Annotated in this window: 35 protein-coding genes; 18 read left to right on the forward strand and 17 right to left on the reverse strand. The window is 56.8% G+C overall.

Translation table 11 applies throughout. From position 1 onward, the window contains the following. Positions 1 to 254 precede the first annotated feature (254 nt). The 4 genes from NB063_RS22660 to NB063_RS22675 all read left to right on the forward strand — a co-directional run bounded on the left by NB063_RS22660 (position 255) and on the right by NB063_RS22675 (position 3,073). Entirely contained in the window at positions 255 to 866 is a 612-nt protein-coding gene (locus tag NB063_RS22660; protein ID WP_250931183.1) for a hypothetical protein, read from the forward strand. A gap of 224 nt (positions 867 to 1,090) precedes the next feature. Then, on the forward strand, positions 1,091 to 1,657 hold the full coding sequence (locus tag NB063_RS22665; RefSeq protein WP_250931184.1) for a hypothetical protein: 567 nt from the start codon (positions 1,091 to 1,093) through the stop codon (positions 1,655 to 1,657). A gap of 4 nt (positions 1,658 to 1,661) precedes the next feature. Beyond that, positions 1,662 to 2,261: a hypothetical protein gene (locus NB063_RS22670; protein ID WP_250931185.1), complete on the forward strand. Its 600-nt coding sequence runs from the start codon at positions 1,662 to 1,664 to the stop codon at positions 2,259 to 2,261. A 59-nt stretch (positions 2,262 to 2,320) separates the two neighbouring features. Then, positions 2,321 to 3,073, forward strand: coding sequence for a hypothetical protein (locus tag NB063_RS22675; RefSeq protein ID WP_250931186.1), 753 nt, complete (start codon positions 2,321 to 2,323; stop codon positions 3,071 to 3,073). 292 nt (positions 3,074 to 3,365) lie between these two features. Here NB063_RS22675 and NB063_RS22680 read toward each other — a convergent pair whose 3' ends face one another. The 3 genes from NB063_RS22680 to NB063_RS22690 form a co-directional block, all read right to left on the reverse strand. Further along, positions 3,366 to 4,763 (reverse strand): phytoene desaturase family protein, encoded by a 1,398-nt coding sequence (locus NB063_RS22680; protein ID WP_250931187.1) that lies wholly within the window; start codon positions 4,761 to 4,763, stop codon positions 3,366 to 3,368. Positions 4,764 to 4,932: 169 nt separating this feature from the next. Beyond that, positions 4,933 to 5,184 carry an acyl carrier protein gene (locus NB063_RS22685; protein WP_008677096.1) on the reverse strand — a complete coding sequence of 84 codons (252 nt, stop codon included), beginning with the start codon at positions 5,182 to 5,184 and terminating at the stop codon, positions 4,933 to 4,935. Positions 5,185 to 5,350: 166 nt separating this feature from the next. Continuing rightward, the gene (locus NB063_RS22690) at positions 5,351 to 6,610 is read right to left on the reverse strand and encodes a beta-ketoacyl-[acyl-carrier-protein] synthase family protein (RefSeq protein WP_250931188.1); all 1,260 of its coding nucleotides are present in this window, start codon (positions 6,608 to 6,610) and stop codon (positions 5,351 to 5,353) included. A gap of 369 nt (positions 6,611 to 6,979) precedes the next feature. Here NB063_RS22690 and NB063_RS22695 point away from each other — a divergent pair, with 369 nt between their 5' ends. Beyond that, positions 6,980 to 8,425: a phytoene desaturase family protein gene (locus NB063_RS22695; RefSeq protein WP_250931189.1), complete on the forward strand. Its 1,446-nt coding sequence runs from the start codon at positions 6,980 to 6,982 to the stop codon at positions 8,423 to 8,425. 382 nt (positions 8,426 to 8,807) lie between these two features. Here NB063_RS22695 and NB063_RS22700 read toward each other — a convergent pair whose 3' ends face one another. The 6 genes from NB063_RS22700 to NB063_RS22725 form a co-directional block, all read right to left on the reverse strand. After that, entirely contained in the window at positions 8,808 to 9,938 is a 1,131-nt protein-coding gene (locus NB063_RS22700; protein WP_250931190.1) for a Gfo/Idh/MocA family protein, read from the reverse strand. A gap of 189 nt (positions 9,939 to 10,127) precedes the next feature. Continuing rightward, positions 10,128 to 11,192, reverse strand: coding sequence for a sugar phosphate isomerase/epimerase family protein (locus tag NB063_RS22705; protein WP_250931191.1), 1,065 nt, complete (start codon positions 11,190 to 11,192; stop codon positions 10,128 to 10,130). 204 nt (positions 11,193 to 11,396) lie between these two features. Beyond that, a complete protein-coding gene (locus NB063_RS22710) occupies positions 11,397 to 11,666 on the reverse strand; it encodes a WXG100 family type VII secretion target (RefSeq protein WP_250931192.1) in 270 nt (89 codons plus the stop codon). Positions 11,667 to 11,690: 24 nt separating this feature from the next. Then, positions 11,691 to 12,479: a tetratricopeptide repeat protein gene (locus NB063_RS22715; protein ID WP_250931193.1), complete on the reverse strand. Its 789-nt coding sequence runs from the start codon at positions 12,477 to 12,479 to the stop codon at positions 11,691 to 11,693. A 219-nt stretch (positions 12,480 to 12,698) separates the two neighbouring features. Further along, the gene (locus NB063_RS22720; RefSeq protein WP_250931194.1) at positions 12,699 to 14,084 is read right to left on the reverse strand and encodes a Gfo/Idh/MocA family protein; all 1,386 of its coding nucleotides are present in this window, start codon (positions 14,082 to 14,084) and stop codon (positions 12,699 to 12,701) included. 154 nt (positions 14,085 to 14,238) lie between these two features. Beyond that, positions 14,239 to 15,171 (reverse strand): NAD-dependent epimerase/dehydratase family protein, encoded by a 933-nt coding sequence (locus NB063_RS22725; RefSeq protein WP_250931195.1) that lies wholly within the window; start codon positions 15,169 to 15,171, stop codon positions 14,239 to 14,241. Positions 15,172 to 15,336: 165 nt separating this feature from the next. Here NB063_RS22725 and NB063_RS22730 point away from each other — a divergent pair, with 165 nt between their 5' ends. Beyond that, a complete protein-coding gene (locus NB063_RS22730) occupies positions 15,337 to 17,940 on the forward strand; it encodes a tetratricopeptide repeat protein (RefSeq protein ID WP_250931196.1) in 2,604 nt (867 codons plus the stop codon). A 438-nt stretch (positions 17,941 to 18,378) separates the two neighbouring features. Here NB063_RS22730 and gyrA read toward each other — a convergent pair whose 3' ends face one another. After that, complete coding sequence (gene gyrA, locus NB063_RS22735; RefSeq protein WP_407652691.1) at positions 18,379 to 21,297, reverse strand: DNA gyrase subunit A; 2,919 nt, start codon at positions 21,295 to 21,297, stop codon at positions 18,379 to 18,381. 204 nt (positions 21,298 to 21,501) lie between these two features. Here gyrA and NB063_RS22740 point away from each other — a divergent pair, with 204 nt between their 5' ends. Both NB063_RS22740 and NB063_RS22745 read left to right on the forward strand, forming a co-directional pair. Next, a complete protein-coding gene (locus NB063_RS22740; RefSeq protein WP_250931197.1) occupies positions 21,502 to 23,403 on the forward strand; it encodes an AAA family ATPase in 1,902 nt (633 codons plus the stop codon). Between the two features lie 111 nt (positions 23,404 to 23,514). Next, positions 23,515 to 24,762 carry a DUF1559 family PulG-like putative transporter gene (locus NB063_RS22745; protein WP_322975279.1) on the forward strand — a complete coding sequence of 416 codons (1,248 nt, stop codon included), beginning with the start codon at positions 23,515 to 23,517 and terminating at the stop codon, positions 24,760 to 24,762. Positions 24,763 to 24,783: 21 nt separating this feature from the next. Here NB063_RS22745 and NB063_RS22750 read toward each other — a convergent pair whose 3' ends face one another. Then, positions 24,784 to 25,833: an NAD-dependent epimerase/dehydratase family protein gene (locus NB063_RS22750; RefSeq protein WP_250931198.1), complete on the reverse strand. Its 1,050-nt coding sequence runs from the start codon at positions 25,831 to 25,833 to the stop codon at positions 24,784 to 24,786. A 127-nt stretch (positions 25,834 to 25,960) separates the two neighbouring features. Next, positions 25,961 to 26,224 carry a hypothetical protein gene (locus NB063_RS22755; protein WP_250931199.1) on the reverse strand — a complete coding sequence of 88 codons (264 nt, stop codon included), beginning with the start codon at positions 26,222 to 26,224 and terminating at the stop codon, positions 25,961 to 25,963. A gap of 163 nt (positions 26,225 to 26,387) precedes the next feature. Between NB063_RS22755 and NB063_RS22760 the strand changes: the two genes are divergently transcribed. Beyond that, the gene (locus NB063_RS22760) at positions 26,388 to 27,233 is read left to right on the forward strand and encodes a sensor histidine kinase (protein ID WP_407652692.1); all 846 of its coding nucleotides are present in this window, start codon (positions 26,388 to 26,390) and stop codon (positions 27,231 to 27,233) included. An 11-nt stretch (positions 27,234 to 27,244) separates the two neighbouring features. Next, on the forward strand, positions 27,245 to 28,081 hold the full coding sequence (gene thiD / locus NB063_RS22765; RefSeq protein ID WP_250931200.1) for a bifunctional hydroxymethylpyrimidine kinase/phosphomethylpyrimidine kinase: 837 nt from the start codon (positions 27,245 to 27,247) through the stop codon (positions 28,079 to 28,081). A gap of 83 nt (positions 28,082 to 28,164) precedes the next feature. Here the strand turns inward: thiD and NB063_RS22770 are convergent, their stop codons facing one another. Then, positions 28,165 to 28,980, reverse strand: coding sequence for a DUF4190 domain-containing protein (locus NB063_RS22770; RefSeq protein ID WP_250931201.1), 816 nt, complete (start codon positions 28,978 to 28,980; stop codon positions 28,165 to 28,167). A gap of 52 nt (positions 28,981 to 29,032) precedes the next feature. Beyond that, positions 29,033 to 30,328: a lipid-A-disaccharide synthase gene (locus NB063_RS22775; protein WP_250931202.1), complete on the reverse strand. Its 1,296-nt coding sequence runs from the start codon at positions 30,326 to 30,328 to the stop codon at positions 29,033 to 29,035. Between the two features lie 487 nt (positions 30,329 to 30,815). Here NB063_RS22775 and NB063_RS22780 point away from each other — a divergent pair, with 487 nt between their 5' ends. The 8 genes from NB063_RS22780 to NB063_RS22815 all read left to right on the forward strand — a co-directional run bounded on the left by NB063_RS22780 (position 30,816) and on the right by NB063_RS22815 (position 44,872). Next, positions 30,816 to 32,600, forward strand: coding sequence for an arylsulfatase (locus tag NB063_RS22780; protein ID WP_250931203.1), 1,785 nt, complete (start codon positions 30,816 to 30,818; stop codon positions 32,598 to 32,600). Beyond that, positions 32,597 to 35,518, forward strand: a complete 2,922-nt coding sequence (locus NB063_RS22785) for a PDZ domain-containing protein (protein ID WP_250931204.1) — start codon at positions 32,597 to 32,599, stop codon at positions 35,516 to 35,518. Before NB063_RS22780 ends, NB063_RS22785 begins: the two co-directional genes overlap by 4 nt. A gap of 639 nt (positions 35,519 to 36,157) precedes the next feature. Continuing rightward, positions 36,158 to 37,039 carry a glycosyl hydrolase gene (locus NB063_RS22790; protein ID WP_250931205.1) on the forward strand — a complete coding sequence of 294 codons (882 nt, stop codon included), beginning with the start codon at positions 36,158 to 36,160 and terminating at the stop codon, positions 37,037 to 37,039. Further along, positions 37,036 to 38,631: a sulfatase family protein gene (locus NB063_RS22795; protein ID WP_250931206.1), complete on the forward strand. Its 1,596-nt coding sequence runs from the start codon at positions 37,036 to 37,038 to the stop codon at positions 38,629 to 38,631. Before NB063_RS22790 ends, NB063_RS22795 begins: the two co-directional genes overlap by 4 nt. Positions 38,632 to 38,753: 122 nt before the next feature. Continuing rightward, positions 38,754 to 40,523 (forward strand): alpha-L-fucosidase, encoded by a 1,770-nt coding sequence (locus tag NB063_RS22800; protein ID WP_250931207.1) that lies wholly within the window; start codon positions 38,754 to 38,756, stop codon positions 40,521 to 40,523. After that, a complete protein-coding gene (locus NB063_RS22805; RefSeq protein WP_250931208.1) occupies positions 40,520 to 42,037 on the forward strand; it encodes a sulfatase in 1,518 nt (505 codons plus the stop codon). The genes NB063_RS22800 and NB063_RS22805 overlap by 4 nt, the downstream gene beginning before the upstream one ends. Before the next feature lie 104 nt (positions 42,038 to 42,141). Further along, positions 42,142 to 43,656, forward strand: coding sequence for a glycoside hydrolase family protein (locus tag NB063_RS22810; RefSeq protein WP_250931209.1), 1,515 nt, complete (start codon positions 42,142 to 42,144; stop codon positions 43,654 to 43,656). A gap of 109 nt (positions 43,657 to 43,765) precedes the next feature. Beyond that, the gene (locus NB063_RS22815) at positions 43,766 to 44,872 is read left to right on the forward strand and encodes an alpha-L-fucosidase (protein ID WP_250931210.1); all 1,107 of its coding nucleotides are present in this window, start codon (positions 43,766 to 43,768) and stop codon (positions 44,870 to 44,872) included. Between the two features lie 274 nt (positions 44,873 to 45,146). Here NB063_RS22815 and NB063_RS22820 read toward each other — a convergent pair whose 3' ends face one another. Genes NB063_RS22820 through NB063_RS22830 form a run of 3 tightly spaced genes read right to left on the reverse strand, consistent with a single transcriptional unit; the run spans position 45,147 to position 48,867 of the window. After that, positions 45,147 to 47,567 carry a coiled-coil domain-containing protein gene (locus NB063_RS22820; RefSeq protein WP_250931211.1) on the reverse strand — a complete coding sequence of 807 codons (2,421 nt, stop codon included), beginning with the start codon at positions 47,565 to 47,567 and terminating at the stop codon, positions 45,147 to 45,149. 26 nt (positions 47,568 to 47,593) lie between these two features. Further along, positions 47,594 to 48,004, reverse strand: a complete 411-nt coding sequence (locus tag NB063_RS22825; RefSeq protein ID WP_250931212.1) for an ExbD/TolR family protein — start codon at positions 48,002 to 48,004, stop codon at positions 47,594 to 47,596. Further along, positions 48,004 to 48,867: a MotA/TolQ/ExbB proton channel family protein gene (locus NB063_RS22830; protein ID WP_250931213.1), complete on the reverse strand. Its 864-nt coding sequence runs from the start codon at positions 48,865 to 48,867 to the stop codon at positions 48,004 to 48,006. The genes NB063_RS22825 and NB063_RS22830 overlap by 1 nt, the downstream gene beginning before the upstream one ends. Between the last annotated feature and the right edge of the window lie 717 nt (positions 48,868 to 49,584).

Genomic DNA, 49,584 nt, shown 5'->3' on the forward strand with positions numbered 1-49,584 from the left:
CCAAGGTCACGAGCAATAGGACGATCATGCCGCCATCGATAACATGACTAAGCAGGTATGCAGGAATCATCTGGCGAAACTGCCGCGAACTGTAGGCCGGACCGAGGCTTTGCGAGTTCCGGCATTCACTTGCTCAGTCGTGCCGGAACTGCGTCGCTTGGGCTCCTTGGTCCGACCTACGCCGAACCGTTCACGATCAGCGGAATTGTCGTTATACCGAATCACTTCTATCTACATGCTTAGGAGTCACGCAAATGAATTTGCAGTTTCGATTTGGGCTTGGATGCGTGTTGATTGTGGTTGCCGTGTACTTCTGTGCCGATGTGTTTGCGCAGAAAGAGACTGGTGACAACTCAACCTTGGCGGATCGTGTCAATGCTTTAGAAAAGGAAGTGGCGAAGCTTCATCGCGAGGTCCAGGACCTGCACTTGTCGGACAAGCTGACAGGACACTGGGGCGAGCGTACCTGGATGCGAAACGGCGAATATGTTGACCAATCTGAAGCTGCTCTGGGGATTGGCTTTGGAGGTCCGGTCGAATGGCGACTTGCATCTGACGTGAACTCTCAAAGATGGCTGCTTTGTGCTGAACCAGAAACGACCAACTTTGGCAGGTTTACCGTGGACACATCGAAGACGCCTGCATGGATCGATTTTCAATTAGCAATGAATGGACGCACCGTAACCATTCGCGGCATCGTGGAGCACTCTTACGGGAAGGCACGCATTGCGATTCCCACTGATTTGTTTGATGGCGATAAGTTTAAGAATCCCGCCCGCCCCACCTCGTTTGATTCGACAGCTAAAAATGGCTATTCGGTATACTCGTTCCAGCGTCCGACTTTTGACCGCACCGGTGTGTTTTGAACAAGGCAGAGCAAGCTACCGATGAAAGTTTGGCATGGCAGCGTGATTTGAAAAATCTAGCCGGTATTCATGCCCTTCGTTCAAAAAGCACGTGCTTACCGTGCGAAGTTCGTTTGAACCATCGAAGCGGCGGTGTCGGCGTTTCTCAAATTCAAGTTAAAAGTCAACTCACGCCGCATTGTGATGCGCGTGTGATAGCAATCTGACGTACGAGCACAGTTCTATTGAACGAAAGAAGCACAATCCGCAAAAAACACTACCTGGCACTGAGTGTTGGTGCGGCACTCGTGTTGATTGGTGTCATCGTCCATTACCAATCACGCAGATTCCGAATCGATGCCATGATTTGCGAGGTCGGCTGTTTTGTCGATGATGGAATGGTTGTGTTTCAATTGCCGCTTTGCCGTCATGCAGCCACTGAACCGTTCGTGAGCACGTTGGTGATTTCACACCGCGAGATTCCGAACGGAGATTGGATTCCATTTTTCGGTCAGACAGCACATGGGCACGCCATTTCGCCGATCCGAGGATGGCTCGATGCGCCCGCTGGCATTCCGTCAGTCATCCACCAGATTGGAGACTTCGGATACTGGCCACAGGATGGTGAATACAATAAGCAACGGCCTGGGAAATCGGTGTGGATATTCATGCCAATCTGGGCGGTGACAGTCGTCGGCTGCGGCGTCGTTATTCCAATTGTGTACGCGCCGTTTCGTTGGTCAGTCCGTGCGATGGGTTTGGTCACCGTCGTGTTTGCGTTGCTCTTTTACGTGGTCACGTTAAAAGGTTGAGGAAATGCCAAAACCAAGAGATCAAACGAAGCCAGATCGCAAGGATCCCGAGTGGGGCTTCCAAACTCGCGGCCCGCTGATCGCTACGGTTAGCCGACTCGCAACCATACGCGTCTTGTCGATCATTATTTTGTTTCTCGTGGCTGGCTGTGCGGTCGAGAAACCGACGCATACGCTGACGCCGCTAGGAGCGACCCTGCCCGACGAGGCTCTTGACGCACTTCGTCATGGGAGCGAGTTCACGCTCTACTCTCTCGACCCTGCTCTGATCGATCCGGCTCCCAATTCCGGTAGATTTCATAACTATCGCGTCCTCGGTACGACGGACCCTGCGGATCCAGATCGCCAAAGCCTCGTCGATGCACTCGCACGCGGTGTCGCTGAAAGCGTTGGAGCGATCGCGGCATGCTTCGACCCGAGACATGGCATCCGTGTCGTTCACGATCAAAAACAACATGATTTCGTAATCTGCTTCGACTGCCTCCAAATTCACTGGTACGTTGACGGCGATGGCCGGCGATCGGTACTTACCTCCGAATCACCCGTTGCAGTCTTCAACGCCGTTTTGTCGCGGGCATCCGTTCCTCTGCCTGATCCTCCCTAGCACAATGTTTACTATCCCGTGCGCCGGAGGACGGCTCACGCGGTGTTTGGATGTGGTAAATGAGTCAATCGTCCGTAGTGAAAGCTTCCGTCATGCAACAACACATCCGTTTGCGATATCCGAAATCGATGCTCCTTTGTGTCGTCCTCGCGGGGGTGGTGTGTGGCTGCTCTCAGCGACACGCGGAAGTCGACGCGGTTTCAGAAACTGCTCCCAGTCCTGCTGTCCTGCAAGAGATGCACGACCTGCTTTCTGAACGCACGCGAGCAACGCTCAAACGACGATATTTTGCGCAATTCACCGACGACGATTCCTCTGCGAAGAAGTCAGAGGCATCGGATGAGCTGAAACAGATCGAGTTCCGACTCGCTGAAATTGCGACGCGGTTGGAGACGATTCACCGCAACGAACTCGGTCCTTTTGAACGAGTCGCCGAAGGTGCAGGCCTTGAATGCCACGAGGAACCGCTTTACGGCGAGTCGTCTTACGGAATTATTTTGTATGCGGTTGCAACCGGGGACATTTCGGCGGGCGAGTTGCTTCTATTTCATGCAGAGGGCGTGTATCGAACGACGGGATCCTTTCAGCCTCTCACCACCGATGGCCAGGGGTTTTACTTTCATCCCAACGCAAACATCCCGAAGGGAGAACGATTCGTCGTCGCGTGCATTCAAGACGCGCCCGACGAAATTGAGAACGTGAAGAACGGCTTCATGCCCGACTCTGACCGTGCCCGCGATCCGCGACATGCTTACCAAACTCGGGTATTTGGCAGCGATGGCGAACCCATTCCACCGCCACGATCAACGTGAATTGAAATTGACTGCAATGGCCCAAAAGGTTCGGTCTCGCGGAGTGACTTGAGGGACGTCGCTGATGATCAAGCTCATTGTTCAAGGCGTCCGGTGGTCAGCGTGTGCACGTCGCTCGAACTAAGAACTGCGCATGGTGCCGAAGTCGAGTCAAAGGAAGAAGGCTCGGCGGTCGTCGCCATATGGGATTCCAGCCGTTCCCTAGTTGAGTCTTGCGTAGCCAGGATTTGACGACCACGAAGGCAGGGGGCCACGATCTTTCACGTCGTGTGATTGGATACGCGATCAAGGTTCAATCGGTCATCAAGCAGTGGCGGTTGGCCATGCTGATGCCGCTGACGATAGCCCCGACGATACCGACAAAGCCTTGGTCGGTGCCACATAGGAATAGATTCGGCAGGTGAGTGCAGCCGTCGAGCTGTTTGTCAGGGGCACCGTAAACGGCGCCGTTGTCATGGAACGTGAACCGACGAATCGTCTTGGGGGTGAACACGTCCGTGGCGACGACGTTGGATCGGAAGTCGGGCATGAACCGAACCGCCGACGCGACCGCCGCATCGTACTGAGTCACTTTCTCGGCCAAATATTTCGCTTCGGGCAGCTCGCACCACAGGTCGTGATTGGCGAGTGTGGTGATTCGCACGACGCCGTCGGGCAGGACGCCTTCGTCGGAGTCATAGATGTAGTTGTTCGGGCTGCAGATCACGCCGGTACGAGCGTCGCAGAGGCTATCGTCGGGGCGACGCCAGTGGAACTTTTCCGAGTCGTTGTAGAAGACGATCGTGCGATCAAAGCCGAGATCTTTTGGGTCGCGATCGAGAATGCTGATCGACTCGATGAACGACAGTTGTCCGGCGCGGGCGACTTCCGGCGTTGTGATGTCGTCGCACATCCGCATGGTTTCGATATTGCCGGCTGACGAAAGGATCCGTTTGCCTTCGATTTCGGTTCCGTCATCGAGTACGACACCGACCGCCTTGCCGTTCTCGACGTGGATTCGCGAGACGCCGTGACGCAGTTTGAGTTCGCCGCCAAGTCCTCGGAATTTTCGCACGAGGTTTTTGAGGATCACTCGCACGCCTTTGTAAGGGCGGCCAAAACCTTCGAGATAGCAGGCCCGAAACATGATGCAGAACTGACCGAAGTCCATGTCGTCTTGGCGTGCGTTGCCGTACCACATCAAGGGGCACAGCAGCATCTCGATCAGCAACGGTTCGGTGAGGTGCTCGGCGAGCACTTCGCGAGCGCTCCGCATGAACTCGGGAGATCCGCCGTCCATGTCGGAGTAATCCAAGAGCGAACCGCAGAGGGCACGGAACCCGTCGATCTGATCCGGGAACCGGGACGCGATTTCGCTTTCGAGCATCTCGATATCATTGTTGAAATCGAGAGACACGCCGGGGAATCGGATCGATGATCCGATTTGTTCGGCGAGTTTGAAGTCTTCCCAGCCGAATCGGAGTTGGCGGATCAGTTTGGCGAGCGGACCCCGTTTGTCGCCCTTGCGGGCGAAGTTGGTCATCGCATGCAGACCGACGTCATAGTCACGACCGCCCATTCGGTAGAACGAGTTCAGCCCGCCGATGGTGTAATGTCGTTCGAGAATGCAAACGCGTTGATCGAAGTGGGCCAACCGAATTCCGGCCGCCAGCCCACTCATCCCCGCGCCAATGATGATCGTGTCGTACATCAGGAATAGAGGTAAAAGGATACAGGCGACAGGTTACAGGACGCGTTCAGCGGCTGTGATTTCCGCAGCTGGGATTTCTGTGGCTGTGGTTTCGACAGCTGTGTTATCAGGAGTTCGCCCGAACTGCCAACCACGGCAGCCTGTGCCCGGCGACCGAGGACCCTCTTGCTCAGATATCCTTCATCTTGGGTTCGAGGTAGGTCACCGTCGAATGCATGCTGGCTAGGTTGCCGTAGTCTTCCTCAGGAATCTGAACCCGGTGGCGTTTGCGAAGTTCCATCACGATGTCGAGGAAATCCATCGAATCGAGTTCGAGTTGGTCTCGAAAAGGTTTTTGGTCATCGAGGCCATCGAGATCTTCATCGGGTGAGATGTCTTCGAGGATATCGATGATTTCGTCGCGAATTTCAGCGGGGGTCATGGACGCGGGTGGGAGTGAGGAAAAAAAAGGATCTGGAGGACAAGGAAAATCAAAACAGCATGCCGCGAGGTCAAATTGCCGTTGTTTTCGCAGGGCAATAGTCTCGGCGGCAAAAGCGAAACGCACAAGGCCCGAGTCGAACACATGCGGATCTCGGCGGCGGACGTTAAATCCGACCGATGATAACGACCGAGTTGATGCCCAGCATTCCAAACGAGTTGTTGAGAATGTAATTGACGCGGGGACGTTCTTCGGGCTCGTTGAGGACCAGGCCTGGCAGGCTGCAATCTGGGTCGAGTTCATCGACGTTGATCGTCGGGTGCACGACGCTGTCGCGGAACGCGGAGAGGTTGCCCGCCAATTCGAGAGCCCCGGCGGCGCCCATGGCGTGACCGATGTAGCTCTTGGTGTTGTTGAACCGGATGTTCTTGCATTCTCCGAAGATATCGCGAAGGGCTTTGCATTCCTGGAAGTCGCCACTCATCGTGCCGGTCGCGTGAGTGCTCAGGATGTCGATTTGGTCTGGTGCCAGCCCCGCTTTCTTGAGCGCCAACTGAACGCACTGGGCCTGCCGTTCGGGGTTGGGCAGGACGAAGTCGGTCGCGTCGGTGTTCATCGCGTAGCCGACGAGTTCGCCGTAGATTTCGGCACCCCGTGCTTTGGCGTCACTTAATCGCTCGAGGGTGTACAAACACCCACCTTCGGCGACCACGATGCCGTTGCGTTTTTTATCAAACGGTCGGGAGGCGGCGGTCGGGTCGGCGTGGGTCGCCAGAGCGTTTTGGCTGTTAAAGCTCGCAAAAATGCCAAACGTGTGAATGCTTTCGCTGGTTCCGCCCGCAATCGCGAGGTCACATTCGCCCAGGCGCAGCATTTGGGCGCCTTGGATGATGCCTGCGTTGCCCGCCGCACAAGCCGCGCCGATGGTGTAGTGGGGACCGGTGATGTTGAGGTTGAGGGCGATCTCGCCGGCCGGGTTGTTCGCCACCGTCCGCGGGTTGTGATGGTGGGACCAGCAACTCGTGTCGTAATCGAATCCCTTGATCACGAAGATCTCGTTTTCGGTTTCGACGTTGCCATGTTCGGTGACGCCGACGTAGATGCCGACTCGCGATTTGTCGACGTTTTCCCAGTCTAACCCCGAATGGGCGATCGCTTCGTTTGCAGTGTAGACGCCGATACTGCCCGCTCGGGTGCCCCGCCGGATGTCTTTTTTGGACTGGTATTTCTTGTCATCAAAATCGCAAATGCCCGCGAGCGTTTCACCGAAATATCGAATTTCGTACGGCTGGACACCGCTGCGTTTCTCCAACAATGCCTGTCGGAACGACTGCCAGTCGTTCCCGTTGGGAGCCGTCAGACCGATGCCCGTGATGACAATCCGCTGTTCGTCAGGAAGCTTCGATGCCAAATTGGGTGCGATCACGTCAGAATTTACCGAAAGTGAAGATGAATTGAGCCCCAAAACGTAGCGTTTGACGGGCAAATACTCAACGCCCCGGATTGCGACTTCGCGTGAATCCGGCGTCTCTTTTCGTCCATCCCCGCGACGCTGAACGAAAAATCCCTACACTGTGAAGGTCGTTGGAAATGGCGTGGCGGTTGTGATTGAGCGGGCCCCGTGCCGACGGCTGCCGAACTTGGATGACCACCGGACCACACCCCGCGGGAACGCCTCACAGCCGCCTCACTACCGCAATTTCCGTACCCACCTCAGCGTGACGGATCCGGGTTTGGACGCCATTACCGAACGCTCACTTCCCCCTGTTTCAACCCCGATCGACTCAGCAAAGACATGGCCAAGGATTTTCTCAAAGGGATTAAGGATGAATACGACGTCGTCGTGATCGGCAGCGGTTTGGCTGGGATGACTTCGGCGAATATCCTCGGCCGCGCCGGCCACCGTGTTCTGTTGCTTGAGCAACATTACAAACTCGGCGGATTGGCAACTTGGTTCTTGCGGCCCGGCGGACACACCTTTGACATCTCACTGCACGGGTTCCCGCATGGGATGATCAAGTCGTGTCGTCGGTATTGGAGCCGGGATATTGCCGATCGAATCGTGCAGCTGAAAAACATCCGTTTTGACAACCCGCAGTTTTCGCTGACGACGTCGTTCAATCGAGACGATTTCACCCGGCTGTTGACGAACCAGTTCGGGATCGCGGAGCCGACCGTCAACGAGTTCTTCGACGCCGCTCGCGGGATGAATTTCTACGACGACCAATCGACCACCACGCGGCAGTTGTTCGACCGGTTTTTTCCTGGGCGCGACGACGTCGTGCGTTTGTTGATGGAACCGATCACGTACGCGAACGGTTCGACGTTGGAAGACCCCGCGATCACTTACGGGATCGTGTTCAGCAATTTCATGAGCAAGGGCGTGTTCATCTATGAGGGCGGCACCGACGACCTCATTACACGGATGAAAAAAGAACTGACGGCCAATGGTGTCGACATCCGAATCAATTGCCCGGTCGACGAAATCGAAGTTTCTGAGAACGCCCTGCACGGTCCTCGCGTGGCCGCCGTGAACGTACGTGGTCGCCGGATCCCATGCCGTGCCGTGGTCAGCAACGCGAACCTGCGGACAACAATTCTGAAAATGATCGGACCTGAAAAGCTCGATCGTGATTTTGTTGAACAGACCCAAGCGGTGCGTCTGAACAACTCCAGCACGCAGGTCTACATGGCACTCAAACCGGGTGAGGAGATCGACGAGTCGAGCGGTGATTTGTTCTTCACCAGCACGTCGAAAGAGTTTCGCACCGACCTGTTGCTCAGCCGTGACATCACATCGCGAACGTTCAGTTTCTATTACCCGCGAACGCGGCCGACGAAGAAGGAACGATACGCGATTGTCAGCAGCACGAACGCGAATTGGTCCGATTGGGCTGACCTGAATCCCGAAGAATACGAGGCCAGCAAACAGGATCTCGTCGAGACCACGATCGATGCCCTGGAAAAATACATTCCTGGTGTGCGTAACAAGATCGATCGAGCCGAAGCGGCCACGCCGCGAACGTTCCAGCACTACACGCTGCACGAATCCGGTGCGAGCTTTGGAACCAAGTTCGAAGGGCTCGCGGTCAGTCGCGCGTTGTCGCAACAGGTGCGGGGAATGTATCACGCGGGTAGCGTCGGCATCATCATGAGCGGATGGCTCGGCGCGATTAACTACGGCGTGATCGTGAGCAACGAGGTTGACCAGCTGCTCGTGAGTGAAACATCGCCGGTATAGAGTCCAGGGGCGTTGCCCCTGTCTATGGTGAATAAAGGCCTTTGGCCTATCATGACCGGCAGACTCTCACGCGATCAACAGGCGCCATTCTGTGGCCAACGGCCACATTCACCTTAGCCTGGGGCAACGCCCCAGACGCCGTAGACCAGCAGCCAAAGGTTGGCCAACGGCCATCTTCACCCGGATCCTCGCAACGCGGAAGGATAAACATGGCCGTTGGCCAATCCGTTTGTGCGCCCTTGGGATCCAGGGGCGTTGCCCCTGTCTACGGTGAACATAGGCCTTTGGCCTATCATTGACCGGCCGGCTCTCACACGATCAACAGGCGTCATTCTGTGGCCAACGGCCACAATCACCTTAGCCTGGGGCAACGCCCAGACACCTAGATGTTCTTCCAGCAGCGTTCTTTGGCGCTAGCAAGGACGGCGTCGCAAACCTTTTGGGTTTCAAGTGCGTCGCGGAAGTTCGGATGGGCTGGTTCGCCGGTTTCGAGCGATTTCAGGAAATCAGCGACTTGGTGGATGAATGTGTGTTCGTACCCGATTTGCAGACCTGGGACCCACCAGTTGCCCATGTAGGGTTGGTCACCATCGGAAACGTGAACGCTGCGCCAGCCGCGGACGATGGAGTCGTCGCCGTGATCGAAGTATTCGAGTCGGTGCAGGTCGTGCAAGTCCCAACGCAGCGACGCGTTTTCGCCGTTGACTTCGAGGGTGTACAGAGCTTTGTGCCCGCGAGCGTATCGTGTCGATTCGAACAAGCCGAGCGATCCGTTCTTGAAGTGGCAGTGGAACATGCAGGCGTCGTCGATCGTGACGGGCTGTTTGGCACCGGTTTCGGCGTGCACGCGTTCTTTGACGAACGTTTCGGTCATGGCGGAAACGTCTTCGATGTCACCGTTGAGCCATAGGGCGGTGTCGATACAGTGCGCGAGCAAATCACCCGTCACGCCACTGCCAGCGGCTTCGGCATCGAGACGCCAAGTCGCGGCGCCGCCTTGCGGCACGTCGGCGTTGATCGTCCAGTCCTGGAGGAAGTTCGCTCGGTAGTGGAAGACTTTCCCGAGGCGTCCTTCATCGATCAATTGTTTCGCGAGTGTCACGGCGGGGACGCGTCGGTAGTTGTACCAGACCATGTTGGCGACGCCGGCTTTCTCGACCGCTTCGCACATCTCTATGCCCTCGGCGACACTCATTGCGAGCGGCTTTTCACACAACACCATCTTGCCGGCTTCGGCGGCGGCGATCGAAATCTCTTTGTGCAGATTGTTTGGGGTGCATACGTCGACGGCGTCGATGTCATCTCGTGCGATCAGTTTTCGCCAATCCGTTTCGATCGACTCGTAACCTTGCTGTTCGGCGAATGCCTTGGCTTTCTCTTCATTGCGGGCGCAGACGGCTTTGAGCACCGGTTGATATTCCAGGTCAAAGAAACGGTTTGCTTGTCGGTACCCATTGCTGTGGGTACGTCCCATAAAGCCGTAGCCAATCATTCCGATGTTAAGCGGTTTCACGTTGTAATCCTGTCGAGTTGAAATGCGAGATAGTTGGGGAGGGAGGGCAAAAAATGGTTGCGAATTCGCTAGGTAGCGACATCGTCGAGAGTGCGTCGCGTTGGACTCCGCAAGGGGAACGACGACGAACGCTCGGTGGACGTTTGTCGTCTCAGCGGAGCCGGTGGCGACGAAGAAACGTCAGCGGCTTTACGCTTCGCCTTCTTTCCACCCATGCGCGTCCTGGACGCTGAGCATGGCTGCGAGGATATCGTTCCACGTCTGAGGCTTGTGCATCACATCGTTGGGGAACATGCAACCATCCCAGCAGATGTGTCGACACACTTGGAGCACGTCGCCATGTTCGTCACGCAACCAATGTCCCGCGTCGACGGCGATGTCGAGTTTGCCAGCGGGGTCGTTTGGCAAACAGTGCCGTCCGGTCTTGTCGTGGCTGCCCGTTCCGTGCACGGTCGCGTCGTTTTGGGCGACATGGAAGTCGATCGTCCAGGGGCGGAGGGCGTGCGTCAATTCATGGAGCGCAGCTGCTTTTTTCTCTTTGTCCTGCCAATCGAAATCTTGGGGCAGGATCGCGTCTTCGGGGGCGTTGTATCCGAGTAGATAAAGCAGCGTATGTGCCATGTCGGCTTGGAAACCGAGTCGCTCGGGGTGGCCGACACGTTCGAGCAAATCGACCATCGAACGCCAGGAGTGCATTCCACCCCAGCAGATCTCGCCTTCGGCGGCGAGTCGTTCGTCGTATTCTTCGGCGATGTCACAGGCGGCTTTGAAAGTGTCCGCGATCTGGCTTTGGTTGTTTTGCGGATCCTCGTACCAAGCGGCCGTCGGGGTGGCGCTGTCGATGCGAACGACGCCATTGGGGCGGACGCCGAGTTGGCGGAGTTTGCGGCCGATTTCGCATCCTTTACGGACTTGCGTCAAGAACGCGGTTACCTCATCCGGATCGCCCGCCGCACTGCCGCCACCGGTCGGTTCCCAGACCGGCGCGACCACGGTGCCGATTTCGAGGTTGCGGCTCTTGACCTGCTCGGCAACTTGCTCGAGTTCTTCATCGGTGGCGTCGATGGAGATGTGCGGCGACGAGAGGAAAATGTCGACACCGTCAAACTTGCGACCATCCACTTCGGCGGCGGCGGTCAGGTCGAGCATCTCTTCGAGCGGGATGACCGGGTTGGCGTCGTCGTCGCCTTTTCCGACTACGCCAGGCCAGGCGGCGTTGTGCAATTTGGGGTAGTTGTTGGGGTGCTGGCTCATCGAATCAAGACCGTTGGAGGGTTACGAAGCAGTTGGGGGCCGAAGTCGGTGAAAAGCGGTACGGTGACCGCGATGGAGCGTCAACGCAGGGATCGTGCGAGGGATTCCGATGCCGCCTTCGGCGTACAACAAGGTGGCCTCTCTAACCACAGATTGCAAGTAGACACGCGGCACTCTGGGCGTAGGAAAACGAGCGAGATGCGATCAACGGCCGAGATATTGATCGAGCTGTTCGGCTTTGCGCATCAAGTAGGGCACGTGTTGGTCGGTGGCCTGGATCAGCCGTTGCAATTGTCGCAATTGGTCCTGGAACTCTTGGTTGAACTTGCGTTGTTGTTCGTCACGCCAAGATTGCTCGAGTTGGTTCATTTGGGCCGCCAAAGAACCGCCCCGCTGGCGCAGCTCTTCGGTAAATTGCGCCAATTGAGCCGCGAATTGGCGGATCTGATCGGGGTCTCCAATCGCTTGATTCATCGAATCGGTCTCGTCAGCAAGGGGTTAGTGAGTCGAAGCGGGCGGATGCGACGAATGGGCGTGGTTTTGCTTGGCCGCTTCCACGACTGTGTTAAGGATGGATTGGTAGTGTTCGAGTGTCGCGGTCAGCCCATGCCGATCGGCCAAATCGATCAGTAGCTTCAGTGCCGCGGCGCGAACCTTCAACGGCGACGTGACACTTCGCCGCAGCGATGCCATGCGAAGCCAACGCATCGCTTCGACGTCACGGCCGAGGATCAGGTGACAGCGTCCCGTCAACAACGCAGCCGACGAGCTGTGCGTGTCGCTGTTCATTAGCGGTTTAAGTTCTTCGATCGCTTCCGCGTGCTTCTCGAGATCATGCAACGCTTCACCGAGGACGAGTCGGAGGTGTTCCAACGACGGGTCTCTCGACAATCTCGCGCGGCAGACCTTGATTCGGCAATTGGCCCAATCCGCGGTGCTGCGTTCGAGATCCTGGTCGGCCAACGGACTTTTCATCTTGGCCACAATCGCCTGCATCTCAGTGAGTTGCTGGATCGACCGGGCGAGCTGCGCTTCTTCGTACTCCCATAACATCGTCGCGTCGTCGGGAAATACTTCGTGTCCCTGTTTAAGAATCTTGGCCGCGTTCATGGGACGATTCTCGGCGCGGTAGATCGCACCGAGTTCGAGATAGGCGTCGCGGTCGGTACGGGCCTCCCTCAAGCGATGTTCGAGTTCCTGCCGTCGGTTCGGTCCCGGTGCTTCGGTTGCATTCTCAACAACTGGTTTTCCAGGCGAATCATCGGCTGTCGAAGCGGATTCGGACATGGCAAGTTCGAGGTCGGTTGGATCATAGGCGAGAGACGGAGGCCGACGAAACGCGTTTCGACGTCACTGCAATATAACTGCATTCACAACCATAATGTTGGACGCCCGCACATTAAGTCGCAGAAGTGCCGGCAAGCCTCGGGCGGGCCCGTCACAGGGGTTCGTGGGGGAAACGCGTGAATACGGCTCGCGGTTCGGGGCGGTGTTTTCCCGACGCCATCAAGCCGTGCATGGCGGGTGATGGAATCCTTCATCACTGGCCATTAACCGATCCCACGTTAGCGATTGACCGGATTGCGTGACCATTCGTTCAAGAATCGCAGTCGCGGTGCAGGCAATGCCATGGTTGAGATCAGCGGGCATTTGGCCTTCACGCAGGTTCCCAATCAATTGGTTGAATTGTTGTTGCCATCCTTTGCCGGGGATCTCTTTGGCGTCGCTCTGCCAGACGACTTTGCCGTCCCGATTGCGAATGATCGCACGAGACAAATCGCAAGCGCCCTCGCTGCCCTGGAACCACTCGCCGAGTTGTCGTTCGGTACCGCGGGGATTGCGGTGTTCGCATACGGTTCGGACCCCATTCTCATAAGCAAACTCGATTGCCGGCCCGGCGTTTGCTGTTTTCACGTTCGATGCCGGTGATCCTCCGGTGTAGACGTTGGTAACATCGGAGGGCGACGTGAGTTTGCGGGCGGCGATCGGGGTTTGCCCGAGAACCCAATGGATCGTGTCGAGGTTGTGCAGGTGCCGCTCGTCGACAAAACCGCCGCTCATCCAAGCGAAGTCGTGCCAATTGCGGATCTGTTCTTCCAGGCCGCGTTCATGGTTTGCCGTAATGCTGCGCCCGGTCGCAAAACCGCTCGAGTAAGTGTGGGCGCTGACAAGTTCACCGATCATGCCCTCGCGAAGTCGATCGACACAGTCTCGTGTTCTCGCTTCGTAGCGTCGCTGTAGGCCGACGGAGACGGCGAGGCCTCGTTTTTGTGCAACGTTACCCGCCGCAATGACCCGTCGTAGGCCCGGGATGTCCGTCGCGACGGGGCTTTCCATGAAAATATGTTTGCCCGCGGCAACGGCGGCTTCGAAATGCAATGGCCGAAATGCGGGTGGGGTGGAGAGGATGACCAGGTCGAGATCCGCCGCCAGCACGCCTTTCCAACCATCGAGCCCGACAAATCTCCGGTTGCCGACGTCGACGTTCGCTCGATGGCGTCCGTTGATCGCGCGGTATGCGGTTTGGAGATTGTTGGCAAACGTGTCTGCCATCGCGACCAGTTGGACTTGGCCGAGTGGATTCGTTTTGCCCGCTGAACATGACGCCGAGGCGGCTTGGATCGCTTCGATGACCGCCCCGCGACCTCGGGCTCCGCATCCGATCAATCCGATCCGCAGCGTGTCGCGGCCAGAAACATGGAACGTCGGCGGCGGGGCAGACGGGCCCGCGAGCAAGGATTCCCCAGCGGCGATGGCTGCCGAACCGCCCAACGCCACCGTGCTGCCGAATGCCATCGTGCTGCGGGTGAAAAATTCGCGGCGGTTGCTGGCGCGGTCGACGTGAGCGGAAAGCGGCCCACGGCGGACGGATTGGGAAGTGTCTTTGGGCAAAGAAACAGCCTTGGCGGGGGAATGTCAGGCGGGGGGGAGGAGACGCGGGGGAGGGACGTGCATTATACGCACGAAAGTATCTTATCGTGCGGAAAATTTGCGACAATGATTCGTCAGCGACCCTTGCGGACGCTGGCTCGACGGCGTGTTCCGCTCAAAGCATTTTGTCGAGGCCGACGCTGAGCGGCGTCAAATCGCGATGGAGGATTTTTCGCATTTTGGTGATGTCGGGGCACCGCCGAGTCATGTCGCCTTCGGGAAGTGGCGGAAGATGCACGATTTTCGACTTGCTGCCGACTTTTTCGATGATCGTTTTGGCCAAATCGAGCACCGTGACCTCGAGGTCGCTACCGATGTTGATGATTTCACCAGCCATGGACTCGTCGTTGAGTACGTTTTCGGTCGTATCGAGGTTGTCATCGATGTAGCAGAACGTGCGGGTTTGGAGTCCGTCGCCGTAAACCGTGATGTCGCGTCCGGCACGGGCGGCTTCGATGAATTTCGGCACGACAAAATCAGTCGATTGTTTGGGGCCGTAGGTGTTAAAAAACCGGAAAACGTTGAACTTCAGCCCGAATTCTTGGTGGTAGGATCGGAAATACGACTCGCCCAGGTTTTTGATGATCGCGTACGGCAATCGGGAGTTCAGCGGGGTCGTCTGCTCATGCTGTGGCAGTTCGACCGGCTCCCCGTAGACCTCGCTACTGCTGGCGTAAAACACCCGCTCGACGCCAGTGTTTTTAGCAAGAGAGAGCACATTTCGGATGCCGTCGATGTCTCGGAGCACAGCGACCGGGTTGGCGAGGGTTCGTTGGACGCCCACCAACGCCGCGTAGTGAAAAACCGCGTCGAATTGATGAGCAGTCATGATCGGGGAGAGGTCGGTCAGGTCGTTCACGTCCGCCTTGATGAACCGAAAATTGGGAAGGTCCGCCGGGGGTAGTTTCGAAGTGCTGCCGGTAATCAGGTTGTCGACCACCACGACATCGTTGGTCGGCGTCTGGACGAGTTGACAGGCGAGTGAGCCGCCGACGTTACCGGCGCCCCCGGTGATCAGGATTTTTCGTGGTTTTGCGGAATGGTTCATCTGCAGAAGACTATTCGAGAAAGACGTGTTTTGGTCGATCAATCACCAAAAACGCACAAATCTAGCAGACTTCATGAGGCGAAGTAGGTCTGGCAAAGGTTGTCCGACGTCTTGCCCCCTACGGGCACGTTTTGATATCGGGGCGATAACGCAAGAGAGCTGCCTGTGCCCGATTCCGCCCGACCAAATTCCGATACCGCCGCGTCCAGTTCTGGATCGTCGGGCCTTTCGTTTTCGGTCATCGCCGCAGGGGTCATGGCGATGGCGACCATCACGGGGTTTGCTTACCTATTTTCACTCTGGGCGAGCAGCGGAGAAATCACGCCCGCACAAACGCTCAAAATCGCGTCGTCGCAGTACGTTGCCGGCAACGCGGTCGTCGCTGGTGAACTCGCCGCGACCGTCGTGCTCGACGAGGAGGTCGAGGCGGACGTCGAGTGGATCCCTCTGCATTCTTTCCTGATCGGCGCCGGCCAATTCGAACAAGCCATGCGTCTGGATTCGCCACGTGCTCGTCGCGAAGAACTTCAAAAAGCGATTCCTCTGCTCGTCCGGTCTGAGCAGGCCGGATTTCCGGAAGGCCGTTCCGCTGACGGGCATCGGATGCTCGGGTTGGCGTTTCAGCAAGTCGGTGATTATGAGCAGGCAACCAAGCATCTCGAAGCGGCGATCGATACCGACTTAACGCTGCATGCCGATTTGATGCCCGTGCTCGCGGTCGCCCGCGCCCGTCGACCTCGGGAGAACCTCGAAGAAGCGATCATCGCGATCGATGCTTACCTCAATAACGAGTCGCTTGACGCTGAAAATCAAGTCGAGCCAAACCTGCTGAAGATTGATTGGCTGATTCGCTTGAGGCGTTTCGATGAAGCTGCCCAAACCATCGAGCGGGCAAGCACGATCATCGCCCCGGCATTGGCTCGTCAAACGCGTTGGGCATTGGCGGCGCGGGATGACTTGTTGCTCAAAGACGCCGAGCTCGTCATCAAGAGAGTGCTCGCCAAGGTCAACCGCGCGCATGGCGAACACGTCATCGCGTCGATTCCCGCCAAAGCGAGTGAGCAGGTCAACGCGAGCGATCGCGAGATGTTATTGGAGACGTTGAAGGGCCTCGCGGTTTTGCAACGCGAAGCGTCACCGCTGCTCGCGTCGCAATCGCGTCTGACGGCGGCACAAGCCTTCTTGTTGGCCGGCGAGCAGGACCTCGCGCTTGCCGAACTCACGCAATTGCGTCAACAACGACCTTTTCGCGAAGGTGGGCTTGAAGGCGGATTGTCAGAAATGGAGCTGCTCGCCAACCAAGGCCACGGCGAGGAAGCGTTGCAGACGGCCAAGTATCTCGTTCGCGAGATCGCACAAAGCCGGCACCTCAATTACACGCAAAAGAATGAAGCCGAGTTTCGGTCGCGAATCACCGAAATCTTGGCCGTGCTCCGTGAGGCGGGACAGTACGCGTCGGTGGTCGAAATCGCCGATTCAATCGCTGCATTATTTGGAGAGTCACCCGCACTGATCGAGAAGGGGATCGCCTATCGCGATTGGGGTGACGCAACCCTGAGGGCGGGGCGCGGTCCTGGTGGTGAAGTTTCTCGTGAGGCGTTTGCGGCCGCCCGTGCTCGCTTTCGTGGCGCCGGTGACGCGTTCGCGGACGCAGCCGAAAGGCAGTTCGATACGGTGGAATACGTGCCAACGCTCTGGCAAGCGATCGATTCGTATCAGCGTGGCCGGCACTTTTCCAAAAGTATCCCGTTGCTCGAGAAATATCTTCGGTATGAAGACCGGTTGAAGCAGCCCGCTGGTTTGGTCGCCCACGGACGAGCGTTGCTCGCCGAAGGGCGTCCCGATGAAGCGATGGATTCACTGCAGACCTGTATTGTCGAGTTCACTCGTGACCCGATGCGTTACGAAGCCCGCTTGCTCGCCGCCCAGGCCGCGGCGGATTCGCACGATATCCCGGACGCAAAACGGTTGCTGATTGACAATCTCAACGACGGGCAGCTCACGCCACAAAGTCCCGTGTGGCGGGATTCGTTGTTCACGCTCGGTGAGCTGCTCTATGCCGAAAGCGATTTGAAGACATTGCAGGCGATGGAGTTGCCGCTCGAACAAAAGATCGAGCGGTTGCAGGAAATCGAGCCAGAGTTAAATGAAGCTCTGCGTCGTCTCAATGAAGCGGTTGAGCGGTATTGGCCACTACCGCGAGCCCAAGCCGCCGCGTATCAACTCGCGCGAGGTCAGTTGCTCGCCTCAAGGCTACCGGAAGCCGAGTTGGAGACTGACGGTTTGCTGGATGCGGCCCAACGCGATCTTCGGCAGAAAGCGAATCGTTTTCGTCAATCCGCACTCGATCAATTCACCTCGATGGTTCGATTCATGGACATGGTTGAGCGTGAAGACGAGTTGAGTGAAAAACAGGTTGCGATCCTCCGTAACTCGTTGCTCGGTCAAGCCGACACGCTCAAGTCGATGCGGCGATACGCTGAAGCCGCTGACGCCTATCGCGACATGTCGTTGCGTTACATGAACGAACCGCCCGCGCTCGAGGCGTTGTTGGGGCAATCACGCATGGCCCGCACGCTTGGACGTGACCGCGAAGCCGACATGCTGCTCAGTCAGGCTGCTGTCGTGCTGGATCGGATCAGTGATCAGTGGGATGACCAGTTTGAAGAAACTACCCGCTTCAGTCGTGAAGATTGGAAGAACTACCTACAGTGGATGACGGGGCGGCTCGATCAGGCGAAACGTCGAGCAGGCAGCCAAAATTTCTGATTGTGGCCGCCGGAACGCTGTATGCGTTGTTGATTAGTCAACCCGAAGCATCCGTTCTGAGGCTGCGTCTGCGCGTGAGGCGAACCAAGGTCCCTTGTTTCTATCGCATTTGCCATACTGGTAGGTGTGCGATCCGGTAGTGGTGGCTTCCAGCCGCCACCGATCGTGAATTGGTGGCAGGAAAAACCCACAGGTCCGGTTCCTGCCGGACGACCTCGGTTTGGTCGGCAAGAATGAGGCCTACTCTCCCGGGGCCATTTTCACGATGCTCTCGATCCGCAGAACGTGTCGGCTTGCGACGCAGCACCTCAGTGCTTCGACAGCGTCGCGCTACATTCCACCGCATCGCGGGTTTACTACCCGCGACGAAAGCTGCGAACGCCGGTTTCGGCGTGCAGCGTTTCCTTAACCGGTCCGTGGAGGGACCGGTGCGGTCGTTCACTCAGGCTGGGTCGGCGCGGCTTCGGCAGCTGGCTGGTCCGATTTTTCTTCTGCCGGAACACGGACAACGGCGATGAGTTCGTCGTCTTTGTCCACGCTCATGATCCGGACACCTTGCGTGTTTCGGCCAATGACGTTGATGTCGGCGGCGGAGATGCGTTGCAATTTGCCCTTCGCCGTCATCAAGAACAGCTCGTCTTCGTCCGTCACGCGAGCGATCCCGATCACTTTGCCGTTACGTGCGCTGGTCTTGATATCCCGCAAGCCTTTCCCGCCCCGCTTTTGCGTTCGGTATCGCGCCGAGCCGCTGGTGGCGGACGATTCGTCGTCGCCCTCCGCAGCATTTTCGGTCGCGCCTTCCGCAGCGTTCTCGTCATCGATCTCGGGTGCATCGGCGGCGTTGGGTCCGAATGGCGTGCGTTTGCCGTAGCCGTTCTTGCAAACGGTGAGCAGTGTCGCTTCCGGATCGGTCACCACCATCCCGACGAGACGGTCGTCACCCACGAGTGTGATGCCTTTCACGCCGGATGTGTTTCGGCCCATCGGGCGCGAATCGGACTCTCGGAACCGGATCGCCATACCGTCTGCGGTGACCAACAACATTTCGTCGTTGGGACCGACAACGGCAGCGTCGACGAGTTCGTCACCGTCGCGCAGTTTGATCGCGATGATGCCGCCCCGTTTTGGACGGCTGTATTGTTCGAGAGGCGTTTTCTTAATCAGACCACTGCGGGTCGCCATGGCGACATAGTGGCCGGGTTGGTTGAAGTCGCGAATGGCGAGGCACTGCGCGATCTGTTCGTCGGGTTCCATCTGCAACAAGTTCACGATCGCGCGGCCCTTGGCATCGCGAGCTAGTTGCGGGATGTCGTACACCTTTTGCCAACGAACCTTGCCAGTCGTGGTCAGGAACAACAGGTACGCGTGCGTGCTGGCGACGAACAAGTGTTCGATCGGATCTTCATCGTCGCTCTTCGCACCCTTGAGTCCTTTGCCGCCGCGACGCTGTGTGTTGTAAACACTCGTCGGGGTTCGTTTGATGTAGCCACGGTGGCTAATCGAAACCACCATGGGTTCTTCGGTGATCAGATCTTCGAGATCGATGTTGCCGAGTTCTTCGTGGCTGATTTCGGTGCGTCGTTTATCGCCGAAGCGACGCTTCATCTCTTCAAGGTCTTCCTTGATGATGTTACTGACGCGCTGTGGGTTAGCCAGGATGTCGAGGTAGTCGATGATTTCCTTGAGCAATTCGGCGTGTTCACCGGAGAGTTTTTCTTGCTCGAGGTTGACCAATTGGCCCAACCGCATGCGAAGAATCTCGTCCGTCTGAACGCTAGTCAATGAATAGCTTTCCGCTTTGCCTCGTTCGGATTGGAACTGTTTGAACCCGTCGTCGCCGAGTGCCCGTTCGAGCATCGCGGCTGGACATTGGATCGCCATCAAACGTTCTTTCGCTTCGGGCTGGGTGCGCGAAGTTCGGATCGTTTGGATGATCTCGTCGATGTTGGCGAGTGCCAGCAAAAGGCCTTCGACGGTGTGTTTGCGTCGACGAGCCCGGGCGAGCAAGAACTGCGTCCGGCGGCGGATCACCGTGTTGCGGTGACGCAGGAACTCCGCCAGCATCTCTTTCAGCGTCAACTCGCGCGGCTTGCCGTCAACGAGTGCCAAGAAGATCAGCGAGAACGTGTCCTGCAGCGGCGAGAACTGGTAAAGCTGGTTGAGAATAACGTCGGGATCTTCGCCGCGTTTGAGCTCAATGACTAGTCGAACCGGTTCCTTCAAATCGCTCTCGTCGCGAATCCCGGAGATGCCTTTGATGCGATCACCGTTCACCAACGCCGCGATCTTTTCGATGATCCGGTCGCGGTATTGTTGATATGGGATCTCGGTGACGACGATCCGCGTGCGGTTGCCACGCATCTCTTCGATTTGGCATCTCGCACGCACGACCATCGTGCTGCGGCCGGTCTTGTATCCACGGCGGATACCGGCGCGGCCACAGATGATTCCACCGGTCGGGAAGTCAGGACCGGGGATGATTTCGCACAGTTCGTCGATGCTCGTGTCTGGATCGTCGACGAGTTTGATCAACGCGTCGCAAACCTCGGTCGGGTTGTGCGGCGGAATGCTGGTCGCCATCCCAACCGCGATACCACCGGAGCCGTTGATCAGCAGGTTCGGGAATTTGCTGGGCAGAACCGTCGGTTCGGTGCGAGCTTCGTCATACGTGGGGACGAAGTCGACGGTGTCGAGTTTGATGTCTTCGAGCATCTGGGCCGCGACAGCCGACATCCGAGCTTCGGTATATCGCATCGCAGCGGGGGGCAGACCGGCGACACTACCGAAGTTCCCCTGTTTGTCGATCAGCAGGGCCCGCATGTTCCATTCTTGTGCCATCCGAACGAGTGTCGGATAGATCACACTTTCCCCGTGCGGGTGATAGTTACCAGACGTATCACCGGAGATCTTGGCGCATTTGACGCGTTTGCTGCCTGGGCCGAGGTTGAGGTCGTTCATCGCGACGAGAATCCGTCGCTGGGACGGTTTGAGTCCGTCGCGAACGTCGGGAAGGGCGCGGCTGACGATGACGCTCATCGCATACGTCAGATAGCTCTCGCGGAGTTCGTCTTCGATGGGCAGATCGACCATTCGCATGGCCCCGAAACCGCCGGATTCATCGCGTCCGCCACCGGGGGTGCCGTCGCCCGGGAATCCCGTGCGAGGAGGATCGCCGCCGGATCCGTTTCCGCCACCGGCGCCCGAGGCGCCGAGACCTGAGCCGGATGCGGGGGAATCGCCACCGGTCTGGCCGGAACCATCCGCATCGCCACCCTCGTTTGTCGGGCCGTCGCCGCCGTCTGCGAGTTCGTCTGAGGGATTGTCGATGTCGTCTGGGGTTTCGCCGTCGTCAGCCAAGTGTCTGCTCGCATCAAATGCGGGAGAAAAGATGTCCAAAATCGCCGCGAAACAGGCCCGCCGCGAAGCGAGGCAGTTTACCCGATGGGCGGTTTTCTCACAACGGCCCGACGCCTTACGGTGATTGACGCAAGACCTTGATTTTCAAATACTTACGCCGTCACGGTTTACCCACCTTTTCTGTTCGCGCGTGAGTGCATGTTCATGTCCGGTCCCGACGACGACGCAATCCTCCGTTCGATCCGGTTGTTCCGGGAGGCGCTTGAGCAAACCCGATCTTTGTATGTGGAGGCGGGGGAGATTGCCGAAGGCAGCTACGGCTGGCTCGCCGGTGGCGACGGCCTTTCCGCCGGCGTAACTGCATCGCCCGAGTCGGTGAGCATGGCGGCCCAGATGGATGATTTGCATCAGGGCTTCGTGATGAAGATTTTTGCCGAAACCCTGCCCAATCCACGCGCCCAAACGTTGGAGCAGAGGCAACTCGGTCGCATCTTGCTCGAACACATCTGGCATCAACCGGTGATGGGGACAAAGCTACACGAAGCCATCGATTGGTTGATCACCACCGCACAAGACTTGTCTTGGTACGAGGTCACGCGTCCGTTCTTAGAGTTGCCGTCGTTACGTGATTCATGGGGCGAGGTGGAAACGATGGCGGCCCGTCTGGCGACGATGATCGCTGTCGTGGACGGACGTGAGGACAACGCCGATCGCGAACGAATTCGTCACATTCAAACCGAATTGGAAGCCGCCAAAGCCATGTCGCGGCAGCACGCTCCCGAGACCAGTGCGTCCACGCCTGATGTTCCGTCTCCGCAAACGACGGATCACCAAGCCGATATCGATCACGCACGCGACGCGATCGCGTGGTTGCGGAGCGAAGCCAAACGTCTGCGTGAGGGTACCGAGGATCGCGGCGGGATCACGAAAGACGCCGCCGTGAAAGCGACGCCGACGGTGGTCGGGGGCGGAGGCTCGTCGGCGGCGCCAAAACCGCCGAAAAAAGAGTCGACCGAGGCGGCCGCCGATGAACGAACTCCGGAGCAACGGTTGGCTGACGCGAGGGCGAAGCTCGATCGGCTGATCGGGCTCGATGCAATCAAGAACCAAATTCAAACGCTCGCGAATTTCCTCAATATGGAACGTAAACGCGAAGAAGTTGGGTTGCCAACAACCCGGCCGAGTTTGCACATGGCGTTTGTCGGGAATCCCGGTACCGGCAAGACCACGGTCGCTCGTATCATCGCGGAAATCTACGGCGCCCTCGGCGTGTTGACGAAAGGGCATCTTGTCGAGACCGATCGCAGCGGATTGGTGGCGGAGTACGCGGGGCAAACCGGTCCGAAAACCAACGCCAAGATCGATGAGGCCCTCGACGGTGTGTTGTTCATCGACGAAGCCTACACGTTGGTCGATGAAGACGGCCAAGATCAATACGGCCGCGAAGCTGTTCAAACGCTACTCAAACGGATGGAAGATCAACGAGACCGCTTGGTCGTGATTCTCGCGGGATACCCGCGTGAAATGACGCGGATGATCCGCAGCAATCCGGGATTGAGTTCACGAGTCGGCACCACTATGCATTTTGACGACTACGATCCCGAGGCGTTGTGTCGGATCTATGAATTGATCGCCGCGAAAGCAAAGTACGAGTTGCCGACCGAGACACGGCGGCGATTGCTACGCGGGTTTACACATTTGTATTTCAATCGCGATCGTCATTTCGGCAACGGGCGGACGTCCCGGAATTCGTTTGAACGCAGCGTGCGGAGACTAGCCAATCGGATCGCCGAGGCTCCCGAAATCACGCGAGAATTGCTGGTCACGATGCTACCCGAAGATATCGAAGTGCCCGATATCACGGACCAGCAATTGGATCTGTTGGCGAAACCAGACGGAATGATTCGTGTGTTGTGTAGCCAGTGCGAATCACCTCAAGTCGTCGACGATTGCAATCTGGGCTGCGAAGTAACGTGCGCTTCATGTAGCGAATCGTTTTCGGTGAGTTGGGGCAGTCCAGTGATCGATGTCAAAATCCCCGAAGCGGTCGAGTCGGAATCGTCGAATGAGGCTTCTTTAAGGTCCGATGAAGATAGTGGGTCGTGATTGTGAAGTCTTGTTCAGCTTTTTGAATTGCGATTGCCACCGCCCCAGCATCCGAAACAATCCACAGAAAATACTTAACCAGTTTCTGTATCCTTTCGGACGAATCTCATAGTGATCCACCTCACGAATCCTCAACCGCGACGATGTTCTGGCGGCTTCACGCTGATCGAAATGTTAGTCGTGATTTCCATCATCGGTATTCTCGCGGCGTTGTTATTGCCTGCGGTTTCAAAGGCTCGCGAGAGTGCTCGCGCGGCCCAGTGTCAGAGTAACCTCAAGCAATTCGGAATCGGCTTGATCGGTCGCACCGTGAGCGAACCCAACGGGGAGTTCTGTAGCGGTGCGTTCGATCCCGAAAGGGACGGCGTTCCGACGGAAGTGGGTTGGGTGGCGGATTTGGTACGACGTGGGATTCTGGTCAGTCAAATGCGATGCACCAGTAATCCGGCTCAGTCGAGCAAAGCGATCGAGTTTATGCTGACCGAAAATGCCGCAAGCTTTACCGGGGGCGGATGCGTCGATTTGTTGGGCAACGAACCTTATACCAGCGACACCGGATACACGATTTACAATGTCTGCCGGATGATCGCGGGCAACACGGCATCCTCACCACCAGCACCGCCGAGCACGCCACCGATCGCCGCCTCGACGACTGATCGATCCGAGATCGTCAATCAGAAGATGCTCGAAGAGGGTTACGACACCAACTATGCGGCGTCGTGGTTCCTCGTTCGCGGCGGTTTGGTGTTCGACGAGAACGGCAACCCTGCGGCAAAGGATTCTTCGTGTGGTATCGATATCAAGACCCGGAACGTGACCCGCGGTCCGCTGACGACACGTTTTCTCGACAGTTCACGTGCGCCCGCGAACACCGTGCCGCTGCTTTGCGATTCATCCGCAATTGGTGTGCTGACAAACGGTGCAGGGGAACTGCAGTCGGGAACACCCTACACGACTCCGATCGTCGGCGGTGCGGTGTTGCATCGCAATGAAGTCGATACGACCGGTGACGGCAGTCCCGACACGCCCATCGGTTCAGTCGCTCACCTGTCGTCGCCGAAATTGCTTTCACCGCCGGTCTTCCGCGTTCCCACCGGTCGCTCCGGTGTAACCGGTTGGTTAAAGACATGGAGTTATGATACGCGTCAGGATTACCGCGGCATGTCGGCACACCACAACGGCATCTGTCATGTGTTGATGGCCGACGGCAGCGTCCAGGCGATCGTCGATTCTAACGACGATGCGTTCATCAACAACGGTTTCCCGATCACCACCGGGTTTTGGACGTCGGCTGACAACGAAGCACCCGACCTCGTTCTGGCGAGTTATTACTCGCTCAACAGCAAGGGCGAAGAATAGGTTTCAATCGCTCACGTCGTGTTAGGCCAGTTTGGCTTCTTCGGACGCAATCATTTGCCTGAGGATCTCGTCGAGCGAAACTCGGATATCCCATTCCGGGTAATCGCGGCGCAGTTTGCTGAGATCGCTGATGTAACAGATGTGGTCACCTTTGCGGTTGTCGTCGCCGAGGCTCCAGTCGATTTCGTGGCCTGAGATTTCTTTGATCTTGGCGATGCATTCCAGCACGCTGGCGGCGTTCTCACGCCCGCCGCCGATGTTGTAAACCTCACCCGGACGCGGGTTTTTGGAGAACGCCTCGAACGCCTTCACGACGTCGCTGCATTCGATTTGGTCGCGAACCTGTTTGCCTTTGTAGCCGAAGATCGTGTACGGTTTGCCGGCCACTGCCACATGGACGAGGTAGCTGAGGAAGCCGTGAAGTTCGACGCCGCTATGGCTCGCTCCGGTAAGGCATCCGCCGCGAAAGATACCGGTCTTGATGCCGAAGTATTTGCCGTATTCCTGCGCCACGACGTCCGCAGCGGTTTTCGATGCACCGAAGAGAGAGTGCATCGTTTGGTCGATGCGGCACGATTCACTGATGCCATTGTAGTCCGCTTCGTCGGCATACTCCCAGCGTGTTTCGAGTTCTTTGAGTGGCAGTTCGTTGGGCGCGTCACCGTAGACTTTGTTTGTGCTCATGTGGCAGAACACGGCTTCGGGAGCATATTGGCGAGTCGCTTCGAGGAGGTTCAGCGTTCCGTTCGCGTTGACCTCGAAATCCAAAAACGGGATCGCTGCTGCTTTGTCGTGGGACGGTTGCGCCGCACAGTGGATGACGAGGTCCGGTGGTTCTTTTGCGAATAGCGCCAGTACCCCTTCGCGGTCACGGATGTCCAACACAACGGTTCGAAAGTTGGTCGTTTCGGCTTCGAGGCGGCTTTGGTTCCACCGCGTGCTGCCGTCGGGGCCGAAGAACGTGGCCCGCATGTCGTTGTCGATACCGATGACCTCATCACCGAGGGCATCCCAGTGACGTACGGCGGCCGAACCGATCAGGCCGCTGGATCCGGTGACAATAACGCGCATATCAAACAAATCGGTGAAAGCGAGGAGCAGGAAAGGAGGGCTGTTAGTCTAGTTGCACACTCCATTTCCAAAAGCCCGGTCGCCGAAAGTTCGCGTCTTGCCGCCAAAGCGAGGTTGGGATTGTGCGTTATGCGGCCTGTGCGTGGGGACGTACCGCAGCGGTTTCTTCGAAAATTTCTCGGATCGCGATGGCCTGTTCGGCGGCCGGTTGTGACAGGTCCAAAAAAAGAATCCTCCGGCCTCGGATTTCACACCAAGTACTGCCGGCCCCGCCGAGGGGTTCGCCGCGGATTTCAAACCCGTAATTGCGAGCGATTTTGGTCATCCGTTGGAGCCGCTGAAGTACGTTTTCATCAGCCTTTTCGCTCAGTTCTTGGAGGTGAGTTCTCATCGGCTCGGGCCAGTCGGAATGGGGGGCGTTAAGGTTTGCCGGTCGCTGAATCGGGATTTATCAGAAACGCAGGTTGCGCCGATAGATCCACTGAGGCCTAGTCGTGCCGACTTGCCCGCCTCGGCTTCGCAACCGTTCTCCCCACCGCACACTTTGCCTAATCATGCCGGATCCACGAACCGCCGTCCGTCCTTTGCAACAACCCGCCACCCCACGAGCGGCCCAGGAGGCGGTGTCGGGTGGTGAGGCGGAATTTCGTGCGATGAAGGAACAGGTGCGGCACCTGCAAAGTCTCGCATCGCTGGGCGAGTTGACCGGGACGGCGACTCACGAATTTAACAACGTGTTGATGACGGTCATCAATTACGCCAAGCTGGGGTTGCGGAACCAGGACACCGCCAGCCGTGACAAAGCACTCACGAAAATCCTCGAGGCGTCCGAACGGGCGGCCAAAATCACCAACACCATTCTCGCTCAAGCCCGCAACCGCAGCGATGCCAAAGAACCAACCGACATCGTTGCGTTGGTGAAAGACACGCTCGTGCTGATGGAGCGGGAGATGCACAAATACCGGATCTCCGTGGAGTTGGATTTGGCAGAAGGGTTGCCGATGATTTCTGCTAGCGGGAATCAAATCCAGCGTTTGCTGCTGAACCTAATGACCAACGCGCGCCAGGCGATGGGCGAAGGCGGGACGTTGATGGTTCGCGTCGCCGCCGGTCGATCCGAGGACGCCTCTTCTTCTCACGCAACCAGGATCGAATTGACGGTTCGTGACACCGGCGCTGGGATTCCTGAAGACGTCTTGCCTCGTATCTTTGATCCGTTCTTTTCAACCAAGGCGGGGCCGGACGAGTCGGGCAAAGGGGGCACCGGTTTGGGCCTCGCCGCATGTAAAGAAATCATCGATGAACACGGTGGGCGCGTGCGTGTGGAAAGTTCGCTTGGTAGGGGGACAGCGTTTGTTATTTGGTTTCCGGTCACCTCCGCGAATCAAGCGGCTGCGTGATGGATAGCGGAATGGATCGCAAGGTTTCGATCGCGCCACATGCCATCGCATTAACGATAGCGGGGTCGGATCCGAGTGGGGGCGCGGGGTTGCAGGCCGATCTGAAAGCGTTCCAGCAAAACGGCGTCTACGGGATGTCCGTCGTGACTCTAATCACGGTGCAGAACACGCTCGGCGTCGGGCGGGTGGAAATGCTCTCCGCGGATCTCGTCTGTGAACAGTACGACGCGGTGATGTCTGACATCCCGCCACGAGTGATCAAAACGGGAGCGTTGGGCACCGGAGCGATTATTGCCGAAGTCGCAGCCCGTCTGAAAACATGCGGCTGTCCCATCGTTGTCGATCCCGTCATGGTTAGCAAACATGGTGCACCACTCGTCGACGATGCGGCTGTTATGGCCTATCGCGAGGTGATGTTGCCGTTGTCCACCTTGATCACACCGAACCGGTTTGAAGCCGAGCGTTTGCTCGATCGGAAAATCGGCAGCGACCTCGATGATTTGCTTGAGGCGACACAACAGCTCCAGGAGCTCGGTCCCGAGATGGTGCTGCTCAAGGCAGGTGAGTTCGACGGATCGCAGTTGCATCTCTTTTACTCGGGCGAAACCATCGTCACGCTGACGCTCGAACGGCACCGTACGGATTGCACGCAAGGTGCAGGTTGTTCGCTCGCCGCGACGATTGCGGCGCGGATCGCGCTGTCATCGCCCGAAGAAGACCTCGCCAAGCGAACGCGAGCGGCGGTCGACTTTGGCATTGCCGCGGTGAACCATGCGATCCGCTTTGCACCGAAGTACGGCAACGGATGCGGTCCGATCGAGTCTCGGTTGCTGCACATTGGCGACTGATCGTCACGGGCCGGTGGCGACCCGCCGCTGAAGCCGCGGCGGGTAAGCGTCGGGCGGGCAGGTCACGCCGAACGCGAGTTGAGCTACAGAATCGACGGTGCGACGATCAGCTCGCGGGCGATTTGGAACAGGTTGACGTGCCACTCGCCTTTTTTGGTCTGCTCATTGGGCGACCATTGCATCAGCAATTGGATCTTTTCTTTGACCCTGCCTGATGGGTCAACCCAATAAGTGTCGACGCGTTCCATGTTGTATTTGACGAACACACGTGGAGGTTCGGCGAGTTCCCACGGGATGTCAGGTCCCGCGGCTTGAATGATGTCGATGAGCCCGTTGTCGCCCTCTGCTTCCATCGATTCTTTCGCGATCGGATCCTTCGAATAGGCCTGTTTGAGGTTCATCTCGGTCAATTGGCGGTTGCGAGCTTCTTTGCGAAGTTCTAGTGCGAGTTCCGCGTCACCGCGGCCGACGAGTTCGAGATATTCCTTCGCGAAATAGACTGCTTGATTGCCCATCGTGCGGTTTTTGGCGAGCGGGATGGTGATCCCCGCGGCGCCAAATCCCGTCGCGAGGATCAAGCCGATCACCGCCGCCGTGGTTCCGGCGGGACGTTGTCCCGTCCATTTTCGCATCGCGACGAGGCCGAAAATGATTGCTGCGATCGGCAGGACCAGCATTTGCCAGGCGACCAAGGCCGAAAAACTAAGCAGTCCTAAGATCAGGCACACCAGTCCGCTGCTGCGAAACGGCGGCACGTCATCATCGCTGAGGACCTCGTACCCGACTTCGGCGCCCATCTTCGGGATCGCGAACCCGTCACTCGGTTTGGCCTGGTCAGTGGATTTGGGGGTGGTGAGGAAATTAGCGGGAAGGCTGGCTTTCTCTTCAGAATCTGTCATGAGACGCGCGGCAGGATGGATCGAGCATAAAACGGAAAGAAACAGAACCGCGTTACGCAGCGATTCTCCGAATGGTTTGCTCATTGTCGCCGTTATGGCGAGAAAGTCCCAGTCGCTCTGCGAGGAACTCCGCCGACCGCCGGGACGCACCCGGCAATCCGTACTCGTCCCGCAGTTTCGCCAGATCCGATTGGACCCGGCGATAATAGAATTGGTCGTGGAGCATCGCCCGTATCGTTTCATGCAAGAAATCGATCGCAGGCTCCACGTCACCCACCGAAACGAACTCCGGGAACACCTTTCGACCGGCCATCAAATTGGGCAAAGTCACGCTGTCAACGCGGAGAACCCGTTTGCCGACGGCGTGTAAGATGCGCCCGACGCGGTAGATTACCGCAGCGGGAGTGCCACGTGCCATCAATTCAAGGCTAACCGAACCGCTCACCATCATCGCGCAGTGGGCCGCTTCGATGACTTCCGAGGTGCGGTCTACGAAGAAATCGATGGGTAACGCCCGGTCCGCTTCGGTCAATTGGTCGCGGCACCAGAGGCAATGGCGGTCGCGATAGGCTGCGACAGCGTAGCGAACGTCGGTTTGCACCGCGTCGCGTTTTCCCGTCCCCTCTGGTTTCCCTGTTCCCTTGGGGCTCCCTGCCTCCTGCGCCTGCAGGCGGCGGATCGTTTCGAGCATGATCGGAAAATTACGTTGGACTTCGTGGTCACGCGATCCCGGCAGCACCGCGACCGTTCGCACGGCGGCATCGTCGTCGCCTGTATGTGTTGATCCGGTTTGGCAATTCAGTTGCCGCATGGAGTCGGTGTCCAGCTTCTTCTCAGCGACCGCGTCGAAAAAGGGGTGCCCAACAAATGAGACCGGGATGCCATGGTCACCGAAGAAGGTTGTTTCGATGGGCAGGACGGTCATCACGTGGTCCACGCTCCGGCGCATCTTCCTTACCCGCCACGCACCCCACGCCCACAATTGGGGCGGACAGTAGTAATACACCGGGATGCCGTATTTCTTAGCGCGTTTGGCGATGTGCCAGTTGAATCCGGGGAAATCGACCAAAACGACGCCGTCGACGCTTCCGCTGGCAAAAGTTTGTTCGGCTTGATCGGCAAAGCGAAAGAATGACCGGAGTTTCGGCAGCACCTCAACCAATCCGACCACCGCGTGTCGCGTCAGGTCGAGGTCGAGCGAACAACCGGCGGCTTGCATTTCCGGCCCGCCAAAGCCTCGGCAACGGACCGATTCGGTTCCGTAATGACCGCGCAGTTCGGCGATCAGACGAGCCGCATGTTGGTCGCCGCTGGGTTCCCCAACTGAAAAAAAGAGTGTCTTGCTCACCGCGTTTGCCTTCGCCAACCTGAGTGCTTCCATTCCAACAGAGCCCCTCCCGTTCGGAAAACGGTCCCTATCGGTACCGCATCAGCCGCGCGGACCGCAAGAGACAATGCACGGTGGCGGCTCGCGGCGTCCCAAAGTCATAAGGAATGATGAAATGAGACGGGCGTGTCGCAAATGGGTATTTTCATGTCGCAATCTGTTTAGGGTTCGAGCTGAGCAAGGTTTAGATTGGGGGCGTAGGTAATTCAGTAGTGGTTGTTCCACGCCCATAAGAGCTGTTTTTTGAGTGGTGAATGCTGGTCGTATGTTCCCCGCTGGGTGTCCGCGGCACGGTGGCTCAGCAAGCGTGTCGTCTCGGCTCCATACCCGGATCACCAAACGACGCAGCGGAGAATGCATCGGTCATTCTCGTGGGGGAGTCATTTGCGGGCGGTGCATTAACACGGATGGGGCATTGGAAAGGCGGCAAATCATCGAAGGCGAGTCTATGAAATTACGAACGAGCACCGAATCGGCTTGGTTTTTGATCGCGGCGTTGGTCGTCGCGCAAGCCATCGTGGGTTCGGAGTTCGCTGCCGCTGATCGCCCAAACGTGATTCTGATCATGACCGACGATCAGGGCTACGGTGACCTTTCGTGCCACGGCAATCCGATTTTGTCGACTCCGAATTTGGATCGTTTGCATTCCGAGTCGGTCCGACTGACCGATTTCCACGTCAGTCCTCTCTGTGCACCCACTCGTGCGGGGGTGATGACGGGACGCTATCCGGCACGCACCGGTGCGTATCGAGCGGGCAGTGGTCGTTCGTTGATGCATCCTGACGAGGTCACGATTGCTAACATCTTTGATGCTGCGGGCTACGCGACTGGCATGATCGGTAAGTGGCACTTGGGCGACAACGCTCCGCACCGTCCGCAAGATCGCGGGTTCCAGGACGTCGTTTGGCATCGATCCGGCGAGGTCGGCCAAGCGTCAGATTATTGGGGCAACGATTACTTCGATGACACGTACGAGCGAAACGGCAGCATGGAACGATTTGAGGGTTACTGCACCGACGTGTGGTTCTCGGAATCAATTCGTTTCATTGAGGAAAACCGACATCGGCCGTTTTTTCTGTACCTGGCGACCAATGCACCCCATCGTCCCTATCTCGTTGATCCACAGTGGAGCGAACCGTACCGTGGGATTGCCAATTGGAGCGATGGTGATCAATTCTACGGAATGATCGCCAATGTCGATCACAACCTGGGCGTCTTGCGAGAACGCCTGGAAGCCTTGGGACTGGCCGAAAACACCATCCTGGTTTTTATGACGGACAACGGTACCGAGTGTGGCGGTCACTTCGAGGGATTGGACTCGGAGGCGATCGAGGGATTCAACGCCGGGATGCGTGGTAAAAGCTTATCCATCTACGAGGGCGGCCACCGCGTCCCATTTTTCATCCGTTGGCCCGACGGCGGAATTGAGGGTGGTCGAGATTGTTCTTCGCTCGCGGCCCATATCGATGTGCTGCCGACAATTGCGGAGTTGTGCGAGATCGAGGTGTCTCATCACGATCACCTCGACGGAATTTCGTTTGCTAAACAATTGACCGATGATGGTCCCTCGCCGCATCGTGATCATTTGGTCGTGCAGTTGCATGGCGGACCTTATTTTGACGAAACACCCAAGCCCTGGGAGTATGCCTGCGTATTAAAAGATCGATGGCGATTGATCAACGGAAGCGAACTTTATGACATTGAGAAGGATCCTGCCCAGCGAACTGACGTCGCTTCGTCGCACTCCGACGTCGTCGCGGAAATGCGTGAGCGGTACGTGACGTTCTGGGAGTTGGTCTCTCGTCAAATGTTCCCCGTCGCGATTGATATAGGCAATCCCGCCGACAACCCGACGACGTTGTGCAGCCAGGATTGGTATCTGAAGAAGGGAATTCCGCCATCGAATTTCGCTAGCATTAAAGAACTGCCGAGGGTGGTCGGGCCGTGGAACGTGAACGTCTATCAGGCCGGGCTGTACCGTTTGACGTTACGTCAGTTGCCCGTCGAAGCGGACCGTCCCGTCGTGGCGGTGCGAGCCAGAGTCAAGATCGCGGGACATCAATATGATGCAGACGTGCTGCCCGATAGCCGAGGCGTCAAGTTTGAAATGATCCTCCCCGCAGGACAAACCCAACTATGGACCTACCTTTTCGACGAAAACGGGAGGGCTGGTGGAGCCTATTTCACCGAGGTAGAACGGTTGACACATACACCAAGAACTGAACGAAAATGAATCCAATGAAAATCTTTGTGGCCCCGTTTGTTTTGATCTGTGTTTCGCTGGGAGTGGTTTCGGCCGCTGACATCTACGTCAGTCCCGCCGGGAGCGATAACAATCCCGGGACGCAAGTTGCGCCGGTTGTCTCACTCGAGAAAGCGAAGTCGCTCGCGCAGCCGTTGGCCGGTAAAGAATCCGTCACGGTGCACGTTGCCGATGGTGTTTACTATCTCCCAACGACACTGGTCTTCACACCGGATGATTCGGGCACGGCCGAGTACCCGGTTGTGTTTGCCGCAATCAACGAAGGCGGTGCGGTGCTGAGTGGTGGCAGTCAATTGGATCTCGATTGGAAGCCGTTCCGCGACGGCGTCTTCATGGCGAAGACGCAGTCGGGGCTTGAGATCGATCAATTGTTTGTCAACGGAACGAACCAGCGGATGGCACGCTATCCGAATTACGACGCCTCCAAAAAAACGGCTGCTTACCAGGGCTTTGCTGCGGATGCGTTTTCGAAAGAACGGGCCGCCGGTTGGGCGGATCCGACGGGCGGATTCATTCATGCGATGCATAAATCTCGCTGGGGAGGCTATCACTATCAGATCACCGGAAAGAGTGATGACGGTGAGGTGACCTACGAAGGCGGATGGCAGAACAACCGGCCCTCGGGAATGCATCGCGACTTTCGGATGGTCGAAAACATTTTTGAGGAACTCGATGCTCCGGGCGAGTGGTATCACGATTCCGATGAAAACACTCTGTACTACAAGCCGGATGGCGACGTCGATCTGACATCGGCGATCGTGGAAGTCGTTCGGCTGCGACACCTGATCGAATTCCAAGGCAGCGAATCGGCTCCGGTTAAGTTCGTCACCTTGAAAGGTTTCGTTGTTCGGCACGCCGCGCGAACTTTCATGGATACCAAAGAGCCGCTCCTGCGAAGCGATTGGGCGATCTATCGCGGTGGTTCGATTTTCTTGACGGGTACCGAAGACGTTCAAATTCTGGATGCGGAGTTTGATCAAGTTGGAGGGAACGCAGTCTTTTTTAGCAACTACAACCGCCGTGCACTCGTGAAGGGCTGTCACATCCACGACGTCGGGGCCAGTGGAGTATGTTTCGTCGGCGATCCCGATGCGGTACGCGATCCGCTGTTCGGCTATGGCCAGAAAAACGATCTGACCAAAATCGACCGCACGCCTGGACCGAAGACAAACAATTACCCTTCTGACTCTGTCGTGGCGGATTGCCTGATCCATGGGATCGGCCGCGTCGAGCGTCAGCCCGCGGGCGTGTTGATCGAAATGGCGTCAAGAATCACGGTTCGTGATTGCTCGATTTATGATTGTGCCCGCGCGGGCATTAATATCGGTGACGGGGCGTGGGGCGGTCATTTGATCGAACGATGCGATGTTTTCGATACCGTTCAAGAAACTCACGATCACGGTTCGTTTAATTCATGGGGACGCGACCGTTATTGGCGAAGTGACCGATCAGCTTCGCAAGATGCGGTGGACAAAGATCCGAACTTGCCGTTCCTCGACGCCGTCGAAACGACCGTGATCCGAAACAGCCGCTGGCGATGCGATCATGGTTGGGATATCGATTTGGACGACGGTTCGTCGAACTATGACATCTATAACAACCTGATGCTTGCCGGTGGATTGAAGCTACGTGAAGGGTTCCGGCGTCATGCGTGGAACAATATCACCGTTAATAACGGCTTCCATCCGCACGTTTGGTATAACGACAGCGGCGACGAAGTCCATTCGAATATCTTCATGGCGGCCTCTCGTGGGGCGCGGATGCCGACTGAGGAGGCGAAAGGCAAACGTGTCGACGGCAATTTGTTCTACTCGCCCGATCCGAACGCTAAGGACCGGTATGCAAAATTCGGTTGGGAAGCCAATTCAGTGGTGGGTGATCCATTGTTCGTGGATCCCGCGAACGGCGACTTCCGTGTCCGCGAAGGCTCGCCGGCCTTACAAGTTGGGTTCGAAAATTTCCCGATGGATCAGTTCGGTGTTAAAAAGCCATCACTGAAAGCAATCGCCGAAACTCCAGTCATTCCACCGTTGATTACGGAGACGGCCGAGCGTCCCAGTCAATCTCAGCCGATGACCGCCACCGACATCCCGGTGTATTGGTTGGGTGCCAAGATTCATTCGCTCAGCGGCGAAGAGTTTTCCGCGTTTGGCGTTCGCAAAGAAGATGGAGGCGTTGCCTTGTCTCAAGTCGGTGACGACACCGCGGCCGCCAATGCCGGACTGCAGGAGAGCGACTTGATCCAAGCCGTCAATGGCAAGTCGGTCAAGGACGTTCCACAATTCTTGGCCGCGTACTGCAGCGCAGGCGATGCACCGCTGACCCTGAAGGTCATTCGCGATCAAGAACCGATGAAATTGGAAGTAGCCAGCGGAGCGTATGTGGCGGTCGAATCGATCGGGCGCGGCGACCAATTCTCAACGCTCGCACCTCCGAGTTCACGCGATGGTGTGGTGTCTTCAAGCGAACCGACTAACAACAGTCCGCTGAGCGTTTTGGTCGATGGTCAATTGGTTGACGGGTACGGTCCGGTCTTTGGCAACGGTGTCTATCTCGGGGTTTACCGCATGGATCTTGGCAGCTCCAAAGCGGTCTCGGCAATCACCAGTTGGAGTGCGAACCACAACGGAAACCGCGGTGCTCAAAAGCTGACCATCTACGGCAGCAACTCAGAGCGAAACCCGGGTTGGGATTTGAGCGACCGGAAGCGATTCGCGCCGTTGGGAACAATCGATACCACTTCGCTCAAGGGCAATGCGTTCAACGCCGCGTCCTTGCGTGCACGGTCCGGGGAATCGTTGGGAACGTTCCGGTGGATTTGCTGGCAGACCGTTCCAGTGACCGACAAAGCTGAGAACACGGCATTCCAAGAACTCGCTGTGCAATGATGCCGAGCGGTTGCTATTGCGTTACACGTGATCGTTGAGACGGTTCGTTCGAGAGGTTTCTTCTCGGACAGAGGCGTTTGGGCAGAGACGTTTGTTACCCATCTGTCGCAAAAGCGTAGTATTGTGTCGCAAATGGGAGTCGGGTCGCGGGGAACGGCATTTACACTTAGGGCATGTTTAAGGAAGGATTGGTTCCCCAGCCGTCTCCGGGCTTCCGAGTAAAAAACGTCTGCCGGACAAGTGTTCACCTGTTTCCTGCGGAGCGAGGCAGTGTGTCATGACCCTGGTCTGGGACTTCGTCACCGGCTCGGAACGCGTCGTCTCTTTGGGGACGCAATCGGTGCCGCAAATCAAGAGTGCCTGCGACCTTGCGTCAGCAAAAATAGCCGTTGCGGCGAATTCATTGGTCGGTTCGATCGGTTTCAATAGAGAGTCTTTCCGAAAGGGAATCCTTTCGGGATTCATAGGGACTATACGCACGCGACAGGATCGTCGCGGTAACGGGCAGGACGCCCGTGCGTTCCTTCAAAACACGTTCTCCAACGCAACGCGAGAGTGGTTTCCGCGGGCCGCCATGATGGTAACTCGCAGTTTTGACCGGTTTGGAGGGCGTTGCCTTAACCTACCACGTGGCCAGAAATGAATTCCCTCGCCCCTAAGCAAACATGTCTCTCTCGGCGAACCGGATTCAAGTGCGCCGCCGTAGGACTTCTTTCGGCCGGGATTCCAGCTTTCGCGAATGGTGCGGGACGTGAACAGACGGATTCTGAGTCCACGCCCAACGCTGTTGACCGCACTACGACCAAAAAAGGAATCTGCGGCAAGGGCAGCAACTGCGAATTGACGCGTGCGAATTGGTATTACAACTGGTACTGGCAACCGACACCCGGCCAGCGTGACGCCGAGTTCGTTCCCATGATCAAAGGAAAGATCGACGCAATCGATCGCAGTTTCGCAAGAATCGAAACGCTCAAGAAATCTCACAAGATCACCCATCTCTTGGGCTTTAACGAACCCGACAGTGCGAAGCAGGGCAATACGAGCGTTGAGCGGGCGATCGAACTTTGGCCTCGGCTCATGGAAACGGAGTTGCGTTTGGGTAGCCCGGCGGTGACCGACAATCGTAGAGGCAAGGATTGGTTCAATGCGTTCATGCAAGCGGCGAAGCTAAAACGATTGCGAATCGATTTCATCGCCGTTCATCGTTACCCCAATGTTAAGGCGAACGGGAGCATCAAAGGGTTTCTGGCATCGTTGCAGAAGGTCTATGCAACCTATCGAAAGCCGATCTGGATCACCGAATTCGCAGGGCTGAATTTTGGTAGCAAGGATCGCAAGATGACCGTCAATGACAATCTTCGATTCATGCGACAGGTTTTGCCCGAACTCGAACGGCTTCCGTATGTCGAGCGGTATGCGTGGTTTTCCAGCGGGCCTCGGGACATCTCGAGCCTGTACGATCCCAGCCAACCGAGTGGACTGTCTCCGCTCGGAACCCTCTACCGAAATGCCGCGTCATGAAACGAAGTCTCTCAGTCGCGTGTCTGTCCCTCTTGCTTCTGATCGGCACCACGATCGGTGCAGCTTTCGCGACCGACGTTTCCGGCGATCCGCGCGCCGAGATGCCGAATGTCGTTGTGATCCTTGCGGATGATTTGGGCTACGGAGATCTCGGTTGTTACAACCCAGAGTCGCAAATTCCAACCCCCAACCTCGATCGCATGGCTGCCGAGGGTATGCGGTTTAGCGATGCTCACAGTCCGTGCACCGTTTGCACGCCGACCCGGTACAGTTTGATGACTGGGCAGATGGCGTTTCGCGTTCCCAACGGCGGGCGCGTATTCAGCGGCGCGGGCGGTCCCTCGTTGATCGCGTCCGAGCGTTTGACGTTGCCGGAAATGCTCCGTGACATCGGGTATACGACCGCGTGTTTTGGCAAATGGCATATCGGTCTCACGTTTCTCGATGAATCGGGAATGCCGATTCACGACGGCGGACCTGACGGGGTCAATCGGATTGATTACTCCCGCCGAATCGTAGGCGGTCCGGTCGACCACGGTTTCGATCATTTCTTTGGAACCGCATGCTGCCCAACAACGGACTGGTTGTACGCGTTTATCGATGGCGATCGCATTCCGGTGCCCCCCGTCGCCAAACTCGATCGCTCAACGCTGCCGCGGCACCCCTACGCCAACGATAATCGTCCCGGACAAGTGGCACCGGATTTTGATCTCGAGGAAGTCGACATGAAGTTCCTCGAGAAGAGCCAGGAGTTTCTGAAACGGCATCACGCTGAAACACCAGACAAGCCGTTCTTCCTGTTTCATTCGGCTCAAGCCGTTCACCTCCCTTCGTTTCCTGGCGATCAATTCAAAGGCAAAACGAAACTCGGCCCACACGGCGATTTTATCTTCGAACTGGACTACGTCGTCGGTGAACTGTTGCAAACCATCGAATCGTTGGGGATCGCGGACGACACCGTCGTGATTTTTACCAGCGACAACGGGCCCGAAGTCCCGACGATCTACAACATGCGTAAAGATTACGGCCACGACGGCGCACGGCCATGGCGTGGCGTGAAACGAGATAACTGGGAAGGCGGTCATCGTGTGCCGTTTATCGTTCGTTGGCCGGGACGCGTCCCCGCGGGCTCAACCTCGGATCAGCTCACCTCGTTGACCGACGTGTTTGCCACTGTGGCAGCCATCGTTGGGGAACGCGTACCTGACGACGCCGCCGAAGATAGCTTCAACATGTTGCCTGCGTGGTTACAGCAAGACGACAACCAATCGATTCGCCCATACGTATTGCAGCAAGGATTTTACGGCGATAGATCGCTCGCGATCCGTAGTGGCAAATGGAAATTGCTCGCCCACCAGGGATCCGGCGGCAATAACTACGAAAAACATCGGCTGTTGATGCAATACGCGTTGCCGGAATCGGCGCGGGAAGCACCCGGACAACTCTATGACCTCGAGTCCGATCCAGGGGAGACACGGAATTTGTATTTCGTCTACCCCGAAGTGACTGAGCGATTGGAGCAGACGTTAAAAAATTCGCTTAAGCTAGGGAGATCGGCTCCGTTGCACCAAGTGAGCAAGTCAAGCCAATGACAGAGCAAATCGCGGTGAATCGTCAAACGGCGATTCGCTCGATTGAAGTATGATATTTGTTGTCACGCTGGATCCCACCAGGGATCGGCGATGTAATGTGAACTCGACCTGAAATGAAAGCCATGTATTCAAAACTGTTTACCCTCGGTCTCTTATTACTCACCTTGGTTAGTCCGCTCGCGGCGGAAGACAAATCCGAGTCGAAAGAGGAACGCGATGCCCGTATGTCGTGGTGGCGCGAAGCCAAGTTTGGCATGTTTGTGCACTGGGGCGTCTATTCCACAACGGGCGGCGAATATAAAGGACAAAAGCTGCCAAACAGTGCCGAGTGGATGATGAATCGCGGGAAGATTCCGATCGCCGAATACGAGCAGTATGCGGCGCAATTCAACCCGACGAAGTTTGATGCCGACGAATTCGTCGCCCGCGCCAAGAACGCTGGCATGAAGTACTTGGTCATCACCGCAAAGCACCACGATGGCTTTTCGATGTTCGGTTCGCACGCCAGTCCGTACAACGTTGTCGATGCGACGCCGTTTGGACGTGACATCATGAAAGAGCTATCTGAAGCCTGTCAAAAACAAGGAATCCGTCTCGGTTTCTACTACTCCCAAGCCCAGGACTGGCATCATCCCGGCGGTATCGGAAATAACTGGGATAAAACAATCGAACGTGTCAGTAATGACGAGTACGTCAGTCAAAAAGCGGTACCCGAAGTTCGGCAATTGCTGACCGAGTACGGGCCGATCGGAATCTTCTGGTGGGACACCCCACGCAAGATGAGCGAAGAGTCGTTTAACAGTTTGCATTCGCTGACCAAGCTGATTCCCGACGTGATCACGAACGATCGTTTAGGCGACGACTTCCCCGGCGACTACAAGACATTCGAACGCCAAATCCCACGCGAAGCGCCCGTTGGTAAAGATTGGGAAGTGTGCATGCCGATCAGCGGCAGTTGGGGGTACAAGCTCGGCGACACCGATTTCAAGTCGACGACGACGCTGGTTCGCAATCTGATTGACATCGCCAGCAAAGGTGGCAACTACTTGCTCAACGTGAGCCCGACAGGCGAGGGGACACTGCTGCCGCAAGCGATTGAGCGTCTCGAACAGATTGGCGAGTGGATGAGCGTTAATAGCGAGTCGATTTACGGCACCACCGCCAGCCCCATTGGTGCGTTCGACTGGGGGCGATGCACGATGAAATCCGCTAAGTCGAATGATTCTGACGGCACCAATCACATCCTCTATCTCCACGTGTTTGACTGGCCCGCCGATGGCAAACTATCCGTTCCCGGGTTGAAGAATGAGGTGCGTGGTGCCCATCTCCTCGCCGATGGAACGGAACTGAAAACCGAATCGGTTGACGATGGTGTGGTCGTCTCGCTGCCCGCCCATGCTCCTGATGAGATCGCGAGCGTGATCGCACTGAAGGTTCGCGGCCCGTTGGAAACGTTCGTTCGCATTCCCACGCCCGATAAAAGCGGAGAGTTGGTGCTGACGGCGGACAAGGCCTACATTCACAACAACGAAGGAAGTAAAGAAGCCACGGTGCGTGAACACGATGGAATCTCGCACGTCGGCTATTGGCTCGACGACCATGCTTGGGTGCAGTGGGACATCAAGATTGACGAACCGGGGACGTATCAAGTGTCCGCGACGATGTCAGTCGAAGGGGACAAGACGAAATTTCATGTCGGCCCAGCGGGCGGTGAACTCGAAGCGGAAGTCGAATCGACGGGCGGGTATGGAAAGTATGTCGAACGTGACCTCGGCACGATCCAATTTGATAGCGCCGGTCCGACTAGCATCCAAGTCAAACCGGAAGCTGGACAATGGCAACCGATGAACCTTCGCCAAGTGAAATTGCAGCGAGTTGAGGACCAGAAATGAGTGATCGGCCACGATCCGTCTGGTACGCATTTTTTGCTCTTGGACTTCTCCTCGTTGGGGTCGGGAAGCCGTCGCTCCAGGCGGCCGATACCGCAACCGAGAAACCGCTCAATGTACTCTTCCTCGTGTCCGACGACCTGCGTCCGGAACTTGGTTGTTACGGCAATACCGTGATTCAAAGCCCCCACATTGATTCGCTTGCCAAGCGGGGCATCGTGTTTGAGCGAGCATACTGCCAGCAGGCGGTTTGCTCGCCTTCGCGTTCGAGCGTGATGACGGGGGTTCGCCCCGACACGAACAAAGTGTGGAATCTGACGACGCACTTTCGCAAAGCGATCCCGGATGTGATAACCCTACCGCAGTGGTTTAAAGAGCATGGATACGTCACGCGTGGGTTGGGGAAAATCTACCACGGCGATTTGCAGGACCCGCCGTCCTGGAGCGCGCGGGAACCCAGCGCATCGACCAAGGCGGGGCAGCCTGCAGGACGCGAGTTCCACACGCTCGTCAACCGCAACGAGACTCCTGAAACACCAATTCCGTTGACGAAAACCAATCGTGGCCAGGCGTTTCGAATCGCAAATGACCCGCCAAATAGCGGTGGCGAAAGCGAATTGGCGGATGAGGCGATCGAATCGTTACAAGAATTTGCGACTGCGTCCCAGCCGTTTTTTCTCGCCGTCGGTTTTCGCAAGCCACACCTCCCATTTGTATGCCCGAAAGCATATTGGGATCTGTATGACCCACAAAAAATTCCGCGAGCGACCAATCGATTCTTGCCTCGTGACGCTCCCGATTACGCGTTGGTCGAACGCAACGAGATGTGGAATTACAGCGGTGTCCCCGACACGAACGATCTGCCGGAAGAGTACGCACGACAGCTCAAGCATGGCTACTATGCCTGCGTCAGCTACATGGACGCACAGCTCGGCCGGGTGCTCGACGAACTCGATCGATTAGAGTTGACCGACAACACGATTGTCATCCTTTGGGGCGATCACGGTTGGAAATTGGGTGAGCACAATCGCTGGTGCAAACATAGCAACGTCGAAGACGACGCGCGGGCTCCGCTGGTGATCTCGGTACCGGGTATGAAGCATGCGGGGCGATCGACGAAGGCTCTTGTTGAGTTCGTTGACATCTACCCGACGCTTGTCGATCTCGCCAATCTGCCTTTGCCCGAGCATTTGGAAGGGACGTCGTTTCGACCGGTATTGGATCGCCCCGAGGAAACATGGAAGACCGCAGCGTTCAGCCAATACCCGCGGACGGTGAACGGGCGACGTTTGATGGGGTACTCGATGCGGACAGACCGTTATCGGTTCACTCGTTGGGTGCATATCGACGACCACACCAAGGTCGACGCTGAGGAACTTTATGATCATCAGACGGACCCGCAAGAGAATCAGAATGTCGCGGGCCAGGCGGGCTACTCCGAACTGTGTGAGACCCTCAGGAAGCAGTGGTTGGCAGGGTGGCAGGGAGCCGTTCCCCAAACCGCCGCGCATCCGTGACGCGACCGCGTGATCCTCGATTGAGCCGGTTGCGTTGCAAAGTGTGACGCAACCCCAACGCATCAATGCAAACTACCCAAGACGAAATCAACATGAGATTATCAATGAATCGAAGTCGACATTACGCCGCCGGGCTCGTCCTGGTCGTCCTCACTGCATCGCTCTCGACAGCGAATGACTCCTGGGTCATTGATAGTGATTCCGATTGGCAAGAGAACACCGCTTCGCAGACCGGATTGACGATTCAGAAAGGGGTTGCTGAACCTGAGGGCAAAACGGCCACCTTTCAAAGTCGGGTGAAAGCGTTTACTGAAAAACGCTCCATCCGTTCGGTCACGTTCGATCAGTCGCCCATTTGGCAAAATTGGAATCCGATCAAAAATGTCGGGCCGTCGAATCTTGCCGATGCTCCCGTCGTGCTGAGCTTGGGACCAAACGACTATTGGATTTTTGGCCGCTATGGCGCGGGCAAGAAAAAACGTGCCGCTGGTGGAAAGAAACAGCCAGCGTTTCAACCCGAACCCGCGACGCTCGACGGATTCGATATCCCTTTGCTTACAACACCCTATGCCAATCAATACGACGCGCCCGGCGGAGTCGACAATCGTGACGGGGGATATCATGCGTGGCAAAGTCGCGACATGGTCAACTGGGTTCACCACGGAAAGGTGACCGAGGATTTTTCGAGATGGGTAACCACCGCCGAGTACGTCGATGGCAAGTTCTACATCTATTACGACTATCCTAACGACCAGGACCCGCATCTCTATATCGACGAAGATCTGACCGATGGCCAACCGGGTAAGAATATGGGGATGGCGTTCAAAGATCCTTCGGATGGATCGGACTGTTGCTTCATCCGGGATCTCGATGGAAATTTTCACGTGATCTATGAGGATTGGAGCCCGATCGATGCAAATAAACGATCGTGGGATTCACCTTTAGCCGGCCACGCGGTTAGCAAGGACGGCATCAAAGATTTTGAAATTCTTGCTCCTGTTGTTGACAATCGCACGACGCCCACTGGAAAAACGGCAACGTACAAACACCCTCACTGGCTGCAGCACCCTGACTTCAAGTCAAACGTTGCCACTTACCAAGTGCATGAACCCGAACAGGAAGCTTATGGCGACTGGGCCAGCATCTCTATCGGTGGGCGATACTATTTGTTTGGTGACTTCGATCCCGTTGGCGGACACGGCATGAGCGTGGGATGGTTCACATCGCCAACCATCGACGGTCCGTTCGAGTGGTGTGACAGCGTTGGAAACGGGCACCCCGATCCAGATGTGTGTTTCGCCGAAGGGAAATTTTATCTCATCACACAACAGGGAACCGATTACACAAGTCCGGGGCCGTGGGTGGAAAACGTGGACGCCCGCGTTGGTGTTGATACTGACAATGATGGAAAGATCGATGTGTGGAGCGATTGGCAAACCGTGAAAGAGTCCTACGACTACACGCCCGGATTTGCCAAGCATGTTCAGAAAACTCCTGCGTCACTCGACCTGTCTCAATTACCCGAGGGATTCGGATTCCAATTAGAATTTAAGCTTACCGACACGACCGATAACAAATCCAAACCGATGGTGGACAAGGTAACGATTGCGTTTAACTGAGCGATCGATGACGGACCTTTGGAACGACGCTCACCGATGTTTGATCCGGCACGAACGAGGCCGGTTCGAGTGTTGTTCACACGAATGAACCCAACCAAGAGAAAGACCAATGACAACTCGCAGAGACTTCATCAAATCATCCGTCGCGAGTACCGCAGCGATTGCGACCACGAGTGCGTACGCCGACCAGCCATCGTCGGCCGGATCGGTACCATCATTCCTGAAAGAGGTTTCGGATCAATACGCGGTCGATCCTCGGAAAGCGGCGTTGGAGTGGTTTCGCAATGCGAAGTTCGGACTGTTCATGCACTATGGGCTCTACTCGCTGCTCGGCCGACACGAGTGGGTTATGCTCAAAGAAAAGATCCGCGTAAAGGAATACGAGAAGCTCGCCGATCGTTTTACAGCGAAGAACTTCGATGCTGACTTTATCACCGACATGGCCCTTGATGCCGGCATGAAATACATCAACATCACGACCCGGCATCACGACAGTTTCTGCTTGTTCGATTCTAAGTACACGGACTTTAAAAGCACGAATACGCCCGCCAAACGTGATCTTGTTGGTGAACTAGCGGACCAGTGTCGAGAAAAGGGACTTGGGTATTATCTGTACTATTCCCACGGTCGTGATTGGCGTCACCCGCATGCTCCCAATAATTCGGAGTGGGGTGGATCGGCGCGTCCGAAATACGATCCGCCGGAAGATTTCTATGCAACGGGTGAAGAACATGATCTGCAAATCTACGTCGAATTCATGAAGAACCAAATCACCGAGTTGTTAACCAACTACGGACCGATTGGCGGTATTTGGCTCGATGGTCACGCGACCCCAGCGTCACGCAGAGCGAAAATTCATGAGTTCAAAATTCAGGAACTCTACGACCACATTCACTCAATGCAGCCGCAAGTGTTGGTGTCCTACAAACAAGGCGTGCTCGGAACGGAGGATTTCAAAGCCCCCGAACGCCATTGGAAGGGGCAGTCGGATATGCCGCTCGAAATCTGCGATACGCTTCAGCCTCACGGTTGGGGATACACGAAAGCCGATGACGGCAAACACAAGACGGCCGACCAGGTGATGAAGATGCTCAAAACGGCTCAGGACATGAACGCCAACCTGCTGTTGAACACCGGTCCGCTACCCGACGGTTCGATTCATCCAGAAGACCAGGCGACGTTAAAGGAAGTCGGCAAGCGATTGCGAGCGTCTTAAGATCAATCGATATGGGCGATTGCTTCGTCTAGCCTATCGTTGACAGTTGCCTGAACCGGAGGGCTCGCAGGCTGTTGATTTAGTGAGCCGTCGGCGCTAGCCGCGGGCCTTACGGCTAAGACGGGCCCGTTGGATGCCCGCAGCTACCGCTGTCGGCTCACTCATTTTTGCGAAACGCCTAAAACAACAGCCCGCTCGCGTCACGCCGCTAGAAGTCTTAGCGGAACGGCACGAACTGGTCGGTCTCACCCCCATTTTCAGTGCTGAGAAAGCACTACTGCGTTTCGGCAGGAAGCTGGCTGTCGAGATTCAGGCACAGGCTGAATGCCCAAGGTCCGTTTCCGTTTTCGATCCGGTACAGGACCTTGTTGTAGCCCGCCTCGAACCGCACGCGGCGCATGCCTTCGTCAATCTTCCACATTTTCAAGTCATCACTGCTCGACCAAACGCGAACGTCGTTGATCCACAGGTCCGACCGATCGTCGCTGCCCACGGCGATCCAAACATCCGTGGGAGAGTCGAAATGGAGCTGCGTCCAGGCATAGTAGATGACGTATTCCCCCTGCAGATGTCGAGGCTCGATCTTCGGCGACGTGGCTTGAAAAAATCGCCATCCGATCGGCTCAATCCCTGTACGCGTTCGATACGTCGCGTCCAGGTCAACCACACTCTCGGGAGGAAACTGCTTATGGATGTTCGCTCGTTGAGCATTGTCAAACGGTCCCAAAATGTACCACGAGTCGACAAACGTCCAACCTGACGTCGCCGTCCCTCCGCCCCTTCCAAAACGTCGTGCCGGGATCGCTGATGCGAGTTGTTGTGGCGATGGCGGAACGGACACAATCTTTTGATCGACAATCGTGTACTCGGGATCGGCGGCGTTTCCGGATGAAGGAGACGTTTGACGCGTAGCCTGCGCCGATTGATTCTTCTGCTCGCTGCGCCTGGCCATCAACGACGTCATGTCACTGACCGCTCCGCCGTCGTCTTCGGCCGACTGCGACTGTTCTTCTGCCGCGTCCGCTTGGCGCTCGGCGAGCGTGATCTGCAGCCCTTCCTGTTCGAGTCCTTGGGCGCGATCGAGCAACGCTTGAGCGAATTCGGCCATGGTGGTGGCCTGTTGTTCTGCTTTGCTCAACGTCTCAACCTGATGCCGCATCGCTGCCTGTGTTCGGGCGAGTTGGTCCAACGCGGACTCATCGAGCGACGGACGTTGAGGTAACGGCACACTGACCAGCTTTCTAGCCTCGCTCGGATTCATCGACTGCACGAGAGCTAAATCGGCGGAACGAAAGTTTTTGAACCGCTGAGCGATTTGTCGCTCCAGGTCGCGTGCCCGTTGGAAGGTTTCTTGCGCTGTCGTTGGTGTTTGCGATTGGTCACCGTCCGCTGTTTCGAATGTCAAATCGAGTGTTCTGCTCTTGCTCAGGGCCAATTCCTGAGCCGCTCTTGCTTTCGCTAATAGTTTTGCGGATCCGACTTTTGCCTCCGCAAGCCGCTCGCGATGGGGTTGCAGTTCTGCGTCTTTTGCTTCGGCGTTCGTTCGAGCAGACTGTAACTGGTCGTCCAGTCTAGATTTGCGTTGCTCGAGTGTTGCAAGTTGATGATCGATCGTTGACAACCGATGTTCGGCAACCGTGATGGCATGATTCGCGGCGTTCGCTTTTTGTCTTTGCTGCTGGGATGCCTGGAGGGATTGTTGTTGTTCCTTGAGACGGGTCTGTTCACGTGCTCTCGCTTCAGTGAGCGTCTGTGACGCCGCTTCGATTTCGGCTCGATCCTTCGTTTTTTGAGCGTCCCGCAACTGACGTTGGGCGTCGCCAACATCCTTTCGAGCTTGGTTGAACGCTTCACTCGCATCTTGTCTGGCAGATTCCGCTTCTGCAATTTTTGCCGTCTCTGACTCGGAGTTTTCATTAGCGTGCTGGATCGCTACGGATGCCTCTTTACGCTCCTGAAGCCGTTTTTCAATTTCAGCTTCGATTGACTTCATCTCGGTTATCTGTCGCGCAAGCATCTCCTGTGCGTGCGACGTTTGTTTCCACTGGCGATCGATTTCCGCTTGTGCCAACGCGGCGTCACGATCCTTCGCATGGGCCGCCGCCAACGCTTGACTCGCCGTCACTTGCAAATCCACTAGTTCGTCCAGTGTGTCCGTCGGGCGACCGGCAAGTGAGAACGCAGTCGCCATCTGCGAAAACGCGTCTTCTGCAGCGATCTGTTCTTCGATTGCAACCGACATCGCTTTTTCGAGTTCACTCGTTTTGCCGGCTTCGGACGCGGCCCGCGCCTCGTCAATGCTGTGCAGTGCCCGTTCTTGTGCAGCTAGCGCTTGTTCGTGAACGGTTGCAAGCTGTTCGGTGGCTGATGCTGTTTGTTCAGGGTATGTCTGACGCAGTTGCTCAACGCGTTCCTGTTCTAGGGTTTTCATGGCGTCAAGCGTTTTTTCGAGCGTCGTGACCGTCTCCATCAAGTGACGCTGATGCAGGTCTCGCACTTTCTCGCTAAGGTCTTCCAGCCGTGCGCTACTGGTCACGCTAGAGGAGGTCGTCTTCGCTGCCCGCGTAGCCGCATCATTGCCGCCCAACAGCATCAAAATCAACACGAGAAAACCGGCGTGCACAATCAGCGAACCGAGCAGCCAACGTGATTGTGGAGCGGGTTGTCGCTGGCGTGTGGTTGAACGTGCGGTCATTTGGCGTCCGAAAGGGAGTGCGGTTTCTATTTCGTATCCGCGACGTGAACCGCGACGTTGGAGAGCGAATGGATGTTCAACGCCTCGAGTACTTCAACAACATGCTCAAACGGTGTCCCACGATCGGCATCAATGCGAACGGGATGATCGGGGCGTGCGCCGGCAATCTCATCAAGGCGACGCATCAAGACACCCGGCGTTGCAACGTTGCCGTCCAAATACGTTCGACCGACCGCGTCGACGGCAATCACGAGCGTCTGAGGATCGACCGCAACTTCGACCGCTTGGGTAGCCGGTGGGAGCTGAAGTGGCAGTTGCCGTTCGAGCTTCTTGAGCGTTGTGGCAACGAGAAAGAAGATTAACAACAGGAACACGCAATCAATCAACGGAGCCATCTGCGGCTCGATTGACTCTTCTTCGATGATTTCAGTCCTCATCAGACAGCCTCCACTTCGAGTCCGACGGGGGCTCGCGATTCCTTCGTGTCGGTTTCATCTGCTGCGTCCGGCGATGCGGGAGCGAGGATCAACCAATCGCTAATCAAACCGCTGGCGGCCTGGTCCAGCGACGCACTCCCGAAACCGATCTGGCTCTTAAGACATTGGTAGATAAAAACAGCGGGGATCGCGATAATCAATCCAACGGCCGTGGTGACGAGGGCTTTGGCGATGTCATCGGCGAGAATCGATGCGTCGCCCATCGAACCGGCGACAGCCACCGTCTCGAACGCGCCAATCATTCCGAGCATTGTGCCGAGCAAGCCGAGCAACGGTTCGAGTGTCGCGACGAGAGCGATCGGAAAGAGCCGCTGCATGTGTCGGCGAATCTCTCGTGCGGCGACGTCACCGGCCAATTGCGACACGACTTGATGCCCCGCGGAGCGGTGCCGTGCGACCTCTTCGATGACGAGGCCGAGCAAACTTCCGTCTTTACCGGCCATCTCGACTAACTCATCGAACTTGCCTCCTTTCCAAAGCCGATCGGCATCGTCAACCAATTTCGGCGGCACGAGAGCCTTTCCCCGCAGATGCACCAGTCGCTCCAACGCGACTGACACGCCGACGATCGAGAGCAAGATCTGAAGAACGACAACGATCCCGCCCTGACGCAGCTTATGGACGAGCTCCTCCACCGCACTAGACTCCTGTGTCGAGAGTTCAGGGGTGTCGCTAGCCGGAGAATCGGTTTCAACTGATGCGACCGCAGCATCGACGTCGGCCGCACCGGTTTGTGCAAACGACGAACGAACTCCGAGACTGACAATAAGCAGGCAGGTCAAGACGACGACAACGGCACGCATCAAATTTCTCGAACGAAAACGGTGTTGAGAGCGATCATCGGCGGGACACGTCACACGCGTCGAACGCCGCTCGTGGGACTGCGAAGTCGCCAACTGTAGATTGTTAACAATCTACAGTCAAGCAGGTTTGTCGGGTTATCGACCAAAATAAGGCGTTAGTGGTTGCTCGGGCCCCGTCTGCCTGCTGGCTCAATCCGTAGCGCGCGATTGAGACAGAACTTCGCCGGTAGAAATCACCGCTGGGGATCGCCGTATCGATCGATTCCGATCTCGTGGTCACGCCGACCTGTTCTCAACTGGCATGATTCACGTCGCTCCCGAGAAACAAACTCTTAGGATCGCTTGGATACACTTCCCCTACTTCTAAGCAGGTAGGCAGGAATCATCTAGAGCATTTCCATTTTTGTCGTAGCCACCGTCGCCCGACGGTGGACCACGTTCTGGCGAACGTAGCTACCTTTGAAAACCTACGTCATTTACAGAAACGCTCTAGCGAAACTGCCGCGAACTGTAGGCCGGACCGAGGCTTTGCGAGTTCCGGCATTCACTTGCTCAGTCGTGCCGGAACTGCGTCGCTTAGGCTCCTTGGTCCGGCCTACGCCGAACCGATCACGAGCAGCGGAATTGTCGTTATACCGAATCACTTCTATGTACCTGCTTACCTGGGCCTTCCGCGTGGGCGGACGGTGGATTCGAGGTCGAGGCGACGTGGGATCG

This window comes from Aporhodopirellula aestuarii (assembly GCF_023701485.1).
Taxonomy (GTDB): domain Bacteria; phylum Planctomycetota; class Planctomycetia; order Pirellulales; family Pirellulaceae; genus Rhodopirellula; species Rhodopirellula aestuarii.

Coding starts and splice junctions, on each gene's coding strand:
- NB063_RS22660 (WP_250931183.1), top strand. CDS start 255: ATGAATTTGCAGTTTCGATTTGGGCTTGGATGCGTGTTGATTGTGGTT.
- NB063_RS22670 (WP_250931185.1), top strand. CDS start 1,662: ATGCCAAAACCAAGAGATCAAACGAAGCCAGATCGCAAGGATCCCGAG.
- NB063_RS22675 (WP_250931186.1), top strand. CDS start 2,321: ATGAGTCAATCGTCCGTAGTGAAAGCTTCCGTCATGCAACAACACATC.
- NB063_RS22680 (WP_250931187.1), bottom strand. CDS start 4,763: ATGTACGACACGATCATCATTGGCGCGGGGATGAGTGGGCTGGCGGCC.
- NB063_RS22685 (WP_008677096.1), bottom strand. CDS start 5,184: ATGACCCCCGCTGAAATTCGCGACGAAATCATCGATATCCTCGAAGAC.
- NB063_RS22695 (WP_250931189.1), top strand. CDS start 6,980: ATGGCCAAGGATTTTCTCAAAGGGATTAAGGATGAATACGACGTCGTC.
- NB063_RS22705 (WP_250931191.1), bottom strand. CDS start 11,192: ATGAGCCAGCACCCCAACAACTACCCCAAATTGCACAACGCCGCCTGG.
- NB063_RS22710 (WP_250931192.1), bottom strand. CDS start 11,666: ATGAATCAAGCGATTGGAGACCCCGATCAGATCCGCCAATTCGCGGCT.
- NB063_RS22715 (WP_250931193.1), bottom strand. CDS start 12,479: ATGTCCGAATCCGCTTCGACAGCCGATGATTCGCCTGGAAAACCAGTT.
- NB063_RS22725 (WP_250931195.1), bottom strand. CDS start 15,171: ATGAACCATTCCGCAAAACCACGAAAAATCCTGATCACCGGGGGCGCC.
- NB063_RS22740 (WP_250931197.1), top strand. CDS start 21,502: ATGTCCGGTCCCGACGACGACGCAATCCTCCGTTCGATCCGGTTGTTC.
- NB063_RS22750 (WP_250931198.1), bottom strand. CDS start 25,833: ATGCGCGTTATTGTCACCGGATCCAGCGGCCTGATCGGTTCGGCCGCC.
- NB063_RS22755 (WP_250931199.1), bottom strand. CDS start 26,224: ATGAGAACTCACCTCCAAGAACTGAGCGAAAAGGCTGATGAAAACGTA.
- NB063_RS22760 (WP_407652692.1), top strand. CDS start 26,388: ATGCCGGATCCACGAACCGCCGTCCGTCCTTTGCAACAACCCGCCACC.
- thiD (WP_250931200.1), top strand. CDS start 27,245: ATGGATCGCAAGGTTTCGATCGCGCCACATGCCATCGCATTAACGATA.
- NB063_RS22770 (WP_250931201.1), bottom strand. CDS start 28,980: ATGACAGATTCTGAAGAGAAAGCCAGCCTTCCCGCTAATTTCCTCACC.
- NB063_RS22780 (WP_250931203.1), top strand. CDS start 30,816: ATGAAATTACGAACGAGCACCGAATCGGCTTGGTTTTTGATCGCGGCG.
- NB063_RS22785 (WP_250931204.1), top strand. CDS start 32,597: ATGAATCCAATGAAAATCTTTGTGGCCCCGTTTGTTTTGATCTGTGTT.
- NB063_RS22790 (WP_250931205.1), top strand. CDS start 36,158: ATGAATTCCCTCGCCCCTAAGCAAACATGTCTCTCTCGGCGAACCGGA.
- NB063_RS22795 (WP_250931206.1), top strand. CDS start 37,036: ATGAAACGAAGTCTCTCAGTCGCGTGTCTGTCCCTCTTGCTTCTGATC.
- NB063_RS22800 (WP_250931207.1), top strand. CDS start 38,754: ATGTATTCAAAACTGTTTACCCTCGGTCTCTTATTACTCACCTTGGTT.
- NB063_RS22805 (WP_250931208.1), top strand. CDS start 40,520: ATGAGTGATCGGCCACGATCCGTCTGGTACGCATTTTTTGCTCTTGGA.
- NB063_RS22810 (WP_250931209.1), top strand. CDS start 42,142: ATGAATCGAAGTCGACATTACGCCGCCGGGCTCGTCCTGGTCGTCCTC.
- NB063_RS22815 (WP_250931210.1), top strand. CDS start 43,766: ATGACAACTCGCAGAGACTTCATCAAATCATCCGTCGCGAGTACCGCA.
- NB063_RS22820 (WP_250931211.1), bottom strand. CDS start 47,567: ATGACCGCACGTTCAACCACACGCCAGCGACAACCCGCTCCACAATCA.
- NB063_RS22825 (WP_250931212.1), bottom strand. CDS start 48,004: ATGAGGACTGAAATCATCGAAGAAGAGTCAATCGAGCCGCAGATGGCT.
- NB063_RS22830 (WP_250931213.1), bottom strand. CDS start 48,867: ATGCGTGCCGTTGTCGTCGTCTTGACCTGCCTGCTTATTGTCAGTCTC.